The organism is Enterococcus gilvus ATCC BAA-350 (assembly GCF_000407545.1).
In the GTDB taxonomy this organism is placed as follows: domain Bacteria; phylum Bacillota; class Bacilli; order Lactobacillales; family Enterococcaceae; genus Enterococcus_A; species Enterococcus_A gilvus.
This window is the reverse complement of the sequence record NZ_ASWH01000001.1, coordinates 1-57,671: the sequence shown is the minus strand read 5'-3', so window position 1 is coordinate 57,671 and position 57,671 is coordinate 1. Positions and strand designations below refer to the sequence as shown.

The 57,671-nt window shown below is 40.4% G+C and carries 51 protein-coding genes, 1 rRNA gene and 1 other annotated feature (1 of these 53 running past the window's edge); of the genes, 19 read left to right on the top strand and 33 right to left on the bottom strand.

Annotated elements, in window-relative coordinates; all coding sequences use genetic code 11:
* The 8 genes from I592_RS00260 to I592_RS00225 form a co-directional block, all read right to left on the bottom strand.
* Positions 1 to 160, bottom strand: partial view of a thiamine pyrophosphate-dependent dehydrogenase E1 component subunit alpha gene (locus I592_RS00260; protein WP_010782239.1) — the start only. The gene continues 842 nt to the left of window position 1, outside the view; 160 of the gene's 1,002 nt are visible here — the first part of the coding sequence; the start codon lies at positions 158 to 160; the stop codon falls past the left edge of the window.
* Between the two features lie 22 nt (positions 161 to 182).
* Positions 183 to 1,415: a RuBisCO large subunit C-terminal-like domain-containing protein gene (locus tag I592_RS00255; RefSeq protein ID WP_010782240.1), complete on the bottom strand. Its 1,233-nt coding sequence runs from the start codon at positions 1,413 to 1,415 to the stop codon at positions 183 to 185.
* 66 nt (positions 1,416 to 1,481) lie between these two features.
* Positions 1,482 to 4,370 (bottom strand): sigma 54-interacting transcriptional regulator, encoded by a 2,889-nt coding sequence (locus I592_RS00250; RefSeq protein ID WP_010782241.1) that lies wholly within the window; start codon positions 4,368 to 4,370, stop codon positions 1,482 to 1,484.
* 116 nt (positions 4,371 to 4,486) lie between these two features.
* Positions 4,487 to 5,758: a PTS transporter subunit IIC gene (locus tag I592_RS00245; protein ID WP_010782242.1), complete on the bottom strand. Its 1,272-nt coding sequence runs from the start codon at positions 5,756 to 5,758 to the stop codon at positions 4,487 to 4,489.
* 44 nt (positions 5,759 to 5,802) lie between these two features.
* Positions 5,803 to 6,099 carry a PTS sugar transporter subunit IIB gene (locus I592_RS00240; RefSeq protein ID WP_010782243.1) on the bottom strand — a complete coding sequence of 99 codons (297 nt, stop codon included), beginning with the start codon at positions 6,097 to 6,099 and terminating at the stop codon, positions 5,803 to 5,805.
* A gap of 21 nt (positions 6,100 to 6,120) precedes the next feature.
* Positions 6,121 to 6,633, bottom strand: coding sequence for a PTS sugar transporter subunit IIA (locus tag I592_RS00235; protein WP_425268415.1), 513 nt, complete (start codon positions 6,631 to 6,633; stop codon positions 6,121 to 6,123).
* A gap of 30 nt (positions 6,634 to 6,663) precedes the next feature.
* A complete protein-coding gene (locus tag I592_RS00230; RefSeq protein WP_010782245.1) occupies positions 6,664 to 7,704 on the bottom strand; it encodes a zinc-binding dehydrogenase in 1,041 nt (346 codons plus the stop codon).
* Positions 7,705 to 7,938: 234 nt separating this feature from the next.
* Positions 7,939 to 8,757, bottom strand: a complete 819-nt coding sequence (locus I592_RS00225) for a ZIP family metal transporter (protein ID WP_010782246.1) — start codon at positions 8,755 to 8,757, stop codon at positions 7,939 to 7,941.
* 224 nt (positions 8,758 to 8,981) lie between these two features.
* On the opposite strand from I592_RS00225, the gene spxB reads away from it, so the two are divergent.
* Positions 8,982 to 10,703, top strand: coding sequence for a pyruvate oxidase (spxB, locus tag I592_RS00220; protein WP_010782247.1), 1,722 nt, complete (start codon positions 8,982 to 8,984; stop codon positions 10,701 to 10,703).
* A 39-nt stretch (positions 10,704 to 10,742) separates the two neighbouring features.
* Here spxB and I592_RS00215 read toward each other — a convergent pair whose 3' ends face one another.
* A complete protein-coding gene (locus I592_RS00215; protein WP_240318362.1) occupies positions 10,743 to 11,120 on the bottom strand; it encodes a PTS sugar transporter subunit IIA in 378 nt (125 codons plus the stop codon).
* Positions 11,121 to 11,259: 139 nt separating this feature from the next.
* Between I592_RS00215 and I592_RS00210 the strand changes: the two genes are divergently transcribed.
* Positions 11,260 to 12,879: an ABC-F family ATP-binding cassette domain-containing protein gene (locus tag I592_RS00210; RefSeq protein ID WP_010782249.1), complete on the top strand. Its 1,620-nt coding sequence runs from the start codon at positions 11,260 to 11,262 to the stop codon at positions 12,877 to 12,879.
* Positions 12,880 to 12,946: 67 nt separating this feature from the next.
* Here I592_RS00210 and I592_RS00205 read toward each other — a convergent pair whose 3' ends face one another.
* Together I592_RS00205 and I592_RS00200 are read right to left on the bottom strand one after the other, a co-directional pair.
* Positions 12,947 to 13,912 carry an AEC family transporter gene (locus I592_RS00205; RefSeq protein WP_010782250.1) on the bottom strand — a complete coding sequence of 322 codons (966 nt, stop codon included), beginning with the start codon at positions 13,910 to 13,912 and terminating at the stop codon, positions 12,947 to 12,949.
* A 14-nt stretch (positions 13,913 to 13,926) separates the two neighbouring features.
* Positions 13,927 to 15,567, bottom strand: coding sequence for a malolactic enzyme (locus I592_RS00200; protein WP_010782251.1), 1,641 nt, complete (start codon positions 15,565 to 15,567; stop codon positions 13,927 to 13,929).
* A 122-nt stretch (positions 15,568 to 15,689) separates the two neighbouring features.
* On the opposite strand from I592_RS00200, the gene I592_RS00195 reads away from it, so the two are divergent.
* Positions 15,690 to 16,583, top strand: a complete 894-nt coding sequence (locus I592_RS00195) for a LysR family transcriptional regulator (RefSeq protein ID WP_010782252.1) — start codon at positions 15,690 to 15,692, stop codon at positions 16,581 to 16,583.
* Positions 16,584 to 16,663: 80 nt separating this feature from the next.
* Here the strand turns inward: I592_RS00195 and I592_RS00190 are convergent, their stop codons facing one another.
* The 14 genes from I592_RS00190 to dnaA form a co-directional block, all read right to left on the bottom strand.
* On the bottom strand, positions 16,664 to 17,533 hold the full coding sequence (locus I592_RS00190) for a DegV family protein (RefSeq protein ID WP_010782253.1): 870 nt from the start codon (positions 17,531 to 17,533) through the stop codon (positions 16,664 to 16,666).
* Between the two features lie 74 nt (positions 17,534 to 17,607).
* Complete coding sequence (locus tag I592_RS00185; RefSeq protein WP_010782254.1) at positions 17,608 to 18,900, bottom strand: adenylosuccinate synthase; 1,293 nt, start codon at positions 18,898 to 18,900, stop codon at positions 17,608 to 17,610.
* Positions 18,901 to 19,164: 264 nt separating this feature from the next.
* On the bottom strand, positions 19,165 to 20,526 hold the full coding sequence (gene dnaB, locus I592_RS00180) for a replicative DNA helicase (RefSeq protein ID WP_010782255.1): 1,362 nt from the start codon (positions 20,524 to 20,526) through the stop codon (positions 19,165 to 19,167).
* A gap of 129 nt (positions 20,527 to 20,655) precedes the next feature.
* Positions 20,656 to 21,108, bottom strand: coding sequence for a 50S ribosomal protein L9 (rplI, locus tag I592_RS00175; RefSeq protein ID WP_010782256.1), 453 nt, complete (start codon positions 21,106 to 21,108; stop codon positions 20,656 to 20,658).
* Positions 21,105 to 23,069, bottom strand: coding sequence for a DHH family phosphoesterase (locus I592_RS00170; protein WP_010782257.1), 1,965 nt, complete (start codon positions 23,067 to 23,069; stop codon positions 21,105 to 21,107). Before I592_RS00170 ends, rplI begins: the two co-directional genes overlap by 4 nt.
* A 183-nt stretch (positions 23,070 to 23,252) precedes the next feature.
* The gene (gene rpsR, locus I592_RS00165) at positions 23,253 to 23,486 is read right to left on the bottom strand and encodes a 30S ribosomal protein S18 (protein ID WP_010742563.1); all 234 of its coding nucleotides are present in this window, start codon (positions 23,484 to 23,486) and stop codon (positions 23,253 to 23,255) included.
* A 23-nt stretch (positions 23,487 to 23,509) separates the two neighbouring features.
* Positions 23,510 to 24,022 (bottom strand): single-stranded DNA-binding protein, encoded by a 513-nt coding sequence (ssb, locus tag I592_RS00160; RefSeq protein ID WP_010782258.1) that lies wholly within the window; start codon positions 24,020 to 24,022, stop codon positions 23,510 to 23,512.
* Positions 24,023 to 24,066: 44 nt separating this feature from the next.
* Positions 24,067 to 24,369 (bottom strand): 30S ribosomal protein S6, encoded by a 303-nt coding sequence (gene rpsF, locus I592_RS00155; protein ID WP_010742561.1) that lies wholly within the window; start codon positions 24,367 to 24,369, stop codon positions 24,067 to 24,069.
* Positions 24,370 to 24,552: 183 nt separating this feature from the next.
* Positions 24,553 to 27,057, bottom strand: a complete 2,505-nt coding sequence (gene gyrA / locus I592_RS00150; protein ID WP_010782259.1) for a DNA gyrase subunit A — start codon at positions 27,055 to 27,057, stop codon at positions 24,553 to 24,555.
* A gap of 14 nt (positions 27,058 to 27,071) precedes the next feature.
* Positions 27,072 to 29,021 carry a DNA topoisomerase (ATP-hydrolyzing) subunit B gene (gene gyrB, locus I592_RS00145; protein WP_010782260.1) on the bottom strand — a complete coding sequence of 650 codons (1,950 nt, stop codon included), beginning with the start codon at positions 29,019 to 29,021 and terminating at the stop codon, positions 27,072 to 27,074.
* Complete coding sequence (recF, locus tag I592_RS00140; RefSeq protein ID WP_010782261.1) at positions 29,022 to 30,140, bottom strand: DNA replication/repair protein RecF; 1,119 nt, start codon at positions 30,138 to 30,140, stop codon at positions 29,022 to 29,024.
* Positions 30,127 to 30,369 (bottom strand): S4 domain-containing protein YaaA, encoded by a 243-nt coding sequence (gene yaaA, locus I592_RS00135; RefSeq protein ID WP_010782262.1) that lies wholly within the window; start codon positions 30,367 to 30,369, stop codon positions 30,127 to 30,129. The genes recF and yaaA overlap by 14 nt, the downstream gene beginning before the upstream one ends.
* Positions 30,370 to 30,604: 235 nt before the next feature.
* A complete protein-coding gene (dnaN, locus tag I592_RS00130) occupies positions 30,605 to 31,735 on the bottom strand; it encodes a DNA polymerase III subunit beta (RefSeq protein ID WP_010782263.1) in 1,131 nt (376 codons plus the stop codon).
* Positions 31,736 to 31,968: 233 nt separating this feature from the next.
* Positions 31,969 to 33,294, bottom strand: a complete 1,326-nt coding sequence (gene dnaA, locus I592_RS00125; RefSeq protein WP_010782264.1) for a chromosomal replication initiator protein DnaA — start codon at positions 33,292 to 33,294, stop codon at positions 31,969 to 31,971.
* Between the two features lie 544 nt (positions 33,295 to 33,838).
* Here dnaA and rpmH point away from each other — a divergent pair.
* From rpmH to mnmG, 6 genes are all read left to right on the top strand, one after another.
* The gene (gene rpmH / locus I592_RS00120) at positions 33,839 to 33,973 is read left to right on the top strand and encodes a 50S ribosomal protein L34 (RefSeq protein WP_006703104.1); all 135 of its coding nucleotides are present in this window, start codon (positions 33,839 to 33,841) and stop codon (positions 33,971 to 33,973) included.
* 137 nt (positions 33,974 to 34,110) lie between these two features.
* Positions 34,111 to 34,446, top strand: coding sequence for a ribonuclease P protein component (rnpA, locus tag I592_RS00115; protein ID WP_010782265.1), 336 nt, complete (start codon positions 34,111 to 34,113; stop codon positions 34,444 to 34,446).
* Between the two features lie 17 nt (positions 34,447 to 34,463).
* Complete coding sequence (locus tag I592_RS00110; protein WP_010782266.1) at positions 34,464 to 35,285, top strand: YidC/Oxa1 family membrane protein insertase; 822 nt, start codon at positions 34,464 to 34,466, stop codon at positions 35,283 to 35,285.
* 61 nt (positions 35,286 to 35,346) lie between these two features.
* Positions 35,347 to 36,105, top strand: a complete 759-nt coding sequence (gene jag / locus I592_RS00105) for an RNA-binding cell elongation regulator Jag/EloR (protein WP_010782267.1) — start codon at positions 35,347 to 35,349, stop codon at positions 36,103 to 36,105.
* Positions 36,106 to 36,322: 217 nt separating this feature from the next.
* Positions 36,323 to 37,720, top strand: a complete 1,398-nt coding sequence (gene mnmE, locus I592_RS00100) for a tRNA uridine-5-carboxymethylaminomethyl(34) synthesis GTPase MnmE (RefSeq protein ID WP_010782268.1) — start codon at positions 36,323 to 36,325, stop codon at positions 37,718 to 37,720.
* A 17-nt stretch (positions 37,721 to 37,737) separates the two neighbouring features.
* A complete protein-coding gene (gene mnmG, locus I592_RS00095; RefSeq protein ID WP_010782269.1) occupies positions 37,738 to 39,639 on the top strand; it encodes a tRNA uridine-5-carboxymethylaminomethyl(34) synthesis enzyme MnmG in 1,902 nt (633 codons plus the stop codon).
* 164 nt (positions 39,640 to 39,803) lie between these two features.
* Here the strand turns inward: mnmG and aroD are convergent, their stop codons facing one another.
* From aroD to I592_RS00080, 3 genes are all read right to left on the bottom strand, one after another.
* Complete coding sequence (aroD, locus tag I592_RS00090; protein ID WP_010782270.1) at positions 39,804 to 40,556, bottom strand: type I 3-dehydroquinate dehydratase; 753 nt, start codon at positions 40,554 to 40,556, stop codon at positions 39,804 to 39,806.
* Between the two features lie 10 nt (positions 40,557 to 40,566).
* Positions 40,567 to 41,445 (bottom strand): shikimate dehydrogenase, encoded by an 879-nt coding sequence (locus tag I592_RS00085; RefSeq protein ID WP_010782271.1) that lies wholly within the window; start codon positions 41,443 to 41,445, stop codon positions 40,567 to 40,569.
* Positions 41,446 to 41,616: 171 nt separating this feature from the next.
* Entirely contained in the window at positions 41,617 to 42,825 is a 1,209-nt protein-coding gene (locus I592_RS00080) for an MFS transporter (RefSeq protein ID WP_010782272.1), read from the bottom strand.
* A gap of 148 nt (positions 42,826 to 42,973) precedes the next feature.
* On the opposite strand from I592_RS00080, the gene I592_RS00075 reads away from it, so the two are divergent.
* From I592_RS00075 to I592_RS00045, 7 genes are all read left to right on the top strand, one after another.
* Positions 42,974 to 43,864, top strand: coding sequence for a LysR family transcriptional regulator (locus I592_RS00075; protein ID WP_010782273.1), 891 nt, complete (start codon positions 42,974 to 42,976; stop codon positions 43,862 to 43,864).
* 119 nt (positions 43,865 to 43,983) lie between these two features.
* Positions 43,984 to 44,697, top strand: coding sequence for a 16S rRNA (guanine(527)-N(7))-methyltransferase RsmG (gene rsmG, locus I592_RS00070; protein ID WP_010782274.1), 714 nt, complete (start codon positions 43,984 to 43,986; stop codon positions 44,695 to 44,697).
* 66 nt (positions 44,698 to 44,763) lie between these two features.
* A complete protein-coding gene (locus I592_RS00065) occupies positions 44,764 to 45,531 on the top strand; it encodes a ParA family protein (RefSeq protein ID WP_010782275.1) in 768 nt (255 codons plus the stop codon).
* Positions 45,518 to 46,408, top strand: coding sequence for a ParB/RepB/Spo0J family partition protein (locus I592_RS00060; RefSeq protein ID WP_010782276.1), 891 nt, complete (start codon positions 45,518 to 45,520; stop codon positions 46,406 to 46,408). Before I592_RS00065 ends, I592_RS00060 begins: the two co-directional genes overlap by 14 nt.
* Positions 46,409 to 46,455: 47 nt before the next feature.
* On the top strand, positions 46,456 to 46,650 hold the full coding sequence (locus I592_RS00055) for a DUF951 domain-containing protein (RefSeq protein ID WP_010782277.1): 195 nt from the start codon (positions 46,456 to 46,458) through the stop codon (positions 46,648 to 46,650).
* Between the two features lie 33 nt (positions 46,651 to 46,683).
* Positions 46,684 to 47,784 (top strand): redox-regulated ATPase YchF, encoded by a 1,101-nt coding sequence (gene ychF / locus I592_RS00050; protein ID WP_010782278.1) that lies wholly within the window; start codon positions 46,684 to 46,686, stop codon positions 47,782 to 47,784.
* 13 nt (positions 47,785 to 47,797) lie between these two features.
* A complete protein-coding gene (locus I592_RS00045) occupies positions 47,798 to 48,502 on the top strand; it encodes a DUF1129 domain-containing protein (RefSeq protein WP_010782279.1) in 705 nt (234 codons plus the stop codon).
* A gap of 129 nt (positions 48,503 to 48,631) precedes the next feature.
* On the opposite strand, the gene I592_RS00040 is transcribed toward I592_RS00045, so the two are convergent.
* Together I592_RS00040 and I592_RS00035 are read right to left on the bottom strand one after the other, a co-directional pair.
* Positions 48,632 to 49,342, bottom strand: a complete 711-nt coding sequence (locus I592_RS00040) for a DUF4811 domain-containing protein (RefSeq protein WP_010782280.1) — start codon at positions 49,340 to 49,342, stop codon at positions 48,632 to 48,634.
* The gene (locus tag I592_RS00035) at positions 49,339 to 50,805 is read right to left on the bottom strand and encodes an MDR family MFS transporter (RefSeq protein WP_010782281.1); all 1,467 of its coding nucleotides are present in this window, start codon (positions 50,803 to 50,805) and stop codon (positions 49,339 to 49,341) included. Before I592_RS00035 ends, I592_RS00040 begins: the two co-directional genes overlap by 4 nt.
* Before the next feature lie 142 nt (positions 50,806 to 50,947).
* Between I592_RS00035 and I592_RS00030 the strand changes: the two genes are divergently transcribed.
* Entirely contained in the window at positions 50,948 to 51,430 is a 483-nt protein-coding gene (locus I592_RS00030) for a MerR family transcriptional regulator (RefSeq protein ID WP_010782282.1), read from the top strand.
* 95 nt (positions 51,431 to 51,525) lie between these two features.
* The gene (gene guaB / locus I592_RS00025; protein WP_010782283.1) at positions 51,526 to 53,010 is read left to right on the top strand and encodes an IMP dehydrogenase; all 1,485 of its coding nucleotides are present in this window, start codon (positions 51,526 to 51,528) and stop codon (positions 53,008 to 53,010) included.
* A 60-nt stretch (positions 53,011 to 53,070) separates the two neighbouring features.
* Here the strand turns inward: guaB and serS are convergent, their stop codons facing one another.
* From serS to croR, 3 genes are all read right to left on the bottom strand, one after another.
* Entirely contained in the window at positions 53,071 to 54,351 is a 1,281-nt protein-coding gene (serS, locus tag I592_RS00020) for a serine--tRNA ligase (protein WP_010782284.1), read from the bottom strand.
* Positions 54,352 to 54,395: 44 nt separating this feature from the next.
* Positions 54,396 to 54,605, bottom strand: a binding site (T-box leader).
* Positions 54,606 to 54,635: 30 nt separating this feature from the next.
* Positions 54,636 to 55,817, bottom strand: coding sequence for a sensor histidine kinase (locus I592_RS00015; RefSeq protein ID WP_010782285.1), 1,182 nt, complete (start codon positions 55,815 to 55,817; stop codon positions 54,636 to 54,638).
* Positions 55,807 to 56,496, bottom strand: coding sequence for a response regulator transcription factor CroR (gene croR / locus I592_RS00010; RefSeq protein WP_010782286.1), 690 nt, complete (start codon positions 56,494 to 56,496; stop codon positions 55,807 to 55,809). Before croR ends, I592_RS00015 begins: the two co-directional genes overlap by 11 nt.
* 604 nt (positions 56,497 to 57,100) lie before the next feature.
* On the opposite strand from croR, the gene I592_RS00005 reads away from it, so the two are divergent.
* A 16S ribosomal RNA gene (locus tag I592_RS00005) occupies positions 57,101 to 57,671 on the top strand; the annotation flags it as partial.

Here is a 57,671-nt window from a genome sequence, read left to right as displayed (position 1 = left end):
GAACGCAGACTCCTGTGGCGATCGCCTCTTCGCCATTATACGTATGGACAGCCGCTCGGGTGATATTGGCTTTGGCTAATTCGATGGCTTCGGCCTCAAACTCACGAATGCGTACCATCGTCCGGTACATCTCTATCATTGTTTCTTTAGAAATAGTCATTTTCAAACGAGTCCCCCTTATTTTAAGACCAGAAAGCCAGCGCCTGCTGCAATTCTTCATACGTCTGCGCCGCTTCTGTGACTGGCACTTCTTGCATCACTGCTTCGATTGCTTGAAGCAATGCTTTTGCGCCTGAAACCGCCCCTGCCGGATGTCCGTAAATACCGCCTCCAGCCATTAAGATCGTTTCATTCCCTAACAACCCCATCAAATACTCGATCGTCCCAGGATGAACGCCTCCAGCGACTGTTGTAAAGGCAGATTCGATCCCTTGCATCGGTGTCGACAACGCACTGTGTGTCTCGACCAGCTCATCTGTCGTCGTGCCAAAACGCCCGCTATCTGGATAAACCAGCGGCATGTCCATTCCGATCAGCCGGGGCAATTTTCCGCAGCTCAACGCTGCCGATAGGCCATTATTTTCTGCTTTATAATAAGCGCCTGCGCCGGCACAGTGACCAAAGATGGGAATCTCCACGTTTTGATCTTTTAAGAAACGAACTAAGTCTTCGGTAGCGCCCCAACCTAATGCGTTGTAGTTGACCATTAACGCATTCGCACCTGCTTCGATGGCTAACTGCGCCCGCTCGATGATATTTCGTCCGGTAATATTAACGGCGTACAAGGTGGATTGCTCTTTTCCTACCTCTTTTAAATAGCTCATGACCGTTTTTACCCGATCAACCATCGGTGAATAAGCTGGATCACTCAACAGCTCATCGTCCTTGATCACGTCTGCGCCACCCAAAGCCGCGTTTGCTGCACCTTGTGCACTCGCTTCTGGGGGAACCCCGATACATGGTTTCAAGATCGCACCTACTAATGGACGATCCATCACGCCTAATTTTTTCCGAATGCCGCTGACACCCAGTAACGGTCCGGTAAATTCCTTCAATAAAGACTCGGGAAATTCCACATCGACCAATCGAATGCCTGATTGTCCTAAGACATTACCGGCAACAGTACTGATGACCATCGCCATATAAGGCTGAAAATTCGTGATCGGGAAAGCGACCCGCGCCACACATGAAATGCCATCGGACATCGGATAAATTCCTAAGACCTTTGCGCCGTAACGCTCAATGACTTCTGGCGTCTCGCCCTCTACGTGCGTCCACGTGCCTGCGCTTTGATCTCCAGCTACTAATTTTACCCAGTCATAAAGATCTGGTTCCTTTTCTGAATGCATGTAATAGGTCGCAATCAAAAAATCCTGCCCTAACCCTTCCGCCATCTTCAACGTTTCAAATTTCATTCTTCTCCTCATCTCTTTTCAAAAATTTATAGATCAAAGACGGCTCCGAAACGAAACCGTCTTCTACTAACTGTTCAAGTATTCTATGACTTGGTCTCTTTCGTTACTTGCTGCAATTTGATCAACGAGTTGTTGATTGGCAATGACATTGTAAATGTTGCCGAATAAATGACTTGTTGCTTCCGTAAAAGCCAGCATCAAGACAACTTTTGCCTCACGTCCATTGCTCCAAGGAATCGGCTGCTTAGGAATCAAAACAGCGATTTTTGCGTATTTTACCTCTGAGAAGTACCCATGAGGAATAGCTACTCCCGTTTCTAAAACAGTCGGGACCATTGCTTCTCGGTCCATAACGGTCTGAAGAAAATGACCTTCAACAGCTCCTGATGCCTGTAGTTTTTGACATAAAAAGGCAATTGCTTCTTCTTTCGTCGCTACCTCTTCTTGCAAAAAAACCAACTCCGGCTGGAATAATTGCGGAGATGCCACATTCAACTGGTGTTGACGTTCCTTTACCTGTGCTAAAAATTGGCGGACGGCTGCTTTCTTCTGGATATCATTCATCATTATGAGAGGGATATCCGCTGTCGAGACATTGAAGGCGCCCGCAATGCCGATAATGTTGTATTGCTGCGCCGTTTCTTTGATTTGTTCTTCCATCGTCTGTTCGCTCAACAAGCTTAAAAAAACAAACTTCACTTTCGGCGATAGCTCCAACACATCGTTTTCCAAGTGTTCAAAAAGATATCGGGCACAGCCTCGTCCGGTTAAGCAAAAGCAGATAAATGCCTCTGCTTTAAGCGTGTTGTTTCTTTTTCCCAAGACAACACTCTTCTTCTGTTCAACCAGCGAATCGGCCACTTCATCCAAGTTCATCTCGATCAACTGTGTTTTGCGAACGGCATCTAATACCATCAACGTATCGACGCGTGTCACTGTTCGAACATTGATCCCTAATTCCTCTGCGATCTGATCCCCAAAAGTCTCCGGGGAACCCATATCAACGAGAATCAACACACCCCGTCCTTGATTGTTTTGCTTCACCATCTCTAACAAACGGCTATAAATAAATCGAGGACTCTCATCTAAGCTGATACACAATGCGGCTAAGTGTGAGCTTCCCATCAGTTCATTGGCGACAGCGACCATTTCAGCGGCAACTTTTCCATGTGTGACAACGATCGTGCCAATATTTTTCCCAACGTTGACTTTTGCATCCGTCGTCGCGGACAAATACATCGCAATAAATCCAATTTCTTCATCCGGCAGCGGGATTCCGATATATTTAGGGGCAAGCTCAGCCATTTGATTGGCCACTCTAAATTGCTTTGGGTAATGCTTTTTGACATTCGCCAAATTCGGATTCAAGATACCTTCCCCACTGCGTATCCGTTTGATCGATGCATTAAAATGCGTCGCTAAACAAAAGAGCAGCGTCTGATCCAATTCACCTAATTCTTTTTTCGCAATCGTTAACATCTCTTCCGCCATTTGTACCAGATCTTGTTCGACGATCGTCTGAATATTGTCTTTTAACTGCTGCACTTGCTTCCCATTCTGAATCGTCGTGATGTAGCGGGATATTTTCTTTTCGATCAACTTCCAAATAGTTGAATCGATCTCTTTTTCCGTCAAATAATTGCCTTGCAGTTTCACATATTCCGTATCAATGATTCGATACAAGCCTTCGGAAAACTCGTATGGATCATTGATTGGCTGTGTTGGTACAGAGACCCTATCTGTTGGATAAACAATCAAATCGTTTGCCGAAAAATGTTTCAGCTCCGGCGACAATTCCTGATTTTCTGGCAAAGTGTGGAGCACCAACGTCTCATTATCGATCAAAATCTGCGAACCGCTGTCGGATTGGTGCATACAAGCGAGATATCCTTTTGCACACGCTACTTGGATCTTGCTCCGAAGTTCACCGATATTTCCTGGGTACTGCAAAAGCAGCAAACTTCTGACGGCCTCTGCTTTAATGAGGATCTCCCGTTTCACCCGAATGGACTCTTGGCGGAAGAAGGTCGTAATGATGTCGTATTTTTCATCTACTCCTCGAGACGACAAAGGGGGTACCGTGATCACCATAGGAATACGGCGCCGGAAGGTATCTAATAGACTCGTCTCTACATCCTCCGTCGTTGCTGCGATGATCATGACCTGTGCTTTTCTCAAATCACGATCTCCCAGACGACGATAGACCCCTTTATCGATTAATTGGAACAACATCTCTTGCCCATCTGGCGGCATCCGATGAACTTCATCAAGGAATAGAATGCCTTGATTGGCCTGATCGATCAGTCCTTCTCGATTGGATTCTGCACCTGTAAAAGCGCCCTTTTTGTAACCAAATAACTGTGCTGTCAGTAATTGTGGATTTTCTGCGTAATCTGCACAGTTCAACTCCACAAAAGGAATCGTTTCGTCTCTTTTGTTATTCACCATAAACTTGTACATGGCTTCTGCTAAGATGCTTTTTCCTACCCCTGTTTCACCCACGATCAAGGTATGTAATCCGATTGGCGGATACATCGCTGCTGCTTTTGATTGCTCTACCTGCATGCTCAAACTCCGCTGCGAACCGATGATCCCAGAGAAAGCATCCTTTTTCACTTCTTGAACAGCAGGCTTTTTCGTATCTGCGCTCAAGCCTTTTTGATCCATAAAATGGATCGTACTGTTCAACGTGATGCGATACCCCTTTTGAGTCAACTCTTTCGTCAGCTGCGTCATGCTGATTTTAGAATCCGCTTTCAAAATCAACTGGATATCTTTTAATAAAACCGCTTCACGGCGTTCTCTGGAATTATCTATCCCCGCACTTTTCCGCATGGATGTTACTTTGCTTCGAGAAGTTCTCAATAATTCAGCAAGTTCTTGATCTGTCAATGGATTTTTAGGGTCTTCTGCCTCTACCAAACGAAGCAGATGTGTCCATCCCGATGATTTCATCTTTTCTCCTCCTTAAACAGATTTCAACAACGATAAAATAAGCGTCGTGATTTATTTCATCGTACTATGAAGTACCCTGCTGAATAAAGTTCTATTTGCATACAAACCTTACAAATTTAGAACTTCACGAAGCCTAAGAGGTCTAGGATCTTATACATTATGAAGGTGATTGGGTTCCCTCCCTCAGATAAACTACTGATTAACGACGTGCCCTCTGGAAGCTCAGAACCAACGATCTTCGCAATCTCTGTATGTGCACCTGCCATTGCTGTCGCACACCAAAAGTAAATCGCGAAAACCACCATTGCTGCTAAACAAATGTGTAAAATATTTTCCTTCGCATAAGCAGTTATCCCGATAATGAACCACGGAACCGCCACTAATGAAGCTGTCGCAAGCATTCGGTTTCCTGGAATAATCGACATGAATGTCACAACGGGTGTCATGATCAAAATAGAAGACATCGTTGCGGGATTCCCCATGATCGTAGAAGCATCGATTCCGATCCATACCTCGCGGCCCTTCATGTATTTCCCAGTAAAGATTTTTGCCTGATCAGAAATGGATATCAAGCCTTCCATCATGATCTGGATCATTCGAGGCAAAAGAATCATCACAGCAGCCATATTAAAACCAAGCAGCATAATTTTTCGTACATCATATCCTGCAACAATACCGATCAGCATCCCCAAAACTGCCCCGATCACGATGGGTTCGCCAAATATTCCCATTCGACGTTCCATTGTTTCCGGATCCGCTTTGATATCTTTGATCACCGGAATTTTTTGAAGCAGCTTCACGACTGGAATCCCGATCATTGCAGGAGCAATGATCGCACCCGTCGGCCAGGAACAGCCTGGGATTCCATAAAACTCTTGGTATTTAGGTGCTACGATATCTGCCCATTTCAAGGATACGGCCATATAGATACACGCGGCTGCAACGGCGAATACCGCATTTTGAGTTGCTCCATAAATAAGTGCAGCACTGGCGGCAAATGACCAATAATTCCAAAAATCCACATCCAACGTCTTCGTAAAATTCAAGAAAATTAAAGCAATATTCGTGGCAATCAAAGCAATGATCACCATTCCAGACGCTGGTTGTCCCCAAGCCATTCCCATCAAGCCCCAACCAATGTCTACTACGTCAAGATTCCAATGCATCCGCTCAACCATCGCCATTGTTGCAGGCGACATCTGTGCGATCAACATATCTACAATTAAATTTAGACCAATAAAACCAACTGTCGCTGTTAATGCCGAACGAATTGCGTCACCAACTTTTAGCCCTAAAACAAGACCGATGATTAAAAGTGCCACACAAAGAATCCCGTTACTACCAAGCCCTGTAAACCATTGAAATCCCTGATTGATTACATCAAACATCAAGTTCCCTCCATTCTAACGATTCTTTTTCATTTTCCACCCATTTACTCAGCTTTAAGAATTTGACGCATTTCTTCTAACGCTTCTTCTTTTCCAATTCCTGAAATAAAAGGAACGCCATTGACTTTAGGTGCATTCAACTCCGTGGATACCGGTGTCATCAATAGATACATATCTGGTTTCATCGTACTTAACACAGTTTTTAATTCTGTCGCCCGCCGTTTGTTTAATTTAACTTTGATGCCTAATTCCTTTGCCAATTTTTTTACTTCATTTTCTCCTGCCGTCGATGTCGCAAACCCTGCCCCGCACACCACTACTACGATTTTTTCTTCAGCCATTTTTAAAACCCCTTTCTTTGATTACCAGCCTCTTTTTTGTTCACGTTTTGCAAATTCTTGGTGCATGATCGCTTCAATTTCTTTTGTTGTTTCCGCAGCCAATAATGCATTGACCACCTCTGAATCTTGAATGATCTCCATCACATCTTTGATCATATGCAAATGTTCATCATTCAGACTAGCCGCCAGCATAAAGACGACTCGGACATCTAATAAACACGTTGGATCTTCCATACTTGAGAACTTCACACTGTTTCGCAGAACGGCCACACCAATACCTGGTTTATATACCTGTGAACGTTCACTGTGGGGAATAGCAATCGGTACGGGCATCGTCGGAACACCTGTCGGAAACTCTTTTTCCCTTTCCAGTACAGAAGCTCCATAACAAGGCTCGACCATCCCATATTTAGCCATCTCAGCAGCCAGCAAATGAATCAATTGATCCCGATCTGTTTCCTCAGAAATCAATCCGTGAATGTCATTTTTACTAAAGATCTGATTTTCAGTAGTTGTTTTATCCAAACCGTACACCTCCTTTTTTACCTGAAAAACAGCTTTTGACTATGGAATGATGACTCCTTTGATCATTTTTCCAGCACGCATGTCCGCAAATCCTTGGGCCAAGTCTTTCAATTCATAGTTGTGCGTAATAAATTTTTTGGAATCCAATTGCTTGTTCAATACTAGATTAAGCGCCTTCCGATTGATCTCCGGCGAATAAGCAGAGGCTCCATATACCATGATCTCCTTGTAATGAATCGCATTTGTATCTAACAGCTTTGCACTAGATGGATGAATCCCGCCAAACAATATGACTTTCCCCCGTTTGCGTGCCAGATCCACCGCATCTGCTTGTGCTTGCCCTGCTGGACAGGCACTGATAACAACGTCCGCTCCCTTTCCATCTGTTTTTTCTAAAACAAGTTCTTTTAATTTAGGATCTGAACTGCTCATGTTGAGAACATTATCAAATCCTTGACTCCTAGCAAGCTCCGCCTTGTCACTATTCATTTCTACAATCACGACCTCTTTGACGCCGCGTATCTTCGCGATTTCACTGTGTAAACAACCGATTGTTCCAGCGCCAATGACCACAACCAAATCATCCATCACGATGTTTGTGTTGATCTGCGCGCATAAAACCGACGAGGCCGTCTCAGCAATGACCGTATCAATAGGATCGATATCTTTAGGAATAGCATTAAAACAGCCATGATCAATAATTTCTTTTGGAAATGCGATGTATTCTGCAAAACCGCCGGCGATCCCTTCTGCTGTTCCGATCATTCGAATGTTGTCGCATAAATTTTGAATGCCATTTTTACAATACCAACACTCTCCGCAGACAATTACAGGCGCAATAGAAAGCCTGGTCCCTTCCGGAAAGCGATCATACTGGCTTTCAATAACCTCCGCTACAATCTCATGCCCCGAGATCGCAGGTAAAATCGAATTTTTGGACCCTCCACCGTATGTCCGTAAATCAGAACCACAAATTCCACAACCGATCACTTTCACTTTGATGCCATCGGACGGACACGAAGGTTCTTCGACATCCTCATATCGAACGTCATCCGGTCCGTATAACACTTCTGCTTTCATTTGATCACTCCTTTTTATTCTTCACTTTATTACCTAGCAAGAACTATGCCAAAAGTATGCAATAAAGCGTTTGTCCGCAACTAAGAAAGCGCTACCAATGATTTTTAGTAATTTTTTGCTGTCTATCTTGGCAAGAATGAACAAAAAAAAGACTTCATTTTTGTTTGTTCATTCTTGCGACGCAAAAAAAGCCACAGAGAAAATTCTCCATGACTTTAAGAAACTATTGGTTAATCAGCCCAACGCTACATCTAAAATCATCATGATTATGAACCCTGACATTGCACCGAATACACCATAATGATGTTTACTATCCGTCGTCGCCTGTGCTTCAGGAATCAGCTCCTCTACGACAACATAGATCATCGCCCCCGCCGCAAAGGATAACGCATAAGGTAACAGCGGCTCGACGCTTGTTACTAAAAGCGCCCCGATCACCGCCGCGATCGGCTCGACAAGACCGGATGCTTGCCCATAAAGGAAAGACCGTGTGCGGCTCAAGCCTTCCTGCCTCAAAGGAATAGATACGGCCGCGCCTTCTGGAAAGTTTTGAATCCCGATCCCTAATGAGACGGAGATCGCTGCTAGAACAGCGGCTGTTGGATTGGCTGCCTCGCTTGCGGCTCCGAAAGCAACTCCCACAGCTAAACCTTCTGGAATATTGTGCAGAGTGATGGAAAACACGAGCAAGATCGTCCGCTTTAAATGACTCGGCAACCCTTCTTTTTCTTTGTTTGGCCCAAAATGCATATGGGGAATCGTTTTATCCGCGAGATATAAGAAAAAACCGCCCAAGCCAAACCCTAGACTAACGACTAACCAGGGGATCGATCCATTCTCTTCTGCGGCCACGATAGCCGGATCTAGCAGCGACCAGAAACTCGCTGCGATCATCACGCCAGAAGCAAAGCCCAGCATCAAATTTAATACATTCCGATTAATATTTTTAAAGAAGAACACCAGCGCTGCTCCCAATGCGGTCATTCCCCACGTGAACAATGTCCCTACTAATGCCTGTTGCCAAGCATCTAAGCTTAATAGCCACTCAATCATAACGGCCTCCTCATTTGATTCCTCTTTGATGCCTATCCCACATTCCTACAGCAAGCAGGAACACCTATTTCCTGCCTTGCCATGAAAACGTTTATTCCCATTAACCATATCATGTTTTAGGCAACCCTGTAAACGTCTTTCGGAGACACATTCTTTGCCGGTTCTTTTAAGACGCGTTATACTTTTTGGGTAGGAAACTTACGAAAAGAAAGCGAGTGAATAAAATGTCAAAAATCAACGCAGGCGTTGCTATGGTCAATGTTTTAGAAGCTTGGGAAATTGATCATATCTACGGAATTCCCGGTGGATCATTCAACTCAACAATGGACGCTCTTTATCACGAACGCGAAACGGTTAAGTATATCCAAGTACGTCATGAAGAAGCGGGTGCTCTTGCCGCAGCAGCAGATGCTAAGTTAACAGGGAAAGTCGGTGCCGTCTTCGGGTCTGCGGGACCAGGTGCTAGTCACTTGATCAATGGCTTGTATGACGCGCAAATGGATCATGTCCCAGTTTTGGCTCTGTTAGGACAGGTTGCCTCTACTTCTATGAACTATGATGCTTTCCAAGAATTAAATGAAAACCCCATGTTCGCCGATGTCAGTGTCTATAACCGGACCGTTATGACGCCGGAAAGCTTGCCTCATGTCATTGATGAAGCAATCAAAGCCGCTTACAAAAATAAAGGTGTGGCTGTTGTCACGATTCCTGTAGACTACGGGTTTGAAGACATCGAAGACACAAAAGTTGCCACTGCGAAAAATCATAAAACAGGTGTCATCCTTCCTGATGAGGAAGACTTGAAGGCCGCATTGCCAGCAATCGAAGCAGCAAAACAGCCTGTTCTTTACATTGGACAAGGCGTGCGCGGCGGCTTTGATGCCATCAAAGCCTTCTCTGAACATTTTTCAATGCCGGTCGCAGCGGCTGTTTTAGCAAAAGGGATCGTCCCAGATTTATATGAAAACTTTTTAGGTTTTGCGGCACGTGTGGCAACCAAACCGGCCAATGAAGCGTTGGCGGATGCCGATTTGATCGTCTTTGTCGGCAGTGATTTCCCATTTGGACGCTACTTCTTCAACCCAGAAGCGAAGTTTATCCAAGTCGATATCGATGCTTCTAAATTCGGTCGTCGCCACAATGTGGATTATTCTGTTTTAGGTGACGGTGCGACGGCCCTTCGCCGCTGGGTAGAACTTGGCGAAGCACGTCCAGCAGATGACTGGTTCAAAGCAAATCAAGAAAATATCCGCAACTGGCACGCTTGGCGCAAGAGCTTCTATGATGACGACTCTACCCCATTACGCGCAGAGCCTGTTTTTAAAGAAATCAATCGCATCGCCGAAGAGGATGCGGTCTTCGTTAGTGATGTAGGGAATGTCACGGTGAATACGATCCGTCACTTGGAAATGAACGGCGAACAGCAATACACGACCTCTGGCTGGTTTGCTACAATGGGAAATGGGGTTCCAGGAGGAATCGCCGCTCAATTGACCTATCCAGACAAACAAGTCTTTACCTTCAGCGGTGACGGCGGATTTGCGATGCAAATGCAAGACATCATCACTCAAGTAAAATATGAGCTGCCGATCATCAACGTAGTCTTTTCAAACAATGCCTTTGGCTTCATTGAAGCCGAGCAAGAAGATACAGAGCAGCAAAAATTTGGTGTCTTCCTAGAAGGGGCTGATTTCGGGAAAGTCGGTGAAGCAATGGGCGCAGATGGCTTTACGATCACTGAGTACAGCCAGCTAGAGCCTGCATTCACAGCGGCGAAAGCAAGCAAACGGCCCGTCGTGATCGATATCAAGATCAAAGACGAACGTCCATTGCCAGTCGAAGCTCTAGAATTAGAACACGAAAAATTCTCAGCAGAACAAATCACAGCTTTCAAAGAAAAATATCACGTTCACGACATGCCGACCTTGCGTGAACTCTTGAAATAGAGCAAAAAGGATGTGCCAAAAATTTGGGCACATCCTTTTTTACATTCTACGAATCGTTTGTTTTGCTTCTATTTCCAATTGCTTCGTCAATTCATCTGCCGGTAACTCTTGATTCACCAACGCCTGCAAGACCATCGGCAAGTTGACTCCTGTCACCAAATACTGCCGCGAATCATTGATCACACAATAGCTGGCGTAACGAAATGGCGTGCCGCCGAACATATCTACAAGCCAAACGAGCTCATCCACTTCATCCAAGAACGTTTTGGCAAACGCCTCGATCTTCTCTTGCAGACCAGTGGCGCCCGGTTCTATATTCATCGTTTTCACACCCTGTTGTTCGCCCAAAATAGATTCAGCCGTTTTTAACAGGCTGTCCGCTAAATGGTCGTGGGTCGCGATAATTATCCCGATCATACTGACACATCCCTTCATTGCCAAGTCTATCCTATTTTAAATCCCAAGTAAATTCTTAACGGTTGACTTGAAACTTCAGATGTTCCCCGATATAATGCAAAGAGGCCTTGCGCCAATACTGATAAAGCGAGGAAAATCATTGATTACAGTAAATGACGTTAGTTTACAGTTTCCTGACCGTAAATTATTTGACGACGTAAATATTAAATTCACTCCCGGCAATTGCTACGGGTTGATCGGAGCCAATGGTGCCGGCAAATCAACCTTTCTTAAGATTTTAGCAGGCGATATCCAGCCTTCTACCGGCTCTATTACTTTAGGACCCAATGAACGAATGGCTGTGTTAAAGCAAAATCATTTTGACTTTGAAGAGTACACGGTTCTTGAAACAGTCATCATGGGCCACGAACGCTTATACCAAGTCATGCAGGAAAAAGACGCCGTTTATATGAAGGAAGATTTTTCTGATGAAGACGGTATTCGTGCAGCAGAACTGGAAGGGGAATTCGCTGAACTTGACGGCTGGGAAGCAGAGCCTGAAGCAGCTGTCCTACTGCAAGGATTGAATATCCCTGAAGACTTGCATCAATTAAAAATGAGCGAATTAACGGCTGGCCAAAAAGTAAAAGTCTTGCTAGCACAATCCCTTTTCGGCAAACCAGATGTTCTATTACTAGATGAACCAACGAATGGGCTGGATATCCAATCCATCAACTGGTTGGAAGAATTCCTGATCAACTTTGATAATACCGTGATCGTTGTCTCCCATGACCGTCACTTCTTGAACAAAGTATGTACACACATGGCGGACCTAGATTTCGGCAAGATCAAATTGTATGTCGGAAACTACGACTTTTGGTTGGAATCAAGCCAATTAGCAACAAAATTACAGTCGCAGCAAAATGCGAAAAAAGAAGAACAAATCAAGGAATTGCAAGACTTTATCGCACGATTCAGTGCCAATGCATCCAAGTCTAAACAAGCGACTTCACGGAAGAAAATGTTGGACAAGATCACATTAGACGACATTCAGCCTTCGTCACGTCGTTACCCATTCGTACAATTCAAACCTGAACGAGAAATCGGGAATGACTTATTGCAAGTCGATAATGTCAGTGTGACGATCGATGGCAAAAAAATTCTAGACAACATCTCTTTCACGTTGAACCGTGACGATAAAGTGGCCTTTGTCGCTGAGAATGACTTAATAACTACTACGCTATTTAAAGTCATCATGGGGGATCTCACACCCGACACAGGGTCTGTGCGTTGGGGTGTAACGACCAGCCAAGCCTACTTGCCGAAAGACACGACAAAAGAATTTGACAGCACGATGCCGATTCTTGATTGGCTGCGTCAATATGCCAGCAAAGAAGAAGATGACAACACCTTCCTGCGCAGCTTCTTAGGTCGGATGCTGTTTTCTGGAGATGAAGTGATGAAGCCCGTGAATGTTTTATCCGGGGGCGAAAAAGTTCGCTGCATGCTTTCAAAACTGATGCTCTCTAAATCAAACGTCTTAGTCTTAGATGATCCAACTAATCACTTAGATTTGGAATCTATCTCTGCATTGAATGATGGGTTGATTGCGTATAAAGGCTCGCTTTTATTCGCCTCTCATGACCACCAATTCATTCAAACGATCGCCAATCGCATCATTGCGATTTCTGAAAATGGGGTCGTTGACCGTGCAGAAACGACGTACGATGAATTCTTAGAAAATCCAGAAGTTCAAAAACAATTGAGCCAATTGTACTAAGAAAAATCCAGACACCAAAAAAGCATTCGCGAAACTTTCGCGGATGCTTTTTGCTTCTTCTGACAGCTTAGATAAATTGAACTAATTCCATCAAGATCGGCACAACGACTACGAATAAGATCGTACTTGTTGTAACTAAGTTGGTGGCATATTTAACGTCGCCGTGGGCTTCATTTGCTAAGATCGGCAATACTGCCAGCATTGGAGTCGCAGATTGTACGACCAATGTTTGTTTCAATAATGGCGCTAAGTTTGCACCGAAGAAATTTGAGCCGATCGCAATCAAGGCAATCAACACAGCCGGTGCTAAAACGAACCGTCCTAATAGAGCAACAACCGTATCCCGGTCGAATCGAATACTCTTCAATCCAGCATCATACAAAACGATACCAATATAAAGCAGGGACAGCGGGGTTACGATGCTTCCGACATACCCAAGGGTGGCATTGATGAATCCGGGCACAGGGATGCCAATTAATAAGAAGACGATCGCTACAATAAATCCTAATAAAGGTGGCGGCAATAATTTCTTCCAGTTTAATTTGGCTTTGTTTTCGCCCTTGACCTTCGTTGGGTCATCGTTTGAGATCAAGAATACTCCAAATGCCCAAGTGGAGACGGTGTTCGTCACGTAATACACCAAGAAGTAAGGCAACGCTTTTTCACCGAACAAGGCAATGTTCAATGGCAAGCCGATGAAGATCGTGTTTGCGTTGACGACCGCATTCATAAATATCCCGCGACGCCCTGGACGGATCTTCAATATTTTGACCAAAGCATAGGCCAAAATATAAGAAATAATCACTGCTCCAACCGGATAGATCAAACTACCCGATAATTGGAACAAGCTTTCTTTCGTTAAGTTCTTTAACACAGATACAAAGATCGAAGCTGGCAACGCCACGCGTGTGATCAAAGATGAAATACTTTTACCAAAGCTTTCATCAAACCAGCCTTGCCTTTTTAATATATAGCCTAAAGCAATCATAAGAATGATGCTTAATACACTTTGAATCGATTGAAAGAAAATCATCTTTTTTCCTCCTCTTAATCAACATCAAGCGGTTGGTATTCTGGATACCATTTCATATCTTCTACGGCTTGTTTGATGTCTTTGATTTCTTCTTTATTCAATTTTTGATCAACGACGCTTTTCACTACGACTTCAGCGATCGTTTGAGAAAATTCAGTTAATTTAGACACAGGCGGCAATACGGCTGCACCTGGTTTGCTCGTATCAACGATCCCGCCTAATGCGTGGCTGGCTTGTGAGAGCATCTCACCATTTACGCGTGTCGCAGTAGAAGCAATGATCCCAAGTCCTAAGCCTGGATACATCAGCGCATTATTTGCTTGACCGATTTGGTACGTCACACCATTGTATTTCACATCATCAGCCGGAATCCCAGTTCCGATCAAGGCTTTTCCATCGGTCCATTTTATCAAGTCTTCCGCAGTTGCTTCTGCTAATTTCGTCGGGTTAGACAATGGGAAAATAATAGGACGATCGGTATTCGCCGCGATTTCTCGTACGATTTCTTCTGTAAAGGCACCTGGTTGAGTAGATGTACCAATGATAATTGTTGGGTGGATCGCTTTGACCGCCGCTGTAAGATTGGTTAATTCCTCCGCATTTGAAAATTCACTGCGTTGACGAACAAATGCTTTTTGTCCTTCTGTCAGCTCTTCCGTATCTTCAAAAAGCACCCCTTGTTTATCTACCATATAGAAGTGTTTCCGTGCTTCTTCTTCTGATAACCCTTGACGTTTCATTTCATCCATCAATTGGTTCGCGATCCCAACGCCTGCAGTACCCGCACCAAAAGTCATCACCGTTTGTTTGGTCAACTCTTCTTGAGAAATGTTTAAAGCACCTAAGACACCTGCTAGAACAACGATCCCAGTTCCTTGAATATCGTCATTGAACGTAGTGATTTTGTCTTGATATTTCTCTAAAATCGTGGCTGCATTGGACCGACCAAAGTCTTCCCAGTGCAACAAGACTTCTGGAAACAGTTCTTCGACGGCTGCTACGAATTGATCGATCACTTCGTAGTACGTGTCACCATACACACGTTCATGTTTATTTCCTAAATATAATGGATCACTCAATAATTCTTGATTGTTCGTACCGGCATCGATCGAGACAGGTAATACTTGCGAAGGATTGATGCCAGCAGCTGCGGTGTACACCATCAGCTTACCAATGGCGATATCGACACCATTCACGCCCCAGTCGCCGATTCCTAAAATTCCTTCTGCGTCAGTGACAACGATCAATCGAATGTCACGTCCAGCAGCAGCATTCTTCAAGCTCTCTTTGATGCTTTCTGGGTCATCAATGGAGATAAATGCGGCATTTTGCGGTTCAACGAACAACTCATTGTACTGTTCGATCGAATCCGCTACCGTTGGGTCATAAACGATCGGCATGAATTCAACGACGTGCTGCCCCATCAACTTATAAAACAGCGTCCGGTTCGTGTTGAAGATTTCCATTAAGAATAGGCGCTTTTCCAAGTTCGTTGTTTTGCTTTGGTATTGACCATAGGTTTGTTCTGCCTGTTCGTCTAATGTCTGAACCTTTGATGGCAGCATCCCAGTCAACCCGTATTGCTTCCGTTCTTCTTTGGTAAATGCGGTTCCTTTATTTAAAAATGGATTGTTTAAAATTTCAATGCCTGTCATAGTGTACTCCTCCTTATTGATTACAGTTAGGACGATACACGCTTTTACAGTCTATAGTCAAAACAAAAGCTTGGGATAAATTTTACTTATATGATACGCTGTTTTCACAAAAGGAGATTGTTATGAACTTTAAAGACCTAGAATATTTTCAACGCTTAGTCCGTGAAAAGAACTTTACAAAAGTGGCGAATGCCTTTCACGTTAGTCAACCTACCATCACCTATGCGGTAAAACGATTAGAAGAAGAGCTGGGCACAGAATTGGTTTATCGGGATCAATCCCACAAACAATTGATCATTACGCAGTCCGGGCTCATTCTTTCTCGCCATATCTCAAACATTTTAAAAGAAGTCACGATCGCAGTTACTGAAATCGATCGCTTAAAAGAAGAAACTTTGGATTTTGGCCTACCGCCGATCATCGGAAACTTTTACTTTCCAAAGCTGTCTTCTTACCTTTTTAAGAATAACCTGATGAGTCATATTCATCTGGTGGACGGCGGCTCTCGAGACCTGTATGGTCTTTTACGTCGGGGAAAGATCGATCTCGCTTTACTTGGCTCCACCCAACCGATTCGTGACGATGATTTGACTAGTGAGATTTTGATCGAAAAGAAATTTATGATCGTCGTCAGTCCAAATCACCCTCTGGCACAACGTAAAGAAGTCGCCTTTTCAGAACTAAAGGATGAACCCTTCGTTCTCCTGAATGAACATTACGTCCATCCGACCGCCTTCAAAAAAATGGCGCAACAGGCGCATTTTGATCCTCAAATCATTTATCAAAATAGTAATTTGAACATTTTAAAAGGAATGATCCGTGAACAGATCGGCATTGGTTTCTTAGCAGAATTGGCTATTTCACCCGACGATCATTTAGTCATGATCCCTATCACCGATCAGCCGCAGCCGTCATTTATCATCTCGCTTGTCCAACGAGAGCAAGTGTTGAATTCAACACTACGGGGACAATTAATTGACTTGATCCGCGACTTCAGCCATCAAAATAGCGAATAAAAAGACGTCCCAAACTCAATTTGCGAGTTTGGGACGTCTATTGTCTACAATCTGAGAAAATCCAATAGCTTTTCTCTTGTTTATTGCTTTCGTTTTTCACCTCGTGTAAAAACAGCAATGCATCCTAGACCTGTATGACTAGCGATCGTCGTTCCTAGAGGAAAAATCTGCACTTCTTTTGGTTGGATACGTTCTTCCAAATGACGCTTCACTTCCTCAGCACCTTCTTGATCCCCACTAGTCGTAATGAAAATCGTTTGATTTGCTGGATCAGCTGTCGCTTCGCCGATTTTGTCAGCCACTAGCTGCAAGGCTTTTTTACGGCCTCGTACCTTTTCAACATTTTGCAATTTGCCCGCAACATCCACGGTAATGATCGGCTTGATATTCATCAATCCTCCGATCGCAGCACTTGTCTTAGAGATACGTCCACCCCGTTGCAAATGATGCAAATCATCGACCGTTACCCAGTGATGATACGTTAATTTATTCTCTTCTAACCACTGATGCAATTCGGTTAAAGGCATTCCTGCTTGCTGCTTTTTTGCTGCTTCATAGACCATTAGTCCTTCACCGCCGCTAGCAGCAAGGGAATCTACGACATACACTTCAGCCGCTGGCAGCTCCTCTTTTAAAAGTGCGACGGCTTGCATCGCGCTTTGATAGGACCCGCTCATACCTGAAGAGAAACAAATATACAAAATTGGGATATTTTTTTCTGCATAGCTGCGGAAAAACTCTACATAACGTCCAACATTTACTTGTGATGTTGTTGGCATCGCGCCATCTTTGATTTGTTGATAAAAATCATCGATTTTAAAACTGCGACCCAAGTCATCAGCGAATTCCTTGCCATCTATTGAAACATACATCGAAATAAAATCAACATTGTTCTCATCCAGTATTTCATAAGGCACATCGCAACATGAATCTGTCAGAATCTGATACATTTTAAAATCCTCCAAACACCCACTTAGTAGTAAATCTATTTTACTCGATAATTGGTTGCTTGTCTCACAATATGTTAGATTTGTGCCCAGACACTTTCCAGAATGTTTGTTTGTGTCCGATCGGGACCTACAGAGAAGGTAGAGATGCGAACACCGACAAGTTCAGAGATACGGCGAACGTAATTCCGCGCATTTTCTGGTAAGTCTGCTAAATCACGACAACCAGTGATATCTTCACTCCAGCCAGGCAATTCTTCATAGACAGGTTTGCAGCGATTTAATTCTTTTAAGCTTGCTGGGTAATGATAGATCAATTCGCCATCTAACTCATATGCCGTACAGATTTTGACAGTTTCTAAACCGCTCAATACATCGATGGAGTTCAAAGATAGATTCGTGATCCCTGAAACGCGTTTTGAATGACGCATCACTACAGAATCAAACCAGCCAACACGACGCGGACGCCCAGTTGTTGTTCCGTATTCACGACCGACTTCTCGAATTTGATCGCCCACTTCATCAGAAAGTTCGGTTGGGAAAGGACCATCACCCACACGAGACGTATAGGCTTTGCAGACACCTACTACTTTGTCGATCTTCGCAGGCCCCACACCGCTGCCGATCGTTACGCCGCCAGCAACTGGGTTCGATGAGGTCACGAATGGGTACGTCCCTTGATCAATATCCAGCATAACGCCTTGCGCGCCTTCAAACAATACACGTTTTCCTTGATCCAAAGCATCGTTTAGAATAACGGAAGTATCCGTCACATATTGTTTGATTTGTTGTCCGTACTCGTAATATTCTTCAAAAATATCATCAAAACTCATCGCTTCATCGTCAAACATTTTAACGAATTGGCGATTCTTTTCTTCTAAATTGATTTTCAAACGTTCTTCGAAAATTTCTTTATCCAATAAATCAGCCACACGAATACCTACACGGGCTGCTTTATCCATGTAGGCTGGTCCGATCCCTTTGATCGTCGTACCGATTTTATTTTCACCTTTTGCGTCTTCTTGCAATTGATCCAATTTGATGTGGTACGGCAAAATCACATGCGCACGATCCGAAATACGCAGATTATCCGTCGTGATCCCACGTTCGTGTAAATAAGCCAATTCTGTTACTAATGATTTCGGATTAACGACTACGCCATTTCCGATGACACTTGTTTTTTCTTTATAGAAAATCCCAGAAGGAATCAAGTGCAATTTATATGTTTCATTGTCAAATTTGATTGTATGACCGGCATTGTCCCCACCTTGGTAACGAGCAATGACCTCTGCATTCTCACTTAAAAAATCCGTGATCTTTCCTTTACCTTCATCGCCCCACTGCGTCCCTACAACTACTACAGATGACATCTGAACACCTCATTTAATTTTATTTAATCCTGAATCATTGTATCAAGAATAAACCTATACTTCAATGAAAATTCGAATATTAGAATATAAAGATTATAAAAACAGGCGAAATCACGAACATTATTTTTCAATATTCGTAAAAATGATTTAAATTTCGGATATCCCTTCTTTTACCGCCTGGTTCGAGTTAGACGCAGACGGGATCACGCTTTCGGTTTAGACTGCGAAATTTCCAACAAAAAAAGCGCAAGGTTTAAACTTGCGCTAAAAGTCTTCTCTGGGCGATAAGGAAGAAAATTTATTGTATTGCTTGATAAAGAGCAGCTCAACAGTCCCTCGAGCCCCGCTCCGATTCTTTTCAATGATTACTTCGATCACATTTCGATTTGCTGCAGATTCTTCGTCTTCCTCGCCTTCACGATCATAATAGTCATCACGATACAAGAAAGCCACGATATCCGCATCCTGCTCGATAGATCCTGATTCACGGATGTCACTCAGTACCGGACGCTTATCCTGACGCTGTTCAACACCACGAGAAAGCTGAGACAAGGCAATAATCGGTACTTTCAGCTCTTTTGCCAGCTTCTTCAACTGACGTGAGATCTCGGATACTTCTTGTTGTCGATTCTCACGCCCTGTTCCTTCGATCAATTGCAGGTAATCGATCAGAATCAAGCCAAGGTTTCCTTTTTCTTTGGCTAGCTTGTGACACTTCGCTCGAATCTCAGAAACTTTGATTCCGGGAGTATCATCAATAAAGATATTGGCGCGAGATAGACTCCCCATTGCAACGATCAAGTTTTGCCATTCTTCTTCTGATAATTGTCCTGTTCGCAGATGACTCGCTTCAATAGACCCTTCCGCGCACAACATCCGATTGACAAGTGACTCTGCACCCATTTCCAAACTAAATATCGCAACTGCTTTATCTGTCTTCGTGCCTACATTTTGGGCGATGTTCAAAGCAAAGGCTGTTTTACCAACCGCCGGACGCGCTGCTAAGATGATTAATTCCTCCGACTGTAATCCAGCAGTCATTTTATCTAACGCAGCATAGCCCGTAGGCAAGCCCGTAATTTCTTCATCATTTCTCGCTAATTGATCAATATTTTCAATCGCGGTATTCAACACCTCACTGATGGTCAAAAAACCGCTCTTATTGCGTCGCTCTGATACTTCCATGATATTCCGTTCGGCAGCATCTAAAATCGTTTGTACGTCGTCTCCTTGCTCGAAACCCTCGGTCACGATATTCGTAGCCGTTTGAATCAAATTCCGCAAGAGAGATTTCTCTTCTACGATCTTCGCATAATAGCCTACATTGGCTGCCGTTGGAACGCTTAAAGCCAATTCAGATAAGTAACTTAAACCACCCGCATCTTCCAGCTGATTTTGTTGTTCTAGTAATTCTTTCACCGTTACTACATCGATCGCTTCGTTGCGGTCGTTTAGTTGAATCATTGCACGGAAAATCAATTGATGACCGCGACGGTAAAAGTCTTCTGGAACTATGTACTCCATAGCCGTAATCAACGCATCTGTCTCCAAAAAAATAGAGCCTAGCGTCGCTTGTTCGGCTTCAATACTTTGTGGCGGCACACGATCTTGTAACATTTCGCTCATGTTTGTTTACGCTCCTCTTCGTCCATCTATTTTACAAAATCTATCCACTAAATACAACAAAGAGTATAAGGAATTCTCTTACTTTCAAGAATCCTCATACTCCTCTTGTCATTATTCTTTTCGAATGATTTATTCTTCTACCACATGGACTTTAATTATTCCTTCTACTTCTGTGTGTAGTTTGACAGGAACGTTCGTATAGCCTAGTGTACGGATTGGATTTTCTAGCTCAATTTTGCGCTTATCAATTTTCAGATCATACTGTTTCTTTAAGCCTTCCGCAATTTGCTTCGAAGGAATCGAACCAAACAATCGTCCATCTTCGCCGCCCTTGGCTTTGATTTCGACAACCGTCTCTTCCTTTGCTAAAAAGTCCGCCAATTCTTTTGCTTCTGCTAATACTTCTGCAGCTTTTTTATCTTGCGCTTTCTTTTGTCCGCTTAGTTCTGAGATACTACTTTTTGTAGCCTCTTTCGCTAGATGATTTTTTAGTAAATAATTTTGTGCGTATCCTGTTGGGACTTCCTTAACGTCACCTTTTTTTCCTTTACCTTTAACATCTTGTAAAAAAATTACTTTCATTCTTCTGTCCCCTCCGTTAACTGTTTATTGATTGCTTCGAGCAATTGTTCTTTTGCTTCAGCAATACTGCTATCCTTCAATTGAGTAGCGGCATTTGTAAAATGGCCGCCACCACCCAATGCTTCCATCACAATCTGGACATTAATCGTCCCAGAGCTGCGTGCACTGATCGCGATTACCCCATCTGTACGTTTGATAATGACAAAGGCTGCATTGATATCCACCATCGACAATAATGTATCCGCAGTCTTGGCTGCTGTTACGCTATCGTACTCTTGGGTATCTGTCCCTGTAGCAACTACGATGTCATCCCTAACATAGTCACTCTCACCTACCAGCTTACTGATTTCCAGGTAAGACTGAATATCTGTACTCAATAAATATTGTACTAAAGAAGCATCCGCTCCACAAGTCTTTAAATAACTAGCGACATCGAATGTTCGAGCCGTGGTCCGTACTGCAAAATTTTTCGTATCGACTGTAATTCCAGCAAGCAGCAAAGTAGCTGTCATCTTGCTCATTTTTTGTCGTTCATTGCTTTCAAATTGAATCAACTCTGTTACCAGTTCTGAAGCGGAGGATGCAGAAGATTCAATATACGTTAATAATGATTTCTCAGGAAATTCTTCTCCCCTTCGATGATGATCAATAATAACAATATTTTCAAACTGCTCATATAATTCCTGGTCAATGGATAACGAAGGTCGATGATAGTCTACCATCACTAACAGGTCGCCTGGCTTCCGCTGCTTCTTAGCCATTTCGGGTGAAATCAACAAATCTTCTAAATCCCCGTTTTGATGAATCTCTTCCAAACAACGTTCTACATCAGGAATCGTCTCTTCTTCGTTGATTACAATTTGAACGTTCTTATCATGGTATCGGGCTAAACAGGCAACACCAAACGCCGAACCAATGGCATCCATATCGGGAAAACGATGCCCCATAACGAAAACATTGCCCGTTTGATTGAACACATTCTTCAAGGCCGTTGACATGGCACGAGAACGTACCCTTGTTCTTTTCGCCGCACTCGCTGAATTTCCGCCATAGAAGACAGGTTTATTTCCCTCACCAGCATTTTTAACAACTACCTGATCCCCGCCTCGCACTAGGGCAATATCCAGATTGTTTTGCGCTTCATCGCCAATGACCTCTAGAGACTCCGTTCCATAACTGATTCCCATACTAACAGTAATCAGCATCTCTTGCTTCTCTGCTGAAACACGAATATGCTCTAACAAATTGAAATTATTCTCAATCATCCTTTCCAGATCATCGTACCTAGCGAAAAGAAAGAAACGCTCCGCATTCACACGCTTATAGAAAATCTGATAGGAGTCCATCCAGTCAGAAATAATTGTTGTAATAAAGGAATTCAAATTTGAAATCTCCTTATCATCTCGACGATCTATCACATCATCATAATTATCGACAGAAAGAATCCCCACAACTGCTTGTTGTTGCTTTTCTTTATTCTCTAATGCGTATTCCTTCGTTATATCAATCAAATAAACGACACGCTTCTCATGATTCAAATCAAAATGATAGAGGATATCACCTATTTTGTAGATACTTTTTCCCTTTTCAGCTCGTTGCAGCAGTTCATTGACCATGTCCTGCTGATCCTCTTTTGTCAGATCCTGTACACTTTTTGTTATCGCTGGGTTTGTCCAAATAAACGTATTATTTTCATCCCAGGTAATGATCCCTACTGGCATATCCTCGGACACATAGTCCAACGCTTCTTGGGCACGATGTGAAGCATATTGAATTTTTTGCTGATTGCTGATTTCAATACGATTTCTCAAAAAGACCGTATAAATCCATAACAAAAGGTCAATTAATATAACAATCACTGCTGTCAAAATAGTAAATGGCAACAAAAAGATCGCTGCTAATTGAATCAATAATAAACAGAGGAAGAAAAAAGACCATTTTATTTGAGGTTTATTTTTCATTTATACCCTCCTATTTTAATCACGCTTGTTTAACTACTAACAAGCATGTTTCAAGTAAAACAAGTTAATTGTCCAACAGTGTAATTCTATCACAATCTCCTCTAGCAAGCGACTTTCTTGAATGTTTCACGTGAAACAAAAAAAAAGAGACTTCAAAAATGAAGTCTCTTTTAAAATTACATTTTATTCTTCAGAAACGAATGCTAATAAGCCCATAATACGAGCGCGTTTGATAGCGATCGTTAATTTACGTTGGTTTTTAGCACTTGTTCCAGTTACACGACGAGGTAAAATTTTACCACGTTCGCTAATGAAACGTTTTAGTAATTCAATATCTTTATAATCGATGTACTCGATATGATTTGCAGCAATATAGTCTACTTTACGACGTTTGCGACCTCTTCTTTGTTGTGCCATTCCGTTTCCCTCCTATTCAATTGTTAGAATGGTAAATCATCATCTGAAATGTCGATTGAGGACCCACTGAATGGATCTGAATCTCGATCGAAGTCAGGCATAGTGTTCTTAGCTGACTGAGAGGATTGATCATAGTTGTTGTTGTTAAAATTATTTGACCCGCCTTGGAAATTGTCATTAGAATTGCTTGGATTCTGTTGACGTTGTTCACTCGCATTGCGAGATTCCAATAATTGGAAGTTTTCAGCAACAACCTCAGTCACATAGACACGTTGTCCTTGCTGATTTTCATAATTTCTTGTTTGGATGCGTCCCGTAACCCCTAAAAGAGTTCCTTTACGCGCGTAATTAGCTAAAGTTTCAGCAGATTTCCGCCAAATCACACAATTGATAAAGTCCGCTTCGCGATTCCCGCTTTGATTCGTAAAATTACGATTCACCGCTAAGGTAAACGTTGCAACTCCAGTACCATTTGCTGTATAGCGTAAATCAGGATCCTTTGTTAAACGACCAACTAATACAACATTATTAATCAAAGTAAAGCCAGCTCCCTTCTCGTCAATTGTTTCACGTGAAACAATTATTCTTCAATCTTAACGATCATGTGACGAATAATATCGTCATTGATTTTTGCAAGACGATCGAATTCGTTAACTGCACTAGCTGTTGTTGGTGCAGTTGCATTGACGATATGGTAGATACCTTCACGGAATCCGTTCATTTCGTATGCGAAACGGCGTTTTTCCCAATCTTTTGAATCGATAATTTCTGCACCATTATCTTTCAAGATTGTGTCGAAACGTTCTACTAAAGCAGTTTTTGCTTCTTCATCAATGTTCGGACGAATGATGTATGTGATTTCATACTTCGTATTTTGACTCATTGATTTTCACCTCCCTATGGACTATAAGGCTCTTAAATTTTTAAGAGCAAGGAGAGCGATCTAAATTTTATCTAGACTACTCACAAATAATCATTATACATAATCGTCCTACAAAAATCAATTGTTTATTTACTTTAAGTTACGAAAAAAGACTGGGATTGCTCCCAGCCTTTAAAACTTTTTTTATTCTTCAGCATCTTTTGTTGATTCATCCGAAGTTTCAACCGTTTCATTTGTTTCGGTCTCTTCAAGTTCTTCATCTTCTTTATCAACGATTGCCATGGTCACGACTTTCGTATTTTCTTCCATCTTCATCAATCGAACGCCTAAAGTAGCGCGACCTGTTTGCGAAACACCCCCGACATTGAAGCGAATAATGACACCTTTGTCAGTAATCAATAAGATGTCTTCATCACCATTCACAACAGTCAATCCGGCAAGTGGACCGTTTTTATCTTTGACATTCGCAGTCTTGATACCTTTACCACCACGGCCTTTAATTGGGTATTCTGAAGCTTTGGTTCGTTTACCATAACCTTTTTCAGTAAGAACTAAGACCTCTTGATCCTCTTTCAATACTGCTGAACCAATCACATAATCTTCATCACGTAAGCGAATTCCGCGGACACCGCTAGCGGTTCTTCCCATATCACGAACGGCTTTTTCTTTAAACGTTACAGAATAGCCATCATGCGTCCCGATGATGATGGTTTCATCACCTTCCGTAGACATTACATTGACCAACTCATCGCCTTCACGTAAGCCAATTGCGATCAATCCATTGGCACGAATGTTTGAGAAGGCTGTTACAGTTGTTCGCTTGACTGTTCCTTTTCTCGTTACGAAGAATAGGAAATGGCCGTCTTCTGCTTGCCCATTAACCGAGATCACTGCTTGAATCGTTTCACTTGAATCGATCCCTAATAAATTGATAATAGGAATTCCCTTAGCCGTGCGTCCGTATTCAGGAACTTCATACCCTTTTGCCCGATAGACACGACCACTGTTTGTAAAGAACAGCAACGTATCGTGCGTGGAGCAGGAAATCAATGTCTTCACAAAGTCATCATTATGGATCCCCATTCCTTGAACGCCGCGTCCACCGCGGCGTTGTGCTCGGAATTCCGTTGATGCGACCCGTTTGATATAGCCGTTGTTCGTCAAAGTAATGACAACATCTTCTTCTTCAATCAAGTCTTCGTCTTCAAGGCTCAAGACCTCGCCCACTAGCAGCTCTGTTCGACGAGCATCGCCATATTTTCCAGCAATCTCTGCTAATTCCGTACGGATGATTTCTTCCACACGCTCAGGACGCGCTAGAATGTCTTCTAAGTCGCTGATCGTCTTCAACAGCTCTTGGTACTCATTTTCTATTTTCTCGCGTTCTAAGCCCGTTAAACGGCGTAAACGCATATCTAAAATTGCTTGCGCTTGACGATCAGATAATTCAAAGCGCTCAATCAACGTGGCTTTTGCGATATCATCCGAAGCGGAGTTGCGGATCGTAGCAATGATCTCATCGATATGATCCAATGCGATACGCAGACCTTCTAAGATATGTGCCCGTGCTTCGGCTTTTTTCTTATCAAAGATCGTCCGGCGAGTAATCACATTTTTTTGATGCTCGATATAGTTTTCTAGAATTTGTTTCAAGTTTAATATTTTTGGTACGCCTTTTTCGATTGCTAGCATATTAAAGCTAAACGACGTTTGCAGAGAAGTCATCTTATATAAGTTATTCAAAATGACTGAGGCACTAACGTCACGGCGAACCTCGATAACAATACGCATACCTTCGCGAGAAGATTCGTCCCGCAGATCAGTGATTCCTTCGATTCGTTTATCCCGGTGTAATTCAGAAATACGTTCAATAAGCTTCGCTTTGTTGACCATATAAGGCAATTCGGTAACCAGGATTCGTTCTTTCCCGTTCTTTTGTTCTTCAATCTCAATTTTTGCCCGTACGGTAATTGAACCCTTCCCTGTTTCATACGCTCGACGAATACCGGATTTCCCCATGACTAACCCGCCAGTTGGGAAGTCTGGTCCTGGAATGCAGTCCATTAATTCCTGCGTTGTTGCCTCAGGATTTTCCATCAATAGTTCGATTCCAGCTGTAACCTCTCTCAAGTTGTGAGGCGGAATATTCGTCGCCATGCCGACGGCGATCCCAGTTGCCCCGTTGACTAGTAGATTAGGGAATCTTGCTGGTAACACCACAGGTTCCTGCTCACTGTCATCATAGTTTCCTTGAAAATCAACAGTATCTTTGTTAATATCCCGCAACATTTCCATTGCGATCTTACTTAAACGCGCTTCGGTATAACGCATCGCCGCAGCACCATCACCATCAACAGAACCAAAGTTTCCGTGACCATCTACTAACATATTGCGATAGCTGAAGGACTGAGCCATCCGAACCATCGATTCATAAATGGCACTGTCTCCGTGAGGATGGTATTTCCCCATGACATCCCCAACAATACGGGCTGATTTTTTGTGAGGCTTGTCTGGTGTCACTCCTAGTTCATTCATTCCGTATAAAATCCGACGATGAACGGGTTTTAAGCCATCCCGAACATCTGGTAAAGCACGTGCTACAATAACGCTCATCGCGTAATCAATGAAGGAGTCTTTCATTTCACTGGTTAGATTGACGGCTTGTATATTCTCTCTTCGATCTTCCAAATCGATCCTCCTCACTAAATATCCAGGTTCTTAACGTAGTGCGCATTTTCTTCAATAAACGCACGGCGCGGCTCTACTCGATCGCCCATCAGCATTTCAAAGACTTGATCGGCTTCGATCGCGTCATCAACGCTTACCTGCAGCATCAAGCGATTATCTGGATCCATTGTTGTTTCCCATAATTGATGGTCATCCATTTCTCCTAACCCTTTGTAACGCTGAACATTAGGTTTCGGTGTTGCTGGCAGTTCAGACATTTTTTGTGACAATTCTTCTTCTGCATTTTTACTTGGTTGGATATAAGTAATATTCTTCCCTTGTTTAATCCCGTACAACGGTGGTTGCGCGATATAAACATACCCTGCCTCCACGATTGGGCGCATGTAGCGGTAGAATAACGTCAACAGCAACGTCCGAATATGAGCCCCATCGACATCGGCATCAGTCATGATAACCAATTTATGGTAACGTGCTTTCGATACATCAAAGTCTGCTCCAAAACCAGTTCCCATTGCTGTAAACAATGATCGGATTTCTTCGTTGGCCAAAATTTTGTCCATGGAAGCTTTCTCGACATTCAAGATCTTCCCGCGAATCGGTAAGATTGCTTGAAATTCTCGATTCCGACCTTGTTTCGCTGAACCACCAGCGGAATCTCCTTCGACGATGAACAATTCACATTTCTTCGGATCGTTACTTGAACAATCGGCCAATTTACCTGGCAAGTTGCTGATTTCTAACGCACCTTTACGACGTGTCACTTCACGAGCACGTTTTGCTGCCAAACGTGCCTTAGCAGCAAGGATTCCTTTTTCAACAATTCGACGGCCAACAGAAGGATTTTCCATCAAAAATTTCAAAAAGTTCTCAGAGAATAAACGATCTGTAACCGTACGAACTTCAGAATTCCCAAGTTTTGTTTTTGTTTGTCCCTCGAACTGTGGTTCCGGATGCTTAATCGAAATAACCGCTGTTAATCCTTCTCGTACATCTTCACCAGAAAGATTTTCATCATTGTCTTTCATGATTTTCTGCTTGCGTGCGTAATCATTGATTACACGCGTCAACGCTGTTTTAAACCCAAATTCATGCGTTCCGCCTTCATACGTATGAATATTATTAGCAAAACTCAAGATATTGGTATGGTACCCATCTGTATACTGCATGGCTACTTCAACCGTGATATCTTGTTGCTCCCCTTCAACATACACAGGCTCCTCAAAAATGACTGCCTTACTATGGTTCAAATGTTCAACGTAACTTTTGATCCCGCCTTCGTAATGGTACTCACGCAAAACCGGTTTTTCTTCACGTTTATCTTCTATCGAGATCTTCAATCCTCGATTTAAGAAAGCCAATTCTCGAACCCGAGTAGCTAATTTATCAAAGTTAAAGACTGTTGATTCTGTAAAAATCTCAGTATCCGGCATAAAATGAACCGTTGTTCCATGCTTCTCTGTTTCACCGATCACTTTTAAGTCATCTACAACAGCACCGCGACGATATTCTTGGAAATAAATTTTTCCATTTTTAAAGACGCGTACATCCAAGGACGAAGACAACGCATTTACGACTGAAGCCCCCACACCGTGAAGCCCTCCAGACACTTTGTATCCGCCACCGCCGAATTTCCCACCGGCGTGCAAGATCGTATAGACGGTCTCCAAGGCAGGACGACCTGTTTTCGCTTGGATATCGACGGGGATTCCCCGGCCATCATCGCTGACGGTGATACTATTGTCTTCTTCGATCACTACATGAATGTGAGACGCAAATCCCGCTAGAGCTTCGTCAATGGAGTTATCCACGATTTCCCAAACAAGGTGGTGCAATCCTTCTGTACTGGTTGAACCAATATACATCCCAGGACGTTTTCGAACTGCTTCTAACCCTTCTAGTACCTGTATCTGACTAGCATCGTACTCTTGGGCACGTTCTAATAAACTCTTTTCCTCTTCTGTCATCTATGTCTCTTTCCTTTCTATCTGCCCTTGATGGACATAAAAAATATCCGGATGGACCGTCATTTTCCCTTTCACATGATTCAATGTTGTTGTTGTTAAAAATGTTTGGACCTTGTTTTCGATCGTCTCCAATAAATGGATTTGACGACTATCATCAAGTTCACTCATGACATCATCTAAAAGTAAAATCGGATATTCACCTGTTTCTTCTTTCATCAAATCAATTTCTGCTAATTTGACACTTAGCGCAGTCGTCCTTTGTTGACCTTGTGAGCCATAGGTTTGGACGTTCTTTTGATTAACTTTAAAGATTAAATCATCTCGATGAGGACCTAAAAATGTATTTCCTTTGAAAATTTCCCGCTTGCGGTTTTTCTGTAATTCTCTTAGAAAAACTTTGCGGATTTCTTCAACACTTTCATTTTCAAGCGGAAGACTCGCCTCATATTCGATTGCTAATGCTTCTTTTTGGTTCGTGATCTTCCCATGCAAGTCATTAGACCAACGTTCCAGCTTTTTAACAAACTTCAAACGATTGGCTAAAACTTTACTGCCAAAATCTACCAATTGCTCTGTTAAAATATCAAGATATATCTCATCCATCTGCTTTTTCTCAGATAATTGTTTTAGATAAAGATTTCGCTGCTTTAACGTCTGTTGGTATTGAGCCAAATCATAAAGATAGACTGGATTGATTTGGCCTAACTCCATATCAATAAAACGTCGTCTGGTCTGCGGACTTCCTTTTACTAAAGACAGATCCTCAGGTGCAAACAAGATAACATTCAACTGGCCAATATAGCTGCTCAGCTTCTTTTGTTCAATATGATTAACTTTGGATTTGCGCCCTTTTTTAGTCAACAGCAATTCCAATTCCAGCTCGCTTGTCCCACGTTCTATACGCCCTTTAATTTGAGCGAAATCATCCTTCCAGCCGATCAATTCTTGCTCACTGCTCGTACGATGACTACGGGTCAATGCTAAAACGTAAATACTTTCCAAAAGATTGGTTTTTCCCTGAGCGTTTTCTCCTAAAAAAACATTTAATCGGTTAGGAAATTTCAGGACCAGCTCTTGATAATTACGATAGTTTTTCAACTCTAGCTTATTCAGCTGCATCGTGTTCTTCCTTATTTTTGACCATAAAAAAAGTTCCTACCTCAGGAATCTCAATCATCATTCCAGGATAGAGCTTTCGGCCGCGGCGATTTTCTAACTCGCCATCTACAAATACTGTTTCTTCTGCTAGAAACCACTTGGCTTGTCCACCGCTAGAGATTACATCGATCTCTTTCAATAACTGACCAAGCGTCATGAACTCTGTTTCTAAAAAAATTTTTTGTTTCACATTCATCCCTCATTTTCATGCTAGAAACACCTCTTTATTATACCCTTTTTTAAGAGATAAAACAAATTAACTCGTTGTATTTTTCGATTTAAGAAGTTCTAAGCCGTTTTTATTAATTCACTCAAAAAAAAGTAAAAGGCCTTAAAATCGATTTTAAGACCTTTTACTGGAATTGCGTATTTTACAAAATATTTTCATATTTTTCAAAAAATTTGTGAAACTCACTAGATTTCCTTTAATTTGTGCGCACTGGAGTAATTAATTGAATAAAGGATACGTCCCCTTCACTTGGTTCAAGAGTAAATGGACGGATTGCTGAAATAAATTGGATCTTGATACTCATATCCCCAAAAGCACGCAGAGCATCTTTCATATAGTCAGGGTTAAAAGAAATTTCTAACGGGTCTCCACTAACTTTTTCGTAAACCAATTCTTCTTCAACTTTACCAATTTCTGGCGAGTTTCCGTAAAGAATGACTGAGTTATCGGCGATTGCTAAGCGAACGATATTGTTGCGTCCTTCATGAGAAAGCAACGATGCCCGTTCAATCGCTGCTAAAAATGTTGGAACAGAGAACGTGATTTCCGTATTAAAGCTTGTGGGAATCAAACGATTGGTATCCGGATAATTTCCTTCAAGCAAGCGAGAGTAAAAATACATCGTAGGTGTTTTAAATAGGACTTGATTTTCCATGATGCTGATTTCGACTTCTGCTTCTTCATCAGATAGTGAACGAGAGAGTTCCACTAAGCTTTTCCCAGGAATAACAATATCAAAATCTTTATTGGCATTTTCTATAGGAACAATTCGTTGGCTTAATCTATGGGAATCCGTCGCTACAGCTAACAATTGTTCATTAGACATTGTGAAATGAACCCCGGTTAAAATTGGACGACTTTCGTGTTGAGAAACAGAGAAAACTGTTTCTCCGATTAATTTTGTCAACATGTGGACAGGCAATTTCAATTGATTTTGCTCTTCTACTACTGGCAAATGTGGATAATTATCTGCATCTAAACCATTGACTGTAAAGTGAGCCGCACCAGATGAAATCAATACTTGATAATTTTCTTGTACTTCTAGAGTAAACGTTGTTTCTGGCAAACGTCGGATGATTTCGCTAAAGAATCGCGCTTGTAATACAATCGTCCCCGGTTCAGAAATCTGTAATTCTGCTTTTTCATCATCCGCAGCTAGAAAGGTTTCTATGGAAATATCTGCATTACTACCTGTTAAGTTCAGTCCTTCGTTATTTAGTTCAATTTTCACTCCCGTTAAGATTGGAATTGTTGTTTTAGTAGAAATAGCTCGTTGCACTGTTTGTAATTCTTGAATAAAGCGAGCACGGTTAATCGTAAATTTCATAATGAAACTCCTTTTTAAATTATTTATTTATTTTTAGTGAAGCCGTACGTACGTAAAAGGATACTGTGTGATCACAGGCCTTTTCTTTTTATTTATTTAAGTAAATTAAATAATAAAAGTAGTAGGTCCTGTTAATCTTGTGGAAAAATCAGGTTAAAGATTGCTGCATTAAGTTTTCCACTTGTGGACAACTTGTGGATAAACAAACTCTTTTTTTTATTATTTTCCACAAGCTAACCAAGAAGCAAATTTTTGATTTCAGCGATTTCTTGTTGAATCGTGCGATCATTTTTCACCAATTGGCTAATTTTTTCATGGGCATGGATAACGGTTGTGTGATCTTTGCCTCCAAATTCAGCCCCGATTTTTGGTAGTGAACTTTCGGTCATTTCGCGAGCTAGATACATAGCAATTTGTCGCGGAACAACAATTGCTTTCACTCGTTTTTTCCCTTTTAAGTCCTTTACTTGAATATGATAAAATTTTGCCACCTCTTCTTGGATTTTACTGATGGAAAGCTGTGCATTGCTTGTTCCTTTTAGACTTTTTAACGCGTCGGCAGCGATGCTAGTTGTAATATCTGCACTGTTCATTGTGGCAAAAGCCTGCACACGGACCAAGGCCCCTTCTAGCTCACGAATGTTTGAATCAATTTGTCCAGCGATATAGCTCAAGGTATCATCAGGAATTTCAAGATTCTCAGCTTGGGCTTTTTTACGCAAGATAGCCGTCCGTGTTTCTAGATCTGGTGGCGTGATATCTACGGATAGGCCCCATGCAAAGCGTGAAACCAAGCGTTCTTGGAGTTTCGGTATTTCATTTGGTAAACGGTCGCTAGTCAGTACAATTTGTTTATTGTCATTATATAAGTTCTCAAATGTATGGAAGAATTCTTCTTGTGTCGCTTCTTTATCTGCGAAAAATTGAATATCATCAACTAATAATAAGTCGACTTTGCGATACTCTTGACGAAATTCTTCTGAAGTCTTGTTTTTGATCGAGTTGATAAAGTCATTTGCAAACGTTTCACTAGAAACATATTTAACTTTTGCATGAGGATTAATGGCTAACATTTGATGACCGATCGCGTGCATCAAATGTGTTTTCCCTAAACCGACACCACCATAGAAGAAGAGCGGATTATAAATTGATCCAGGTTCTTCTGCAACAACTAACGCAGCAGCGTGTGCCATTTGATTTCCTTTTCCGATTACGAAGGTATCGAATGTGTATTTCGGATTAAGCATAGCTCGCTTTGTCGTATCTACTTTGGGAGCTTCCTCTTTTTCGACAATGCTAATCGGTGGAGCTTCATCAGGTGTTACAAAGAGAGGCATAATTTCATCTCCTGTTACTTTGAACCCGATTTCGACGATTTTTGCTGCTAAATGCTTTTCCCAATAGCGCTTATGCAAATCGCTTGTGACTTCGATCGTTAATTGATTATTTGTTAAAGCTAACGGTTTAGCTGTACCAACCCAAGCGTCATAACTGGCAGGATTAAGGTCATTTTTATAACTGTCCTTCAATTCCTGCCAGAAATTATCCAATGAGGTCAAATAAGTCGCCTCCTATATTAATAAAATTCAGATAGCCTTACTTTATCATTTTTTAAAAAAGTTTTCCACAACCTAAAACGAATTAACAGGAATTTCCTTTTTTCCACAAAATGTATAAAAATTCAAAAAGCTTTCCACGAGCATGGAAAAAGATATGCACAGTTGATTGGATGTCTGTTAAAATTTCTCTTTTTCCACGAACCGATACACAGGAAACAGAAAACAAACGTATTGATAGGCAAAGAGTAAAAGGACTTATGCACAAAACTTATCCACCATGTGCATAAGTTTTTAAGAGACTAAACTTTTGGGGAAAAACGTCTTGAAAATTCTATTCATCTTTTTTTAACAAAAAATGTTTTGCACAACTTATAAGGAATTATCCCCAGTTTTTGTGGATAATTTTTTTTGTTCTTAAACACTCCTTCTTAATTAAATGCTTTATTTAAAGACTCTTTTTTATTTCATTATTGACAAAGTAGGGGATCAGTCGTTATAATATTCGGGTATGTCTATGTAATGTTAGCTATGGAGGTGTATTTAAATGAAAAGAACTTATCAACCAAATAAACGTAAACGTCAAAAAGTTCACGGTTTCCGTAAACGTATGAGCACTAAAAACGGCCGTCGCGTATTAGCAAGCCGTCGTCGTAAAGGAAGAAAAGTACTTGCTGCTTAAGCCACTGCCGGTCAGTGGTTTTTTTTGTATCCAAAATACGCTTCATAATGAATTTTTCTAGTAAATAAGGATGATTCCTTAATTTGAAGTATGGTATTATTGTCAGGTATAGATTTAAAGGAAACGAAGGAAGCTAGATGAGAAAAAAATATCGGGTCAAAAAAGAACGAGAATTTCAAACAGTATTTCAAGAAGGTGCTTCTTTTGCGAATCGAAAATTCGTAGTTTATCGTCTAGAACCTTCTGGTCAAAAACATTTTCGAGTAGGTTTATCTGTTGGTAAAAAAATTGGAAATGCCGTTGCGCGAAATCAAGTAAAACGTCAAATTAGATCTGTTTTGCAAGAGTTGAAATCAGATTTACCACCAATAGACTTTATCGTCATTGCACGGCCAGCTACGAAAGATCTGCCTCATGATGAAATGCGTTCAAATCTTATACATGTTTTGAAATTAGCGAAAATACTAAGTTAGGAAGGAAACAGATTTAGGTGAAGAAATATAAAAAAATATTATTGATGGCAGGAATGGTGAGTCTTGTTTTCCTATTGTCTGCTTGTGGAACGGGTGAAGTTAGCGCCCAAAGCACAGGGATGTGGGATCGATACGTTGTTTATTACTTTGGACAAGCAATTAAAGGCTTATCGTTTGGAAATGTCGGGATCGGGATTATTTTATTTACAATCATTATCCGAATCATTTTGATGCCATTGATGCATTTCCAAACAAAAAGTATGCGTAAAACGCAAGAACTACAACCAAAAATCAAAGAATTGCAACAAAGATACAGCACTCGTGATCAAGAAACACAACAAAAGTTACAAGAAGAAACGAAAAAGCTTTATGCGGAAAATAATGTGAGCCCTTACGCAGGCTGTTTACCATTACTTGTTCAAATGCCTGTTATGATGGCCTTGTATCAAGCGATTTTGCGAATTCCAGAATTGCGTTCAGGTCATTTCATGTGGTTGAACTTGAGCCAGTCGGATCCTTACTTTATTCTGCCGATCCTTGCAGCTGTCTTTACTTTTGCGAGTACTTACTTATCAAGTATGAGTCAGATCGAATCAAATGCTTCAATGAAAATCATGAACTTTGCAATGCCTGTAATGATTTTTGTTATGGCGCTGAATTTGGCAAGTGGTTTATCACTGTACTGGGTGATATCGAATGCTTTCCAAGTAGTTCAAACGCTATTAATCAATAATCCTTTCAAGATCCGTCGCGAAAGAGAAGAAGTAGCAAGACAGATTCGAGAAAAAGAACGGGCACTGGAAAAAGCAAAACGTCCGAAGAAAAAACGTAAAAAATAGAAAATGCTGAATTAGCTTAAATAAAAGTAGTTTATTGCTTATAAATAAGGAGGTTTAGAAAATGCCTATTTATGAAGGTCCAACGATCGATGAAGCAATTTCAAAAGGATTGCACGCTTTGGGGATGCCAAAAGAAGAAGTCGATATTGAAATTTTAGCAGATGCAAAAAAAGGATTTCTAGGAATGGGAAAGAAAGACGCAAAGGTCTCGATTGAACCAACCAAGAATGATATTTCTGAAGAGCCTGTTGAATCAGTAGAAGTACCTGTAAAAAAGGTTGTGGAAGAAGAAAATACACCTTTATCTGATAGTGAAGAACTATCAGAAACTACGAATCAATTAGTGGATTTAGATGCAGAGGAAGCGATAAAAGAATTAGCCCTTTATTTGACTGACATTACGAAGGGGATGGGCGTGCCAGCGTTAGTTAAGATCCAACATGAATCTAATGGATTGATCGTCATGAATTTAGAAACGAACAAACAAGGAATGCTGATTGGAAAACATGGTAAAATATTAAATGCTCTTCAATATTTATCGCAAGTCTTTCTCCATCGTGTTGCCAAAGATAAATTATCAGTGGTGGTAAATATTGGTAACTATCGTCAAAAACGCGAAGAAGTTTTAACTCGTTTGGCTCAGCGCACTGCTGAGAAAGTGAAGGAGACAGGTCGACCAGTCTTTTTAGAACCGATGCCTGCTTTTGAAAGAAAAATGATCCATTCGGCTTTAAGCAAGGATGAGTATATTAAGACTCATTCAGAAGGCGAAGATCCTTATCGTTATCTGGTTGTTGAACCGGCGAAAAAGTATTTTTAAATAGAGAAGCTGCCCAAGTTGCTTGGAGCAGCTTTTTTATTTATTAAAAATTGAAGAAGTAGAGTTATTTCAGCGTGGACGCTTGAATTGTCAAAAAAAATATGCTAATCTTACACCAGAATTTTGTAGATAAGCAGTCAAAGTGCTCAATCTACTCCTTTATTAAGGGGTGGAGTAGGCACTTTTTTTATGCTTTTAAGCAATAGGAGGAAAAATAGTGGCAGAGATTACCTTGGAATTTGATACGATTGCAGCAATTTCAACGCCCCCAGGTGAAGGCGCAATCAGCATTGTGAGATTAAGTGGCGATCAAGCAGTAACTATTGCGGATAAGGTGTATCGTAGTGGGAAAAAAAGTTTATCAGATGTGCCATCACATACCATCCATTATGGACACATTATTGACCCTGTGGAGCAACAGGTCGTGGATGAGGTAATGATCAGTGTTATGCGCGCACCGAAAACATTTACACGTGAAGACATTGTTGAAATTAACTGTCATGGAGGTATCGTGGTAGTCAATCAATTACTACAATTGATTTTACGTTCAGGGGCACGCTTAGCAGAGCCTGGTGAGTTTACTAAAAGAGCATTTTTGAATGGACGGGTGGATCTATCGCAAGCAGAGGCTGTAATGGATTTGATTCGAGCAAAAACGGATCGAGCAATGAGCGTTGCGATCAATCAACTTGACGGTAATTTATCGCATTTAATTCGTCAATTACGACAAGAAATCTTAGGGACGTTAGCACAGGTTGAAGTAAATATTGATTATCCTGAATATGATGATGTAGAAGAATTAACGACACAACTACTATTAGAAAAAGCACAACAAGTTGGACAGCAAATCGACGCTTTACTATTAAATGCGAAGCAAGGAAAAATCCTGAGAGAAGGACTTAGCACGGCTATTATAGGTCGACCTAACGTTGGTAAATCCAGTTTGTTGAACTATTTGCTACACGAGGAAAAAGCGATTGTAACAGAAATAGCTGGGACAACACGAGATGTGATTGAAGAATATGTCAATGTTCGTGGAGTGCCGTTAAAATTGATCGATACAGCGGGTATTCGGGAGACAGACGATGTGGTGGAAAAAATCGGAGTTGAACGTAGTCGCAAAGCGTTGAGTGAAGCAGATTTAATTTTGCTAGTCTTGAATCAAAGTGAGGCGCTCACTACAGAGGACAAAGAATTACTTAAAGCAACGCAAGGTTTAAAACGAATAATTCTACTAAATAAGACAGACCTTCCAAGTCGACTATCTCAAGAAGAACTTAATATGTGTCTTGGGACGGATGAAGTTTTTGCCATCTCAGTTTTAGAAAAAGCTGGCTTAGATCAATTGGAAGAAGCGATCGCTAAACTTTTCTTTGGTGGTCAGACCGGAGAAAAAGATGCTACTTATGTATCAAATACGCGTCACATCGCCTTGCTCGAAAAAGCGGGACAATCCTTAAAGGAAGTAAGCAATGGAATCCTAGCAGGTATGCCGGTGGACTTAGTTCAGATCGATATGACTCGCTGTTGGGACTATTTAGGTGAGATTGTTGGAGACAGTGTACAAGATGAATTAATCACTCAATTATTTAGTCAATTTTGTTTAGGAAAATAGAGAAAAGGAGCAATTACGTGGAATATCAAGCAGGAAATTATGATGTCATTGTTGTCGGAGCTGGGCATGCTGGTTCGGAAGCAGCGTTAGCAGCTGCACGAATGGGACAAAAGACGTTATTGATTACAATCAATTTGGACATGGTGGCCTTCATGCCATGTAATCCATCTATAGGTGGGCCAGCCAAAGGTGTTGTTGTACGAGAAATTGACGCACTTGGTGGAGAAATGGGCCGCAATATTGATAAAACATACATTCAAATGCGGATGTTGAATACCGGTAAAGGTCCGGCTGTGCGTGCGCTACGCGCGCAAGCAGATAAACACGCCTATGCGGAAGAAATGAAACATACTATTGAAAAAGAAGAAAAATTAACCTTGAAACAAGGTGTAGTCGATCGATTAGTAGTGGAGGATGGTATTTGTAAAGGCGTCGTAACTTCTACAGGTGCGGTTTATTCAGCAAAAGCAGTCATTATCACAGCAGGTACAGCTTTACGCGGAGAGATTATTATCGGCGAATTGAAGTATTCTTCTGGTCCGAACAATTCACAGCCCTCAATTAAATTAGCTGACCATCTACAAGAATTAGGGTTAGAGATTCATCGTTTCAAAACAGGAACGCCCCCTCGGGTAAAATCAGGCTCTATTGATTACAGTAAAACAGAGATCCAACCAGGAGACGAAAAACCAAATCATTTTGGTTTTCAAACGCCTGATAGCCAATACTTACAGAATCAAATTCCTTGTTGGCTGACATATACAAACCTAAAAAGTCATGAAATCATTCAGAATAATCTGCATCGTGCACCAATGTTTACAGGAATTGTCGACGGTGTCGGTGCGCGCTATTGTCCATCGATTGAAGATAAAATCGTACGGTTTGCTGATAAAGAGCGTCATCAATTGTTCTTAGAACCTGAGGGTCGCAACACGGAAGAAGTGTACGTACAAGGTTTATCTACTTCTCTACCCGAAGATGTGCAAAATGACGTTTTGCATTCAATTGAAGGATTAGAAAAAGCAGAGATGATGCGTACGGGTTATGCGATCGAGTATGACATGGTTGCCCCTCACCAATTGCGTCCAACGCTAGAAACAAAAGTAGTCGAGAACCTTTACACTGCGGGTCAAACAAACGGGACTAGCGGCTACGAAGAAGCGGCAGGGCAAGGGTTGATGGCAGGGATCAATGCAGCATTGAAGATTCAAGGAAAAGACCCCTTCATCATGAAACGCAGTGATGGATATATCGGTGTGATGATTGATGACTTAGTTACAAAAGGAACCAATGAGCCTTATCGCTTGCTAACCTCGCGCGCAGAGTATCGTTTAATTTTACGCCATGACAACGCAGATTTACGTTTGACTGAAATTGGACATACTATTGGTTTGGTGGAAGAAGAAGACTACCAAGCTTTCTTGATCAAAAAGGCTCATATCGAAGCGGAGATGGCTCGTTTACGATCGGTTCGGGTAAAACCTACCAAAGAAGTGCAAAGCTTCTTACAAGGCAAAAATAGCGCAGAATTGAAAGACGGTGTTCTAGCGAGTGATTTCCTAAAACGCCCAGAAATTTCCTATCAAGAATTAATGCAGTTTATTGCGTTTAATGAGAACCTTACAGAAAAAGAAATTGAGCAAGTAGAAATTCAAATCAAGTATGAAGGTTACATCAAAAAAGCGATGGAGAAAGTAGAAAAATTGAAGCGAATGGAAGCAAAACGTATTCCAGAGCGTATTGACTACGAGTCAATTAATGGTTTGGCTACAGAAGCAAAACAAAAATTACAAAAGATTCAACCGCAAACAATTGCACAAGCTAGCCGTATTAGTGGTGTAAATCCAGCAGACATAAGTATTTTAATGGTTTATGTGGAGCAAGGAAAAATTGCTAAGGTGAGCAGCGAAGAGGTCTAGAAGATAAAGAAGAAAAGTAATTTGCTGCAAGCATTGAAAACGATCGAGCTTTTTTAAAAAAGGCTCGATCGTTTTTTTAGTCTATTTTTCAATGACCATATGTTAACTTTTTAAATTACAACACAAAAAAACAGGTGAACAATTTCACCTGTTTTTGAAAGAACTTATTGTTTTAATGTCTCTAACATTTTACGTAGTTCAACAACAGGAACTTGTCCTGGCGCGGAAGCAGTTGTAGCCGAACCGAAAGTAGCTGCAGAACCAAAGACTTGTCCTGATACTCGGCTAATCATACCCAGCGCCCCCATAGACATGGTTATTAATGGAACTTGCGCATAGGTTTCATACATTTCTCGAGTCGCATCCAGCAAAGTTAAAACATCTTCGGAAGCTGTTGGCATTACCGCAATCTTACAAATATCTGCGCCTTTATCTTGCATTGAACGCAAACGATGGATAATTTCCTCTTTTTTTGGTGTTTTTTGAAAATCATGATTGCACATAATAATTTTTATTTCGTTCTTATGTGCGAGATCAATAAGTTCGTTTACTTGTTTCTCTGGCATAAACAATTCGACATCCAGAAGATTCAAGTTTCCATTAGAAATAATTGTCTTATAGAGTTCAAAATAATCACTCTCTGAAAGGTCGTATACGCCGCCTTCATTTTTCGTTCGAAAAGTAATTAGAAGTGGTTTTTCTAAAATGGCTTTTAAGTTATGAGAAAGAGAAGCAACGGCCTGAAAATTCGAAACCTGTTCAAAAAAATCGATTCGCCATTCTACCAGATCACAATCTAATGTATGAATCAATTCGGCTTCTTTTTCTAACTCTTCTACGGTATTGCCTACCATCGGGACAATGATTTTTGGAAGACCGTCACCGATCGTAATGTGATCAACGGTTACTTTTTTCATTTCTTTCCTCCTAATCTTTGAATAAAAGATCTTTAATGTAGTCAACAGGCATATCTTCACCCGTAAATAATTTAAAAGCGGCTGCTCCCTGATAAAGCATCATACCAAGTCCATTGATCGCTTTTTTTGCGCCATTTTCTTTCGCAAATTTCAATAATTTCGTTTCACGTGGAGAATACACAACATCAAAAACAACTAAGTCTGGACGTATAACTGTGGGATCATTAATCAAGCTTGTGTCTTCTAGAGGCTTCATGCCTACACCTGTTGCATCAATATAAATACTGCTTTCCGAAATAGAAGTTTTAAATGCTTCTTGATCAGCTAGATCAGTAATAGTTGCTTTACATTCAGTATTTTCATTGATCTTACGCACTGTTTCTTCAGCATTTGAATAAACAGTATCATGAATATTGAAAATTCTTAATTCCTTTGCTCCATCAAAAGCAGCTTGAATGGCAATTGCTGTCCCTGCACCGCCAGCTCCTGTCAAAGTAATAATCTGTCCTTTTACCTCGACTCCTTCATCTTTCAGAGCTTCCATCGCACCAATACCGTCAGTATTGTAACCTACCAGATGCCCTTTCCCATCAACATTCGTTACGGTATTTACTGCACCAATTAAAGTTGCTTCTGGGGATACTTCATCTAGATAAGGGATAATGGCTTGCTTATTAGGCATGGATACATTCGAACCACGTATTCCTAAAGCACGAATGCCTTGAATGGTATCCTTCAGCTCCTTGTTTCCAACTTCAAAAGCTAAATAAGCGTAATCAAGTCCCAATTTAGCGAAAGCTTCATTGTGCATCGTAGGAGACATGCTGTGGCGAATTGGTGTTGCGATCAAACTAATCAATAAAGTGTGTCCAGTTAAGCGTTCTGTCATGGGTAAATTCCTCTTTTCAATTTTTTTGTTCGTAGTTTCTCAAGCGAAGCGTTTTATAAATAAAATGATTATGAAAAAAATCACAAGTTATTATCTTTATTTTAAAAGCTATTCCTTTGAAAAACTAATGCTTTATATTGATGAAACTAATAAAGCAAATAAATAAAACGACTAGTTTAATACTAGTCGTTTTATCAATTTCGTATATCGATGAACGATGACGAGCGAAGCTGCTAACCCGATAATATTTAGAAGAAAAACGAACCAAAAAACGTAGGTGATCTTCTGCTCGCTGAGAACGCCGGTTATATAAGGCGTGACCATAATAGAAACGGAGGTTGCTAATGAATAATAGCTCGTGCATTTTCCCTTCTTTTTAGGAAATAATTCCAACATTAGCGCTAGCCCTAATTGCCAAATACCACCTGCTGCGAAGATACCTATGCAGATTGCGGCTAAAACGATTGTCAAAAAGCTTGGATAAATGAGCATGGAAAGCAGTGCTAGCCCAGAAATTGAAAGGCAAAAACTGATAAATTTCGGAATGCTAATCCCTTTTTTAACAATCCCTGAAGTAAAGAAAACAGAAATAAAAGATCCGGTGCTATAAAGGCTTACGAAGATCAAGCTATTCTCATGAGAGACGATGCGCATACTTTCAGCGTATTGAGGAATCCATAAAATAAACACATTAAATAAGGAGACCGATACAAATGAGAAAATCAGTAAAGCAATCCCATCGATTTTAAAGTTTCCTCGATTTACTAGCGTATTTTTTGTTGAAGTATCCGTGTCTTTTTTTATGATCGTTGTAGACGTTGGAAACCGAGCAAATAATAAATAAGCCATATTAGCCAAAAGACATAAAGCGCAGAGAATAAAAGGCCAACCAAAAAACAGATTGTGTTGTAATAAATAACGTGTGATAAAAGGCAGCAGAAATTGTCCAAGAGAAATAAACGCTTTATTCAATACGCTTAGAGAACTGTTTACCCTCTCATCAGGATAAGCTTCAACCAATGTTGGATAGGTACTGGTATCAAGAAACGCATTGCTAATACCGCCAAACATGGCTAGGAAGAATGCCAATTGATAATTTGAACTCAACAACATACCACAGAAAAAGATTATATATGAACCTATAGCAATCAACACTGTCTTTTTGCGACCAAATCTATCCGAAAAGTAACCAGAAAAGTAAAGACTTAAAATTCTCCCTAATCCAATAGCGCTCATAACCAGTGTCACTTGAGCAGTAGTAGCTTGCCAGTGTATTTTTAAGCTTGTCATGTTTTGCGACAATAGAATGGCAGCCATCCCCTGAAAAACATAGTTGAAGTACAAGCTAGAAATTAAGAAACGATAATTTTCTTTTTTCACAATGAGACCCCTTTCATGTGATTTGTTTCACTTGAAGTCACCCACATAATAACCCACAATTGTCATAAAAACTAATGATTTATATCGATAAAATTGATAAACTCTATCTATTAAATGAATAAATTTTATACTTAGAGAGGTGAGTAAAGTGAACTTACGACAATTGGAATTTTTTGTAACATTAGCACAAACAGAGCATATGACGCAAGCCGCGAAAGATTCAAATACATCACAACCAAATATTAGTCATGCGATGACGATGCTAGAGCAAGAGATCGGAGTCACCTTATTTGAAAAAAAAGGAAGAAATATTCAATTAACACGTCACGGGCGGATTTTTTATGAATATGTTGCACCGGCCTTAGCTGAAATCGAAAAAGGGCAACGAAAATTGCAAGAAATGGTTGATCCAGACTCAGGAGAAATTCAGTTCGGATTTATTTTTACTATGGGAGCGAACTTAGCCCCAAAATTGACACAATCGTTTCATCAAAAAGGACATCAAAAAATTAATTTTGAGTTCCAACAAGGAAATTCCAATCAAATTATTCAAATGCTGCTTGAAGATTCTATTGATATTGGCATTTGTTCAAAGGTAAGCAACGACCCAGAATTGATTTACCAAATATTGACGCAGGAAGAGATGGTGGTAGTCGTACCCTTGGAACACCCGTTGTCAAAATTTGATACGATCTCTCTATCACAGACAAGTGACTATCCCTATGTTTATTACAGTAAACAAAGTGGTTTACGTCCGTATTTAGATCAACAGATAAAAAATAGCGATTTAAATTTAGAAATTGTGTGTGAATTGGAGGAAGACCACAGTATTTTGGGTTTTGTAGGTCAAAATTATGGCATTGCTATTATGCCTGATATCCCGTCAATTAGTTCATTTCCGGTAAAAAAAATCGCTATCAGTGATGTTTTGGAGGATCGTAATATATACTTAGCGGTGAAAAAAAATAATTTAGAAATTCCCGTGTTAAAAAAGTTCTATGATTTCTGTTTAAAAAATGCGAATAAAAATTGGAGTTAAAGCTTTCTTAATCTCATTGTGAAACATACGTAAACCATTGCATGTAAAGCAATAATAAGTTAAAGTAGAGAATAGTCTGTGAAACATTTTGCTGTTTCACGAATATGAAAGGATTTCTTATGACACCAGAAGAATTTCAAATGGAATTAGAGAAACAGGGGATTGAACTATCCGAAAAACAGATGGCTCAATTTGACACCTATTTTCATTTATTGGTTGAGTGGAACCAAAAGATGAATCTCACGGCAATTACAGAACATAAAGAAGTATATCTGAAGCATTTTTATGATTCTATTACGTTATCTTTTTCTGACACGTTCAAGCCGCTGGGGAAACTATGTGACGTAGGATCTGGCGCAGGATTTCCTAGTCTGCCATTAAAAATTATTTTCCCTGAACTAGAAGTTACGATTGTCGATTCTTTGAATAAACGAATCACTTTTTTGACATCCTTAATAAAGGCATTAGAATTAGAAAAGGTTGATTTATATCATGATAGGGCAGAAACGTTTGGACAAAATTCGAACTTTCGAGAAAGTTATGATTTTGTGACTGCTCGAGCGGTTGCACGATTAAGTGTTTTATCAGAACTTTGTTTGCCATTGGTTAAAAAGAACGGCTATTTCTTTGCCCTAAAGGCAGCTCAGAGTGAGGAAGAGTTGGAAGAAGCTAGACCAGCGATCGCTCTATTGGGCGGAAAGTTGATTCAAGCGGAAGATGTTTCATTGCCAAATGGTGATACGCGCCATATTATCACGATACAAAAAAAGAAGGAAACACCTAAAAAATATCCACGTAAACCAGGTTTGCCTAATAAGCAACCGTTAAAATAAAGGATATTCAATTTATTTTCGATTAATGGAAATAGATTTAATTTGTATGAACTAGGAGGAAATTAGATGGCACGGATCATATCTGTTGCAAACCAAAAAGGCGGTGTTGGAAAAACAACGACAACCGTCAATTTGGGTGCGTGCTTAGCTTATGATGGTAAAAAGGTCTTGCTGATTGACAGCGACGCACAAGGAAATGCTACAAGTGGTTTAGGAGTGCGTAAACCGGACGTAAAACAAGATATTTATGATGTTTTAGTCAATGAAGTTCCTATTAAAGATACAATAATTGAGACATCGCGAGAGAATTTATCCATCGTACCGGCTACTTTGCAGTTGGCTGGGGCAGAGATTGAATTGACTTCTATGATGGCAAGAGAATCACGCCTGAAGAGCGCTTTAGCAGAAGTAAGTGATGATTATGACTTCATTTTAGTTGATTGCCCCCCATCTTTAGGGCATTTGACGATCAATGCATTCACGGCAAGTGATGCTATTTTAATTCCTGTTCAATGTGAATACTATGCATTGGAAGGATTGAGTCAGCTGTTAAATACAGTTAGATTGGTTCAAAAACACTTTAATCCCGGACTAGAGATTGAAGGTGTTCTCTTAACGATGTATGATGCACGAACGAACCTTGGTGCAGAAGTGGTAGAAGAGGTCCGTCGTTATTTCCAAGAAAAAGTTTACGATACGATTATTCCAAGAAATGTCCGTTTATCTGAAGCACCTAGTCATGGAAAGCCGATCATTGATTATGATCCACGTTCAAAAGGTGCCGAAGTTTATCAAGCTCTAGCAAAGGAAGTGTTAGTTCGTGAGCAAAAATAAAGGATTAGGCCGAGGGATCGATGCCTTGTTCCAAGACCTTTCTGAGATTGAAGAAGTCGATATGAAAAAGGATCAAGTTATTGAGATTCCATTGAGTGATTTGCGTCCAAACCCCTATCAACCACGGAAATCTTTTGATGAAACGACATTACAAGAATTAGCCAATTCGATTGAACAATCGGGTGTTTTTCAACCAATTATTGTTAGAAAATCGGCAGTTAAAGGATATGAGCTGATTGCTGGAGAACGTCGTTTTCGTGCATCTAAGTTAGCAGGAAAAGAAACAATTCCAGCGATTATCCGTGAGTTTGATGAAGAAGCGATGATGCAAATTGCAGTATTAGAAAATTTGCAGCGTGAGGATTTAAACCCGTTAGAAGAAGCAGAAGCTTATGAAATGCTGATGAAAAATTTGAAATTAACACAAGCGGACGTAGCCAACCGTTTAGGAAAAAGCCGACCGTATATTGCCAATTATTTACGTTTGTTAACCTTGCCTAAATTAGTAAAAGAGATGGTACAAGACGAACGTTTATCAATGGGACAGGCTCGAACGCTATTGGGATTAAAGAAAAAAGATCAGATTCTAAAACTGGCCAATCGCGCGGTTAAAGAAAATTTGACTGTTCGTCAATTAGAACAAATTGTTAATGAATATAATGAAGGAAAAGCGAAAGACAAGAAAAAAGGTCCTCGTTTGACGAAAGAAAAGCCTTACTACTTACGAGAAAGTGAAGACCGTTTGATGGATAAATTTGGAACAGGTGTCGAAATCGTTGAAAAAGACGGAAAAGGCAAAATTGCGATCGAATATTTATCACCTTCAGACTTAACACGTATCCTAGATATTTTAAATATTCATTTCGATGAATCCTGATCATTACTGAAAATGACTATTGAATATGAACGAGGAGGGTTTGCCAGATGTATGATTTAGGTGATATTGTTGAAATGAAAAAACCGCATGCTTGCCAGACAAATCGCTGGGAGATCATTCGTATGGGTGCGGATATAAAGATAAAATGTGTCAATTGTGGTCATATAGTTATGATGACACGACGTGATTTTGAGAAAAAAATGAAAAAAATCCTTGAGAAGAAAAGTGATTCTGCTCAATAATAATTCCTTAGTAGAGAAAGAGTGAAGTAAAACATGGCCTTAACAGCCGGAATCGTAGGATTGCCCAATGTTGGTAAATCTACCCTATTTAATGCAATTACTAAAGCGGGAGCAGAAGCTGCCAACTATCCTTTCGCAACGATTGATCCAAATGTCGGGATGGTAGAGGTGCCTGATTGGCGCTTAGAACGTTTAACTGAATTGGTTCATCCCAAAAAGACAGTGCCAACAACCTTTGAGTTTACAGATATCGCTGGTATCGTAAAAGGTGCTAGTAAAGGCGAAGGACTAGGAAATCAATTCTTAAGTCATATTCGCCAAGTAGACGCTATTTGTCATGTGGTACGTTGCTTTGATAATGAAAATATTACCCACGTAGAGGGTCGTGTTGATCCGTTGGAAGATATCGAGACGATCAACTTAGAATTAGTCTTGGCGGATCTAGATTCTGTCAATAAACGCTATACACGTGTAGCAAAAGTTGCAAAAACAAAAGAAAAAAATGCGGTAGCAGAGTTAGCTATTTTAGATAAGTTGAAACCTGTACTAGAAGAAGGACAATCAGCTCGTACGATTGAGTTTACTGAAGAGGAAGAAAAGATTGTCAAAAGTTTATTCTTATTAACAAGTAAGCCCGTGCTATATGTCGCGAATGTTGATGAAGATACGGTAGCTGATCCGGATAGTAATGAGTATGTTCAAATTGTTCGTAATTTTGCTGCTGTTGAGCATTCTGAAGTCATTGTTGTTTGTGCGGAGGCGGAAGAAGAAATTGCTGAGCTAGAAGACGAAGACAAGGCTGAATTTTTAGAAGCAATGGGAATCGAAGAATCTGGACTTGATCAATTGATCCGTACAGCATACGATTTGTTAGGATTAGCAACGTATTTTACAGCTGGGGAACAAGAAGTTCGTGCATGGACTTTCCGAAAAGGAATGAAGGCTCCTCAAGCAGCAGGAATCATTCATACCGATTTTGAGCGCGGATTTATACGTGCTGAAACAGTATCTTTCGAAGATTTAGATAAATATGGCAGTATGCACGCTGCAAAAGAAGCAGGGCGCGTCAGATTGGAAGGAAAAGATTACGTTGTACAAGATGGCGATGTAATGTTGTTCCGTTTCAACGTTTAGGAGGAAAGAAACAATGGAACCAGAAAAATTACAAGCGCTACAAGCTGAGAATATTCAACTTGAAGCGAAATTAACTAAACGTAATGAGCAGTATATTTTTGACTTAAAAAAATCCTTAAGAGCAGCTAACTTAACGGAGGAACAAACAATCACGGCCTTGAATGAGATGCTGCCGGTCTTAGTTGAAGAACAAAAAACAGGGAAAACAGCACGTCAATTGTTCGGTACTGTTTCAGAACGGCTAGACGCAATCGTTAATAAACCTGTTGAACAAAAAAAATCTACCACAGCTTCATTAATGTGGCTGGATAACTTCTTGTTATTATTTGGACTTTTGGGAATAGTATCGGGTATTATGGGTCTGTTTGTTTCACGTGGAACACAAGCTGTTACCTATGGTATCACTGCTTTAATCGTTGCCTCAGCTGTGGGAGGCCTAGTTTTTTATATGATGTACTTGTTTGTTTATCAGTATGAACAACCTGGTGCAGATAAATCAAAAAAACCTAAAACTTGGAAGACCATTCTCTTATTAGTATCTGTAACGCTCGTATGGTTTTTAGTATTCAACGGTGCGGCATTGTTACCACCATCATTGAATCCTATACTTGATCCAATCGTTTTGATTGTGCTATCCGGGCTTGCACTTGCTTTACGATACTACCTGAAAAAACGTTTTGGAATTATCAGCAGTTTAGCTACTGCACCAAGAAAATAACAAAATGGGCAATATTCATCTTTCAGACGTTGCCCATTTTGTATATAACTACCTATATGGAATAACTAAATTAAAAGAACAGAACAAACAAAAAGACTATACCAAAATTAAATTGGCATAGTCCTTTTTTTATTCTTTTTCTATTTTAGCAATTAATTTTGCCATCGCTTGATGTTGATACTCAGAAGTTGCTTCTTGGATGATCTTCTGTTGGGTGGTTTGATCCATTGTTGGGTTTTGCATCATAGCTGTTTTAACTTTTTCTTGGACAAATAATTTAGCATCATTTTGCATAGTACTCTTATTTTCTTGCGCTAATTTTGCTAATTTTTTTGCCTGAGTTGTACTTAAAACAAACCATTCGTTTTGAACGTCAAAGGTATTTCTTTCTTTGACTAATTGATGATTTTTGCTAGATAGTCCAAACCAGAATTTGGTAGTATCATTTTTGTATACCCAATAGGTTTTCTCCGTTTTTAACTGAGATTTCTTTTGATTCGTTTTTACGATATTGCTAACATGATCTGTTCCAGTTGTTTTTGGCTTTTTCTGGGAGTCATTTGTTTTATATAAGTAAATCTTTTCTGTACCATCTCCGAGAGGCTGGTATAACAACATATTCATATCTTTGTTGTCGGCTGTTGAAAGAAGGGTTTGTGTTGTTGTTTCAGTCACTTTTTTCATTCCATAATGGTAATGATCATTTGCTGTAATGAGGGCAAGACTGATTAAAAAGATACCCGCAAAGATTATCGAAAGAACGGTTTGCCAAGTTTTTTTAGCAAAGATATTCGTTAATGCGAAAGCTAATACACTAATAACTGTTACAACAAAAATCATTGTGTCATACCTTCTTCCATTTTTTTATTGGTTTTCAGGAAAAAAGTGATGATAAAACCTACGACACCAAATAGCACAGCGACATAAAAAGCGGCATGATAACCAGAGAGTGTGGCGTTAATTGCCTGATTTTTATAAGACAACGGTAGTGTTTTCAGTAAGTGCGCTGCAGGTAAGTTATCTTTTGTAACATTTGTTAATACACTTATCAAAATAGCTGTTCCGATAGAACTTGCAACTTGACGGAACGTATTGTTCACGGCTGTCCCGTGGCTGATTAAATTCATTGGTAAAGCATTCATTCCTGAAGTAGTGACAGGCATCATAACCATCGAGATACCAAACATACGCATTGCATATAAAATAACGATCATAGCAATAGGTGTTTCAGCAGTTAAAAAGGCAAAAGGTAGAGTAGCGGCTGTCAGGATCAACATTCCACTAATTGCTAATCGTTTGGCACCGTGTTTATCGAAGATAGCACCAGTTATCGGCATCATCAAACCCATGACCAAAGCCCCAGGCAACAACATCAACCCTGAGTGGAAAGCAGATTCTCCACGAATATTTTGAATATATAGGGGAAGTACCATTTCAGCGCCCACCATTGCCATATTTACGACACCACTTAAAATAGCAGCAATTGTAAATATAGGCGATTTGAATACACGTAATTCCAAAAAGGGATGCTCTAACCTAAGTTGTCTCCATACAAACAAACCAATCACTATAACACCAACAACTAAAAAGCTGATAACTTTTGCGCTGCCCCAACCGTCATTACCGACAGAAGAAAAGCCATATAGCAGGCTGCCAAAGCCGACTGTTGATAATATGGCTGATAATACGTCGATACTTGGATTGGATAGTTGAATGACGCTCTTCATTAAGAAGAGAGCAAGTACCAAAACGAAGATTACGATTGGAATGACCATACCGAATAGGTCACGCCATGTATAGTGATCAATAATCCAACCAGAAAGAGTGGGGCCTAAGGCTGGAGCAAGTCCAATAACGATTCCGGCCATTCCCATTGCTGAGCCGCGTTTTTCTGGAGGGAAAATTGAAAGCATAATGTTTTGTAATAGCGGCATTGAAATACCGACACCCGCCGCTTGTATTAATCGTCCTATTAATAAGGTAGAAAAATTTGGTGCGACAAAACAAGTAATCGTGCCGATCAAGAAGATTGTCATTGCGGTCAAGTACAACCTTTTCGAGCTAAATTTATTGATCAGCCAAGCGCTGATGGGGATCATTATCCCGTTCACTAGCAAAAAGCCAGTTGTCAGCCATTGAACACTAGAAGCAGATATATCAAAAGCTTTCATTAGTGCAGGAAAAGCTGTTGTTAACAATGTTTGATTTAAGACCGTACAAAAAGTTCCTATTAATAGTACAACGACTAATAAAGAACGATTGTAGGGTTTTCCGTAAATATCGACCGTTTGTTTATTACTCACGATCTAACGCCTTCTCTCTATGAAAATTTTCAGAAACAATAAATGTTCGTTTGTTACTTTACTGCTATTTTATTTTTTTGTCAACTTACTTGACAAGGTTGTTATCGAAAGTATAATCATAAAGTGAAGAGAGGGATGCGTTTTGAAGAACAATACGGTTAAACAGCTCCTAGAAAGCGATGAATTATTAGTAGGGATCAGTGAATTAAGTAAAGTAACGGGTGTTTCACCTAGACAAATTCGCTATTGGGAGCAAAAAGGCTATGTTGAATCGACCGGTGAAAAAAGCGGGAATCGAAAATTTAGATTGCCAATGGTAATTAAGGTAGAAATTATCAAGCATTTTTTAGACGAGGGATACACACTGACTGCAGCGGTTGAAAAGGCACAAGAGCGACAGGAGAACATTCATCAGGCTAAGATATTGATACGTGAAGTATTTAAGGGGATACAGAATATTGAGGATCGTTACACAGTAATCTCTCTAGATGATTTCTCAAATAAAGAGGGTTTTTATTTGATTCGAGACAACAAGACAAACCAAGCAACGTATCAGACGCTTCCATCAGATGAACCAATCACGACGGAATTACTCGAAAAATGGTTTGAATCAGCAGAAAAATAAAGGTTAGATGAGGATTTCAACACAAGTTGTTGACTTCACTCGTGCATTCTGTTAGTTTTTTTATTAAAAATAATTCTGGGGAGTGGTTACGAACAATGTCTAATTGGGAAACGAAATTTGCAAAAAAAGGTCTGACATTTGATGATGTTTTATTGATTCCGGCGGAAAGTCATGTATTGCCAAATGAAGTAGATATGAGCGTACAATTGGCGAAGAATATCAAGTTGAACATTCCATTAATGAGTGCAAGCATGGATACTGTAACAGATAGTAAAATGGCAATCGCTATGGCCCGGCAGGGTGGCCTTGGAGTCATCCATAAGAATATGAGTGTTGCTGCCCAAGCAGATGAAGTTCGTAAAGTAAAACGTTCAGAGAGTGGTGTGATCATTGATCCATTTTTCTTAACACCAGAACATAAAGTACAGGATGCGGAAGATTTAATGAGTCGTTACCGTATTAGTGGCGTTCCGATCGTAGAAACGTTAGAAAATCGAAAATTAGTAGGCATCATAACAAACCGAGATATGCGATTTGTAACGGATTATGACATGCTAATTAATGATGTCATGACCAAAGAAGGTCTTGTAACAGCGCCAGTAGGAACAAAACTACAGGATGCTGAGAAAACATTGCAAAAACATAAAATCGAAAAATTACCGATTGTTGATGATGAAGGACGATTAAGTGGTTTGATCACTATCAAAGATATCGAAAAGGTAATCGAATTTCCAAATGCGGCAAAAGATGAACATGGCCGATTGTTAGTGGCTGCAGCTGTCGGGGTTACCAGTGATACTTTTGAACGGGCGGAAGCGTTGCTTAAAGCAGGTGTTGATGCAATTGTCATCGATACCGCTCACGGCCATAGTGCCGGTGTTTTACGCAAAATCAGCGAAATTCGGAAAACGTTCCAAGACGCTACTTTAATCGCAGGTAATATTGCAACTGCTGAAGGAGCAAAAGCATTATATGATGCTGGAGTTGATGTCGTAAAAGTAGGTATTGGCCCTGGTTCAATCTGTACAACACGTGTTGTTGCCGGCGTTGGTGTTCCTCAATTAACGGCAATCTACGACGCAGCTTCTGTTGCTCGTCAATACGGCAAAGCAATTATAGCGGATGGAGGAATTAAATATTCTGGGGATATCGTTAAAGCTTTGGCAGCTGGCGGACATGCAGTTATGCTCGGTTCAATGTTAGCTGGAACAGATGAGTCTCCAGGCGAATTTGAAATTTACCAAGGACGTCGGTTTAAAACGTATCGTGGTATGGGATCATTAGGCGCGATGGAAAAAGGATCTAGTGATCGTTATTTCCAAAGTGGGGTCAATGAAGCCAATAAATTAGTGCCAGAGGGTATTGAAGGACGCGTTGCTTATAAAGGAACTGCAGCAGATATTATCTTCCAAATGATTGGTGGATTAAAAGCTGGTATGGGCTATGTTGGTGCAGGTAATTTAAAAGACCTTCGAGAAAATGCACAATTTGTTCAAATGAGTGGGAATGGATTGAAAGAATCACACCCTCACGATGTTCAAATTACTAAGGAAGCACCAAACTATTCAGTTGAACAATAAAAATTAGTACGGCTTTGTATATAAAAACAGCGACTTCATAAAGTAGAAGTCGCTGTTTTTTTAATTTTCCTTTTTAATGACTTTTGTATTACCCATATAAGGGACTAATACTTCTGGAATGGTAATCGAACCGTCTTCATTTTGATAGTTTTCTAAAATAGCAGTTACTGTACGTCCGACAGCAAGGCCAGAACCATTCAAAGTGTGTGCATATTGAACTTTACCATCTTCGTCGCGATAACGAATCATTGCGCGGCGAGCTTGGAAATCTTCACAGTTTGAGCAAGAGCTAATTTCTCGATACGTATTTTGAGCAGGGACCCATACTTCTAGATCATATGTTTTGGCAGCCGAGAATCCCATGTCGCCAGTAGATAAAGTAATAACACGATAAGGCAGGTTTAATTTTTGTAAAATCACTTCTGCGTTTTGAGTCATTTTTTCTAGCTCGTCATAAGAAGTTTCTTTGTCGCTAAACTTAACCATTTCTACTTTATGGAACTGGTGCAAACGAATTAACCCGCGAGTATCACGACCTGCACTGCCTGCTTCAGAACGAAAAGAAGGAGATAGGGCAGTAAAATAAATTGGTAAATCCTTACCATCTAAGATTTCATCTGCATAATAGTTAGTCAAAGGAACTTCAGCAGTTGGGATCAAAGTTAGATCGCGATCCTCCACCTGAAAGACATCTTCTTTAAATTTAGGAAACTGTCCCGTACCAAACATTGATTTACTATTGACCAAATAAGGAGTAATCATTTCAGTATACCCTTGCTCATAAACGTGTTCATCTAACATAAAATTATAAACAGCACGTTCTAATCGAGCGCCTAATCCTTTGTAGTAAACAAAGCGGCTTCCCGAAACCTTTGCACCGCGTTCGAAATCTAAAATATCAAGGTTCTCTGCAACTTCCCAATGTGGTTTTGGTTCGAAAGAAAATTGACGCGGAGTACTCCAGCGACGAACTTCCACATTGTCGTCTTCATCTTCACCGATGGGTACAGAATCATGAGGCAAGTTTGGTAAGGTTGTTGTGATTTCGGTTAATTGTTCATCAATACCCGCTACCAGAGTATCGAAATCTTTGATTTTAATACCAACTTCCTTCATTTCAGCAATTTTATCAGCAGCATCATTTTTTTCACGCTTCAATTTTGCAATTTCATTTGAAACATCATTACGGTATTTTTTTAACTCTTCCGTTTTTACTAATAGTTGACGGCGTTGTTCATCTAGATCTAAGAAGTGCTTTAAGACGTCTTCCTTTACGCCTCGAGTTGCTAATTTTTCATTTACTTCAGAAAAGTTGTTACGAATCATTTTTACATCTAGCATTATTTTTCCTCCTTTAAAATAAAAAACACCGTCTCATCCCGTTAAATAGGGACGAAACGGTGTTGAATTTCGCGGTACCACCCAAATTCAGCAAAAGCTGCACTTGAACGACGTATATCGACGTCAACCGGTTTTTCTTTCAAAAAACACAGACATTGAAACTGGATTTCCGTAGAATGTTCTGTTGATTTCCACCAGCCATCAACTCTCTAAAAAAACAAAACTACGTACTTGGTTTCCTGCGTATCATATTGAGACAAGTATAAGCAATTGGAAAAATAAAGTCAATAATTATCTGGAAGGGTCTTCAACTGATTCTTATAGAGCGGTAAATGAATGATAAACGACGTCCAATCATTATTTGACTGTGCGTAAATATAACCACCATGTAAATTGACGATATTTTGAGCAATAGCAAGGCCTAATCCGGTACCACTGATTTCTTGAGAACGAGAGCCGTCAACTCTGTAAAAACGATCAAATAATTGATCCAGAGCTTCTCTAGGAATAGGTTCTCCATTATTTTTGACAGTTACGACAGCTTCATTTTTTGTTTTTTCTATCTCAATGACTATTTTATTAGCACCAGTGCCGTATTTTAAGGCGTTTGTAATTAGATTATTAAACACGCGGACGAGCTTTTCGGTATCGCCATCCATAACTAATTGGCTTTCCTTTGTATCAACTTGAATCATAATATTCTTTTTCTTAGCTTCTAGTTCAAAATCAGCAGCAAGTTGCTCCAATAGCTGTACCATGTCAAAAGAAACATTATTGACTGGAACAGAAGGTTGACGCACCTTCGAATATTCAAATAAGTCTTCTACTAAAGATTTCATCTGTTTAGCCTTTTTATAGGCAATACTGGTATATTTGAGAATTTCTTCGTCATTTTGGTATTGACCGTCTTCAATTAAACCAAGATAACCAATGATTGAAGTTAATGGCGTACGGATATCATGACTGACATTCGTAATTAATTCGTCTTTTGATTTTTCAATTTCGCGTTCATCCTCAATAGCGGCAACGGTACTGTCTACTAGCCCGTTAATACTGTCAACGACCTTACTAAGATCTCCACGCAATTCAAATGGAATCCGATAATCATAATTTCCATTGGCAATATAATGCAATTCATTAATGATATGACGTAATTGCATCTGTCTATAGCGTCTAATTAAACGCCAGAAAACAATGAGAATATCAATAATAATAAAAAGAGGAATAACAAAATTACGTCCACTCCAGAAAATGTCGCTTCCAAAATTACTAGCGAAAATATCCTTTGAACGATAAATTGCATCACTCAAATCAGGAGAGTTGCTGAGCATCTGAGTAAAAAGTACCATAATTGCTACATTTAATAGAAGCAATAAGATGACAGTAACAATTCCTTCAGCAATTAATTCGCTGACCTCTTTTGAAGTAAGGGTAATACGTTTCTTCTTTTCTACTTTATTTGGCATCTATTTTATAACCCACACCCCAAACGGTTTGGATCACTTTTTCACCATCAGTCGCTTCTTCGATCTTATCACGTAAGTGGCTGACATGGACCATGACCGTTTTTGCTGAGACGATACTTTCTTGTTTCCATACACGTTCAAAAATTTCGTCCGCACTGAAAACACGATTGGGATGACTTGCTAATAAGTAAAGAATTCCAAACTCTAGGGCAGTTAGTTGAATTTCTTTTCCATCGACCGTCGTTACTTCGTGTGAATCTTTATTGATAATCAAGGATTGAATTTCAAGAATGTCTGGTTGATCTTCAGCAACGTGCATCTGTGTTCGACGTAGTAGAGACTTCACTCGCGCCATCACCTCTAAAGGGTTAAACGGTTTTGTTACATAATCATCAGCACCAGCGACTAATCCTTTGATTTTGTCCATATCTGTTGTTTTAGCAGTAAGCATTATGATAGGGATTTGAGATTCCTTTCTCAATTCTTTAACAACTTGCATGCCATCCATAACGGGCATCATAATATCTAATATAAGTAAGTCGATATCATTTGTTGTACGAAGCTTGCTTAAGGCTTCTTTTCCATCATATGCTTTAACAACTTCATAACCTTCGTTGTGTAAATAAATACTCAGCAGTTCTACAATTTCTTTATCATCATCTGCAACCAATACTTTCATTAAATGTTCCTCCGTCCATAAAAAAGTAATTACATCCATATTTTACCAAAGAAATCACGGGAAGGCGAAAGACAGCATCATGAGTTAAGGAAAAATCAAAAATAAAATGACGAAGATTAATTTATTATAGCAAAGAAAAGAGTGCTTTCTAAAATGGAAAAGCGAACAAAATCTATATATATACCTTTATCTATCGCTTTTAAAAAAAGTCGATAAAATAGCTATTTTTCCGTTGACCAGACTCATTAAAACTGCTATATTAATCTATGTTCTGAAGCAGAAAAAAATCTTTCGGAGCACCTAAAAAAAGTTGTTGACAAATAATTGGTTACCAGTTATTATAACAAAGTCGCATAAAGCGATGGCAACACTTTTTTGAACAAACTTCAAAAAGGTTGTTGACATTCGCTCAGTAACCTGTTAAGATATAAAAGTTGCTGAAACAAAGTGACAACCAATGTAGACCTTTGAAAACTGAACGAATAAAACAAACCAAATGTGTAGGGCGCTTCTATTCTATAGAAGCAAACAACATTGCAAGCAATATGCTAGCAAGTCAATTATTAAAATTGAGCTTAACAATCGCAAGATTGTTTCAAACACTTTATATGAGAGTTTGATCCTGGCTCAGGACGAACGCTGGCGGCGTGCCTAATACATGCAAGTCGAACGCTTTTTCTTTCACCGGAGCTTGCTCCACCGAAAGAAAAGGAGTGGCGAACGGGTGAGTAACACGTGGGTAACCTGCCCATCAGAAGGGGATAACACTTGGAAACAGGTGCTAATACCGTATAACAATAGAAACCGCATGGTTTCTATTTGAAAGGCGCTTTTGCGTCACTGATGGATGGACCCGCGGTGCATTAGCTAGTTGGTGAGGTAACGGCTCACCAAGGCAACGATGCATAGCCGACCTGAGAGGGTGATCGGCCACATTGGGACTGAGACACGGCCCAAACTCCTACGGGAGGCAGCAGTAGGGAATCTTCGGCAATGGACGAAAGTCTGACCGAGCAACGCCGCGTGAGTGAAGAAGGTTTTCGGATCGTAAAACTCTGTTGTTAGAGAAGAACAAGGATGAGAGTAAAATGTTCATCCCTTGACGGTATCTGACCAGAAAGCCACGGCTAACTACGTGCCAGCAGCCGCGGTAATACGTAGGTGGCAAGCGTTGT

What these genes read in the sequence shown, in the direction of transcription:
- I592_RS00255 (WP_010782240.1), bottom strand. Translation starts at nt 1,415, where the DNA reads ATGAAATTTGAAACGTTGAAGATGGCGGAAGGGTTAGGGCAGGATTTT.
- I592_RS00225 (WP_010782246.1), bottom strand. Translation starts at nt 8,757, where the DNA reads ATGATTGAGTGGCTATTAAGCTTAGATGCTTGGCAACAGGCATTAGTA.
- rnpA (WP_010782265.1), top strand. Translation starts at nt 34,111, where the DNA reads ATGAGAAAAAAATATCGGGTCAAAAAAGAACGAGAATTTCAAACAGTA.
- rpmH (WP_006703104.1), top strand. Translation starts at nt 33,839, where the DNA reads ATGAAAAGAACTTATCAACCAAATAAACGTAAACGTCAAAAAGTTCAC.
- I592_RS00200 (WP_010782251.1), bottom strand. Translation starts at nt 15,567, where the DNA reads ATGACAGGCATTGAAATTTTAAACAATCCATTTTTAAATAAAGGAACC.
- croR (WP_010782286.1), bottom strand. Translation starts at nt 56,496, where the DNA reads ATGAAAGTATTGGTTGCAGATGATGATAAAGAAATTGTAGAACTGCTG.
- I592_RS00055 (WP_010782277.1), top strand. Translation starts at nt 46,456, where the DNA reads ATGTATGATTTAGGTGATATTGTTGAAATGAAAAAACCGCATGCTTGC.
- I592_RS00190 (WP_010782253.1), bottom strand. Translation starts at nt 17,533, where the DNA reads ATGTATCAGATTCTGACAGATTCATGTTGCGATGTGCCTTATGAAATA.
- I592_RS00085 (WP_010782271.1), bottom strand. Translation starts at nt 41,445, where the DNA reads ATGACAGAACGCTTAACTGGACACACTTTATTGATTAGTTTGATCGCA.
- I592_RS00170 (WP_010782257.1), bottom strand. Translation starts at nt 23,069, where the DNA reads ATGAAAAATAAACCTCAAATAAAATGGTCTTTTTTCTTCCTCTGTTTA.
- serS (WP_010782284.1), bottom strand. Translation starts at nt 54,351, where the DNA reads ATGCTAGATGTAAAAATGATTCGTAACAACTTTTCTGAAGTAAATGAA.
- jag (WP_010782267.1), top strand. Translation starts at nt 35,347, where the DNA reads ATGCCTATTTATGAAGGTCCAACGATCGATGAAGCAATTTCAAAAGGA.
- dnaB (WP_010782255.1), bottom strand. Translation starts at nt 20,526, where the DNA reads ATGAGCGAAATGTTACAAGATCGTGTGCCGCCACAAAGTATTGAAGCC.
- rplI (WP_010782256.1), bottom strand. Translation starts at nt 21,108, where the DNA reads ATGAAAGTAATTTTTTTACAAGATGTTAAAGGTAAAGGAAAAAAAGGT.
- I592_RS00205 (WP_010782250.1), bottom strand. Translation starts at nt 13,912, where the DNA reads ATGATTTTCTTTCAATCGATTCAAAGTGTATTAAGCATCATTCTTATG.
- rpsR (WP_010742563.1), bottom strand. Translation starts at nt 23,486, where the DNA reads ATGGCACAACAAAGAAGAGGTCGCAAACGTCGTAAAGTAGACTATATT.
- I592_RS00215 (WP_240318362.1), bottom strand. Translation starts at nt 11,120, where the DNA reads ATGATCGGGATAATTATCGCGACCCACGACCATTTAGCGGACAGCCTG.
- I592_RS00250 (WP_010782241.1), bottom strand. Translation starts at nt 4,370, where the DNA reads ATGAAATCATCGGGATGGACACATCTGCTTCGTTTGGTAGAGGCAGAA.
- recF (WP_010782261.1), bottom strand. Translation starts at nt 30,140, where the DNA reads ATGCAGCTGAATAAGCTAGAGTTGAAAAACTATCGTAATTATCAAGAG.
- ychF (WP_010782278.1), top strand. Translation starts at nt 46,684, where the DNA reads ATGGCCTTAACAGCCGGAATCGTAGGATTGCCCAATGTTGGTAAATCT.
- guaB (WP_010782283.1), top strand. Translation starts at nt 51,526, where the DNA reads ATGTCTAATTGGGAAACGAAATTTGCAAAAAAAGGTCTGACATTTGAT.
- spxB (WP_010782247.1), top strand. Translation starts at nt 8,982, where the DNA reads ATGTCAAAAATCAACGCAGGCGTTGCTATGGTCAATGTTTTAGAAGCT.
- I592_RS00245 (WP_010782242.1), bottom strand. Translation starts at nt 5,758, where the DNA reads ATGTTTGATGTAATCAATCAGGGATTTCAATGGTTTACAGGGCTTGGT.
- I592_RS00195 (WP_010782252.1), top strand. Translation starts at nt 15,690, where the DNA reads ATGAACTTTAAAGACCTAGAATATTTTCAACGCTTAGTCCGTGAAAAG.
- I592_RS00185 (WP_010782254.1), bottom strand. Translation starts at nt 18,900, where the DNA reads ATGTCATCTGTAGTAGTTGTAGGGACGCAGTGGGGCGATGAAGGTAAA.
- I592_RS00240 (WP_010782243.1), bottom strand. Translation starts at nt 6,099, where the DNA reads ATGGCTGAAGAAAAAATCGTAGTAGTGGTGTGCGGGGCAGGGTTTGCG.
- I592_RS00065 (WP_010782275.1), top strand. Translation starts at nt 44,764, where the DNA reads ATGGCACGGATCATATCTGTTGCAAACCAAAAAGGCGGTGTTGGAAAA.
- rpsF (WP_010742561.1), bottom strand. Translation starts at nt 24,369, where the DNA reads ATGAGTCAAAATACGAAGTATGAAATCACATACATCATTCGTCCGAAC.
- rsmG (WP_010782274.1), top strand. Translation starts at nt 43,984, where the DNA reads ATGACACCAGAAGAATTTCAAATGGAATTAGAGAAACAGGGGATTGAA.
- I592_RS00230 (WP_010782245.1), bottom strand. Translation starts at nt 7,704, where the DNA reads ATGAAAGCAGAAGTGTTATACGGACCGGATGACGTTCGATATGAGGAT.
- aroD (WP_010782270.1), bottom strand. Translation starts at nt 40,556, where the DNA reads ATGAAAAAAGTAACCGTTGATCACATTACGATCGGTGACGGTCTTCCA.
- I592_RS00045 (WP_010782279.1), top strand. Translation starts at nt 47,798, where the DNA reads ATGGAACCAGAAAAATTACAAGCGCTACAAGCTGAGAATATTCAACTT.
- gyrB (WP_010782260.1), bottom strand. Translation starts at nt 29,021, where the DNA reads ATGACAGAAGAGGAAAAGAGTTTATTAGAACGTGCCCAAGAGTACGAT.
- dnaN (WP_010782263.1), bottom strand. Translation starts at nt 31,735, where the DNA reads ATGAAATTTACGATTAACCGTGCTCGCTTTATTCAAGAATTACAAACA.
- I592_RS00040 (WP_010782280.1), bottom strand. Translation starts at nt 49,342, where the DNA reads ATGATTTTTGTTGTAACAGTTATTAGTGTATTAGCTTTCGCATTAACG.
- I592_RS00015 (WP_010782285.1), bottom strand. Translation starts at nt 55,817, where the DNA reads ATGCCAAATAAAGTAGAAAAGAAGAAACGTATTACCCTTACTTCAAAA.